Genomic DNA, 57,671 nt, shown 5'->3' with positions numbered 1-57,671 from the left:
TGCGGATGCCGATGGCAAGGCGGATGCCGAGCGCATCTTTGCCCGACTTGATGCAGCAGTGGCCTACGTTCAGCAGCACAACGCCCGCAGCATCGTGCTGCTGGGCAATGGCAGTGGCGCTTACTGGGCCGCACGCTACCTAAGCGAGCGACAACCGGCGCAGATTCAAAAACTGGTAATGGTCTCAGCACAGACTCCGGCACAAGCCGAGCACAGCCTCGAGGCACTGGCGCCGACGTTGAAAGTCCCTACTGCGGACTTCTTCTATACCAACCAGGCGCAAGCCAAAAGAGCAGCCGAACTGCGCCTGCAAGCCAGCAAAAGACTCAAGGACAACAACTATCGTCAGGTAGGATTGACCGCCATGCCCGGCAATGGCGCGGCGGAACAAGAGCAACTGTTCCGCCGGGTGCGTGGCTGGCTTGCGCCGGAAAACACCAACTAGAAACCGCGTTGTTTGCGGATGACCGCATAGGCCTGGTGCAGCTCGCGGGTGCGTTCGGTTGCTTCGCGCACCTGGGAGGGGCTGGCACCACTGCCAACCAGCTTATCGGGATGGTGGCGGCTGAGCAGCCGCCGATAAGCTTGCTTGATCTGACCCGGCTCAACCTGCGGCCCCACGCCGAGCACACGCAAGGCGTCCTGATAACCGAAACCGGCGCTGGACAGGCTGGCCCGCTGGGGCTCGTATTCCAATGCCAGCGCCTGGACCTTGGGCGCCGACCATCCCAATTGCCGCCCCCAATCGAGCAACAACTCGCGCTCGTGGCGGCCCGCCCGACCATCGGCCCAGGCCATGCGCCAACACGCACGCAACATACCCTCAGCTGCATGCGGCTGTTGCCGCAAACGGCGCAGATAGACGCCCAGGCGGTCCTTGCCACTCTTGCCACGGTTGAACGCGGCAATCGCCCGGCGTCGTGCAGGTTCGCTCATTTCCAAGCGCTGCATTTCCTGGCGGGCCTGCTGAATGTGGCCGTCAACTACCCGCCCGTCGCACTTGGCCAAACGTCCGAGCAGCACGAACAGTACTTCATCGTCGCGCAAAACCGGACGCCCACCCAGGCGCTCACGCACATGCGCCCAACTGTGCAACTGCAAGCGGCGATCCATCGCCTGTCCCAGCAATGCCCCCAGCAACGCTCCCGGGATGCTGGCAATGGCGAAGCCGGCCCCGGCACCAATCACTGTGCTCGGCCACAACATTTCAGTGGCGTCCCTTGATCAGTTGTTCGACCTCGACCAGACGTTCCTGCGTACCGACATCCACCCAATGACCTGCGAAATGCTCGCCAGTGACCTGCCCAACCGCCATGGCATCGCGCAGCAGGGGGGCCAACTTGAAGGCACCAGGCGTACAGCCGTTGAACAGCGCTGGGTCGATAACGGCAATACCGCTATAGGTCAGCGTGGGAGCACCGTCCAGCCCATCGCTGACCAACCCTTGCTGCAAACAGAAATCACCCTTGCCGTGATGCCCAGGGTTGTCGACCAGCACCAAATGGGCAAGACCGGCAGGTTTTTCTGGCAAGCAGGAGAAGTCGTATTCGGTCCAAACGTCACCGTTGACCAGCACAAACGGTTGCTCACCCAGCAACGGCAAGGCTTTGAAAATACCGCCGCCGGTTTCCAGTGGCTCCCCTTCAGCGGAGTAACTGATACTCAGGCCCCAACCCGCGCCATTACCCAAGTGCGCTTCGATCTGCGCGCCCAGCCAGGCGTGGTTGATCACCACTTCCTTGATACCTGCCAGCCCCAGGGCACGCAGGTGGTACTCGATCAACGGCACACCAGCCACAGGCAGCAGCGGTTTGGGCGTGTGCAACGTGAGCGGACGCATCCGCTCACCTTTGCCCGCAGCCAGAATCATTGCTTTCATGGACGTGCTCCAGCACTCGCTTGCAGACTCTCGATCAGCTCATCGAGCTCGGCCAGTTCCGGGCGACGGGCGATCACTTCATCTATATAGGCGAAGAAACGTGGCACGTCAGTCAGGTAGCGTGGTTTGCCGTCGCGGTGGCAGATGCGCGCAAAAATACCGATAACCTTGAGGTGGCGCTGTACGCCCATCAGGTCACTGGCGCGGTGAAAGTCTTCAAAGTCAGCCTGCACCGGGATGCCTTTGGCCTGGGCGCGCTGCCAGTAATCCTTCAACCAACCCTCCACCCGTGCTTGCGGCCAGCTGAGGAACGCATCCTTGAACAGGCAAGTGACGTCATAGGTCACCGGCCCATACACCGCGTCCTGGAAATCCAGCACGCCAGGGTTTGGCATACTCTGCATCAGGTTGCGTGGCATATAGTCGCGGTGTACCAACACCTTGGGCTGAGCCAACGCGCTATCGATCAACAGGGTGCTGATACGCTGCCAAGCAGCAAGTTGCGCGTCGGTGAAGCCCAGTTCCAGCTCACGGCCGACATACCACTCGGGAAACAGCTCAAGCTCGCGGCGCAGCAGCGCGACGTCGTAACTTGGCAACGGGGCATCCATCGGCAATTGCTGGAAAGCCAGCAGCGCCTCGATGGCATCATCGAACAGGCTATCGGCATTATCGGCATTGATCACATCGAGGTAGGTTTGCGTACCCAGGTCGCTCAGCAGCAAAAAGCCGCGTTCCAGATCCTGCGCATGAATGACCGGTACGTTGACTTTGGCCGTAGCCAGCAAGTGATCGATAGCGACGAATGGACGGCAGTTTTCCTGCGGTGGCGGTGCATCCATGACCACAAAGCTGCGGCCTTCAGCCTGCCAGCGGAAATAGCGGCGGAAGCTGGCGTCGCTGCTGGCAGCGGTCAGGCTGCCACTTGGAACAGCACCCCAGCCCTGTTTCTGAAACAGATTTGCCAGTTGTTCTTCGAGCCAGACAGTCAGGTGTTGCAGGCGTACATCATGATCAGGCATTACAAGGGTCTCCGACGGCCCTAGCCGTCAAGCGGGTCATGCTTTATTATCCAGCATCTTTTTCAGACCATCGAGAGGCGTGCGGCCCCACACGCGGGCAGATGGCACGCAGGAAGCCCGGACTAATAAGATGGCATTGAAATCCCCCGCGTTTCGTAAAAAATTCCCGTTGCTGGTCACCGGCGGTCTGCTGGCACTGCAACCTCTGGCCACCTCGTATGTGGTCGCCGCAGAGCAATTCGACTGCCAAGTGTCCGCTGCCGGAGGCTGGGACTGCAAGCCCAAGACCAACGCAGCCACGCTGCCGCCACGTCCGGTGCATGCTGGCGCAGCTGCCAGTGCATCCGGCGAGGCCACTGCTGAGGCTGGCGAAGCCGAGAGCGCAAAAGGGCCAATGCTCGTTACCGAGAGCAAGGGCCGTGGCCTGAAATCGCGCAGCGACGACTACAGCCACCTGGACTGGGTCCCGCGTGATCAACTCACGCCTGCCCAGCTTGCCGAAACCGGGCCGTACTGTGCCGGCGCCTACATCGAGCCAACACGTCCGGGCATGGATGACACCACGCCGAAGGACGAAGCACCGACCTTCATCGGTGCCAAGGTATCTCGCTACCAGCAGGAACAGCAGATCGCCAGCCTCGCCGGTGACGTGGTCATGCGCCAGGGCAGCATGCAAGTCGAGGCCGACGAAGCCAACCTGTACCAGGCCGAAAACCGCGGTGAACTCAGCGGCAACGTCAAGATCCGTGACAACGGTTCGCTGGTGGTCGGCGACCATGCCGACATTCAGCTCGATACCGGTGAAGCCAAGGTCGATAACGCCGAATACGTGATGCACAAGTCGCGTATCCGCGGTAACGCGCTGTACGCCAAGCGTGCCGAGAACGCCATCATCCGCCTCAAGGATGGTACCTATACCACCTGTGAGCCGAACAGCAACGCCTGGCAGCTCAGGGGCAACAACATCACCCTGAACCCGGCCACCGGTTTCGGTACCGCGACCAACGTCACCCTGCGGGTCAAGGATATTCCGGTGTTATACACACCGTACATCTACTTCCCGATCGACGACCGTCGCCAGTCCGGCTTCCTGCCACCGTCGTTCAGTACCAGCGATGACACCGGCTTCATGCTGGTCACGCCGTACTACTTCAACCTGGCGCCAAACTACGACGCCACCTTGTATCCACGCTACATGGCCAAACGCGGCATGTTGATGGAAGGCGAGTTCCGCTACCTGACCAAATCCAGTGAAGGTCAGTTCGGTGGTGCTTACCTCAACGACGATAATGACGATCGCAAAGACCAGACTGACTATGAAGATCAGCGCTGGATGGTCAACTGGCAGCACAAGGGCGGCCTGGATGAGCGCCTGATGACTGAGGTCGATTACACCGACATCAGCGATCCGTTCTACTTCCAGGACCTGGAATCAGAGCAGATTGGCGTCGAGAGCCGCGACTTCATTAACCAGCAGGGTGCATTGACCTGGCGTGGCGACACCTATACCGCGCGCCTGAACATGCAGGCCTATGAGCTGGCCACCATCTCCAAGATCACCCCGTATGACAAGTTGCCGCAGATCACCTTCAACGGGATGCTGCCGTACCATCCGGGCGGTCTTGATCTGAAGTATCAAACCGAGGCTGTACGCTTCGACCGTGATCTGCAGAGTGGCCCGGTATTTGATGAAGACGGCAATCTGGACACCAGCGTGCGCGCAGACGGTGGCCGAATTGACCAGAACGTGTTTGGCCTGGCCCGAGCGAACGGTGATCGTTTCTATGCGGCACCGGAAATCAGCCTGCCGCTTACCGCGACCTATGGTTACCTGAAGCCTTCGATCAAGTACACCACTACCCATTACGAACTGGACCTGGACAGCCAGGGTAAACAGCAAGCTGCAGCCGCCTCTGACCTTCAAGGCAAATTCAGCAGCACCCAGAATCGTAATGTGCCGATCTTCAGCGTTGACAGTGGCCTGTATTTCGACCGTAACACTCAATGGTTCGGCAAGAATTACCGGCAGACCCTGGAACCTCGGCTGTACTACCTGTACGTGCCTTATGAAGATCAGAAAGACATTCCGATCTTCGACTCCGGTGAAAGTACCTTCAGCTACGGCTCGTTGTTCCGTGACAACCGCTTCAGCGGCCGCGATCGGATTGGTGACGAAAATAAGCTGTCGCTGGGCGTAACCAACCGCTGGATTGAAGAAAACGGCTTCGAGCGCCAACGCTTCAGTGTTGGTCAAGCGCTGTACTTCAAAGACCGCAAGGTGCAACTGCCGGGCATCGACTATCGCACTCGCGACGACTCGCTTTCCGACGTATCGCCTTATGCGCTGGAATATGCCTATCGCTTCAACCGTGACTGGCGCTTCAACTCCGACTTCAACTGGGATCCGGACAGCCGCAGCACCCGCTCGGGCAGTGCGATGTTCCACTACCAGCCTGAAGATGACGTGAACAAGGTCGTCAACCTCGGTTATCGCTATCGCAATGACATGGTTCGCTACGACCAGGCAACAGGTACGTGGTCAGCCGGTGGTAACAGCGACTACGGCAAGCCAGGTGACCCGAACTACGTCAAGGACTACTACAAGATCCAGCAACATGACTTCTCGGTCATGTGGCCGATTGTTCCGCAGTGGAATGCTATCGCGCGCTGGCAGCACGACTACAGCCAAAACCGTACCCTGGAAGCCTTCGGTGGCTTCGAGTACGACAACTGCTGCTGGAAACTGCGTCTGATCAACCGTTACTGGATCGATTATGACGATTTCAGCCAGGCAACTCCGCAAAACGAAAAAGGCGACCACGGCATCTTCCTGCAGGTTGTGCTGAAAGGCCTCGGCGGCGTAGTGGGCACTAAAGTCGAGTCGTTCCTCGACAAGGGCATTGAAGGTTATCGTACCCGTGAAGACCAAGCTTACTGATTGTCTGCGCCCGCTGTTGCTGGGCGCTGTATTGCTGACCGGCACGGCGCATGCCGCCGTGCAGCCTCTGGATAGCGTTGTGGCCATCGTCGATAACGACGTGGTCATGAAGAGCCAACTGGACCAGCGCGTGCGCGAAGTCCAGCAGACCATCGCCAAACGTGGTGGCTCTGCGCCACCCGCCGGCGTGCTCGATCAGCAGGTGCTCGAACGCCTGATCGTCGAAAACCTGCAGCTGCAGATCGGCGAACGCTCGGGTATCCGTATCACTGACGAAGAACTGAACCAGGCCATCGGCACCATTGCCCAGCGCAATGGCATGAACCTGGAGCAGTTCCGCGCGGCCCTGGCCCGCGACGGCCTGTCGTATGATGATGCTCGCGAACAAGTACGTCGCGAGATGATCATCAGCCGCGTTCGTCAGCGCCGCGTGGCCGAGCGCATTCAGGTGACCGAGCAGGAAGTGAAGAACTTCCTCGCCTCGGACATGGGCAAGATGCAGCTGTCTGAAGAGTACCGTCTGGCCAACATCCTGATCCCGACGCCGGAACGTGCTGACTCCGCCACTATTCAAGCCGCCGCGAAACAAGCGGGAGAGGTTTACCAACAGCTCAAGCAAGGTGCCGACTTCGCCCAACTGGCCATCGCCCGTTCGGCCAGTGAAACCGCTCTGGAAGGCGGTGAGATGGGCTGGCGTCGCGCGGCTCAGCTGCCACCGCCGTTCGATCGCCTGCTGAGCACGCTGTCGGTAGGTGATGTCACTGAGCCGGTGCGCACTCCAGGCGGCTTTATCATCCTCAAGCTGCAGGAAAAGCGCGGCGGCCAGGCCATGGTGCGTGACGAAGTGCACGTACGCCATATCCTGATCAAGCCAAGCGAAATCCGTAGCGAGGCAGCCACCAAGCAACTGGCTGAAAAGCTCTACGACCGGATCCAGAATGGTGAAGACTTCGGCGAACTGGCGAAGAGCTTCTCCGAAGATCCTGGCTCGGCACTTAATGGCGGTGATCTCAACTGGGTCGACCCGAACGCCCTGGTACCTGAGTTCCGCGAACAAATGGCCAACGCCCCACAAGGCGAAGTCACCAAGCCGTTCCAGACCCAATATGGCTGGCACGTCCTGGAAGTTCTCGGCCGCCGCGCTACCGACAGCACCGAACAGGCTCGCGAGCAACAAGCGATGAACGTACTGCGTAACCGTAAGTATGACGAAGAGCTGCAGACCTGGCTGCGTCAGATCCGTGACGAAGCCTACGTTGAAATCAAGCTTCCTGGCGTCGATCAGGCCTCCCAGTGAAACCTCAGCGCTTCGCCCTCACACCCGGCGAGCCAGCCGGCATAGGTCCCGACCTGTGCCTGCTGCTCGCCGCGCAAGCCCAGCCTCACCCCCTGATTGCCATCACCAGCTGTGACCTGCTCGCCGAGCGGGCCACACAACTGGGTGTGGCGGTCAATTTGCTACCGGTCACGCCCGCGACGCTCCCCGATCAGCCCGCCCCTGCCGGCAGCCTGTATGTCTGGGATACGCCACTGCAGAACCCGGTGGTAGCTGGCCAGCTGGACAAGAACAATGCCGCCTTCGTACTCAACACCCTGACCCGTGCCGGCCAGGGCTGCCTGGACGGGCATTTTGCCGGGATGATCACCGCCCCCGTGCACAAAGGCGTGATCAACGAAAGCGGGATCGCCTTCTCCGGCCATACCGAATTCCTCGCTGACCTCACCAGCACCGCGCAAGTGGTAATGATGCTAGCCACCCGCGGCCTTCGCGTGGCCCTGGTGACGACTCACCTGCCCTTGCGCGATGTGGCCGACGCCATTACTGCCGAACGCCTGGAACGCGTCACACGAATCCTCCACGCCGATCTGCAGCAAAAGTTCGGCATCCCGAGCCCACGCATCCTGGTTTGCGGCCTGAACCCGCACGCTGGCGAGGGTGGCCACTTGGGCCATGAAGAAATCGACACCATCGAACCCACATTGGCGCGCTTGCGCAGCGAAGGCATGGACCTGCGCGGCCCACTGCCAGCCGATACCCTGTTTACCCCCAAATATCTGGAGCATTGCGACGCAGTGCTGGCGATGTACCACGACCAAGGCCTGCCCGTTCTCAAGTACAAGGGCTTCGGCGCAGCCGTGAACGTGACCTTGGGCCTGCCGATCATCCGCACCTCGGTCGACCACGGCACTGCCCTGGACTTGGCCGGCACTGGCCGGATCGATACCGGCAGCCTGCAGGTCGCCCTGGAAACCGCCTACCAGATGGCCGAGACCCGAATATGAGTGAGCAATACCAACACCGGGCGCGCAAGCGCTTTGGCCAGAACTTCCTGCACGACGCCGGTGTTATCGACCGCATCCTGCGCTCGATCCACGCTAAAGCCGCAGACCGCATGCTGGAAATTGGGCCGGGCCAGGGAGCACTGACCGAAGGCCTGCTGGCCAGCGGCGCACAACTGGACGTGGTCGAGCTGGACAAAGACCTGGTGCCGATTCTCAACCAGCAATTCGCTGGCCGCGATAATTTCCGCCTGCACCAGGGCGATGCGCTGAAGTTCGACTTCACCAGCCTTGGCGCTGCGCCCAATAGCCTGCGCGTGGTCGGCAACCTACCGTACAACATCTCAACGCCGTTGATTTTCCACCTGCTGAACAATGCCGAACTGATCCGCGACATGCACTTCATGCTGCAGAAGGAAGTGGTCGAGCGCCTGGCAGCAGGTCCTGGTGGTGGCGACTGGGGTCGGTTGTCGATCATGGTTCAGTACCACTGCCGGGTCGAACACCTGTTCAACGTGGGCCCAGGCGCGTTCAACCCGCCCCCCAAAGTTGATTCGGCCATCGTGCGCCTGGTGCCTCACGAAACACTGCCGCACCCGGCCAAGGATCATCGCCTGCTGGAGCGCATCGTTCGCGAAGCCTTCAACCAGCGCCGCAAGACCCTGCGCAACACCCTCAAGGCTCTGCTCACCAGCGAAGCCATCGAAGCGGCCGGCGTCGACGGCAGCCTACGTCCTGAGCAACTCGACCTGGCGGCGTTCGTCCGCCTGGCCGACAAGCTGGCCGAGCAACAAGGCGCCGAATAAGGCACCGCAACGGCCAGTCATACCTGCATGACTGGCCGGCACCCCCGCCAATAGCCTAGACTGGACGCAATCGCCGTATCAGCGTCTGTTTCCAAGGCCCCTTGCATGTCAGATCCCCGCTATCAGATCGACGTCAGCGTCGTGACCCGCTTTCTCAAAGAACAATCCGAACCCGAAAACGACCGTTTCGCCTTCGCCTACACCATCACCGTAAAAAATAACGGCTCGTTGCCAGCCAAACTGCTGTCGCGCCACTGGTTGATTACCAATGGCGATGGCCAGGTCGAGGAAGTAAAAGGCGCCGGCGTGATCGGCCAGCAACCGCTGATCGAACCCGGCAAAAGCCACACTTACAGCAGCGGTGCAGTGATCAGCACCACCGTCGGCACCATGCAGGGTTCTTATCAGATGATCGCCGAAGACGGTAAACGCTTCGACGCCGACATTGCCCCCTTCCGCCTGGCTGTTCCTGGAGCCTTGCACTGATGGCGGTCTATGCAGTGGGTGACCTGCAAGGCTGCCTGCAACCGCTGAAGTGCCTGCTTGAGCGCGTCAATTTCAACCCCACCATTGACCGCCTGTGGCTAGTGGGCGACCTGGTCAACCGTGGCCCGGAGTCATTGGCGACGCTGCGTTTTCTGTATGCCATGCGCGAGTCACTGGTGTGCGTGCTAGGCAACCACGATCTGCACCTGCTAGCCGCCTGGCACAACATCGAGCGACTGAAGAAAAACGACACCCTGCGCGAGATTCTCGACGCTCCGGATGCGGGGGAACTGCTTGACTGGCTGCGCCAGCAAAAGCTGCTGCACTATGACGAACAACGCGGCGTGGCCTTGGTGCATGCCGGCATTCCACCGCAGTGGACCCTGGGAAAGGCCCTGGAGCTGGCTGGCGAAGTGGAAGAAGTGCTGCGTGACGACAACCGCCTCAAACCCTACCTCGACGGCATGTACGGCAATGAGCCGAACAAATGGAGCAAGGATTTGAGCGGCACTGCCCGCTTGCGCGTAATTACCAACTACTTCACCCGCATGCGCTTTTGCACCAGCGAGGGCAAGCTCGACCTCAAAGGCAAGGAAGGCGCCGATACTGCACCACCTGGCTACAAGCCATGGTTCGCCCATAAAGGTCGCCGCTCGCGGCACGTGAAAATCATCTTCGGCCACTGGGCCGCGCTGGAAGGCCGCTGCAATGCGCCCGATGTCGTTGCCCTGGACACCGGCTGCGTATGGGGCGGCGCCATGACCCTGTATAACGTCGACAGCGGCGCTATGTATCGCTGCGAATGCACCGACGAAGGCACGCCCCGAGCGCAGCCTGAGCCCGCACAAGCGGCTAGAATGAACGACCAGTCCTGAAGGAAACTGTCCCATGAGCGAATTCAAACGCATCCCTCCCGAACAGGCCCAAGCCCTGCGCGAACAAGGTGCGGTCGTGGTCGATATTCGCGACCCGCAAACCTATGCCGCCCTGCACATCACAGGCTCGAAGCATCTGGACAATCATTCGGTCGCGGACTTCATTCGTGGCGCCGATCTGGATGCGCCAACGGTGGTGGTCTGCTATCACGGCAACTCCAGCCAGAGTGCCGCTGCCTACCTGATCAGTCAGGGCTTTTCCGACGTCTACAGCCTGGACGGCGGCTTCGAGCTGTGGCGCGGTACCTACCCCGCGGAAACCGCTCAAGGCACTGCTGAATAATTTTTTTCAATTCCTGCAGCCCGCGTCCTGTGCGGGCTCGCGCCTGACCTGACGAACGGTCGCGACGAACAATTCATCCAACCGCCCTTGACCTCGCCGAGAACGAACTATCCTTAAGCCCAGGCCATCCAAAAAGGGGAGAGCCGGTACACCGGCGTGCGGGTCATCGGTAGCGACTTTACAGGTGTTCTGGGGGGTATACAGCAATCGGCAGTGCCGATTGCATGCCAGCATCAGCTGACTGATCCGGCGTCGGCTCCACGTATCGAGCGAGGTGACGTCATGAGTATTTTTAGCCACTTCCAACAACGTTTCGAGTCCACCCGTCAGGAAGAACTTTCGCTGCAAGAGTACCTTGAGCTCTGCAAAAGCGATCGCAGTGCTTACGCGTCAGCGTCCGAACGCCTGTTGATGGCCATCGGTGAGCCGGAACTGGTCGATACCTCGAACAACTCCAGGCTGTCGCGAATCTTCTCCAACAAGGTGATCCGTCGCTATCCAGCCTTCGAAGACTTCCATGGCATGGAGGAGTGCATCGATCAGATCGTCTCCTACTTCCGTCATGCCGCCCAAGGTCTGGAAGAGAAGAAACAGATCCTCTATCTGCTCGGTCCTGTCGGTGGCGGTAAGTCGTCGCTGGCCGAAAAGCTCAAGCAACTGATGGAAAAGGTGCCCTTCTATGCCATCAAGGGCTCGCCGGTGTTCGAGTCGCCTTTAGGGCTGTTCAACGCCGCAGAAGACGGCGCGATTCTGGAAGAAGACTTCGGTATTCCGCGGCGTTACCTGAACACCATCATGTCGCCTTGGGCGACCAAGCGCCTGGCCGAGTTCGGGGGCGACATCAGCCAGTTCAAAGTGGTCAAACTCTACCCCTCGATTCTCAACCAGATCGCCGTGGCCAAGACCGAGCCGGGTGACGAAAACAACCAGGATATTTCGGCTCTGGTCGGTAAGGTCGATATCCGCAAGCTCGAGGAATACCCACAGAACGACGCCGACGCCTACAGCTATTCGGGCGCGCTGTGCCGGGCCAACCAGGGCCTAATGGAATTCGTCGAGATGTTCAAGGCGCCGATCAAGGTTCTGCACCCATTACTGACCGCCACCCAAGAAGGTAACTACAACAGTACCGAAGGCCTCGGTGCAATCCCCTACTCCGGGATCCTGCTGGCCCACTCCAACGAATCGGAATGGCACAGCTTTCGCAACAACAAGAACAACGAGGCGTTCATTGACCGGATCTACATCGTCAAAGTGCCGTACTGCCTGCGGGTCAGCGATGAGATCAAGATCTACGACAAGCTGCTGTTCAACAGTTCGCTGGCCAAGGCCCACTGCGCACCTGACACCCTGAAAATGCTTGCCCAGTTCACCGTGCTCTCCCGCCTGAAAGAGCCGGAAAACTCGAATATCTATTCGAAAATGCGCGTGTATGACGGCGAAAATCTCAAGGACACCGACCCCAAGGCCAAGTCGATTCAGGAATACCGCGATGCGGCGGGTGTCGATGAAGGGATGAATGGCCTGTCGACCCGGTTTGCTTTCAAGATCTTGTCGAAAGTCTTCAACTTCGACCCACACGAGATCGCCGCCAACCCGGTGCACTTGCTCTATGTATTGGAGCAGCAAATCGAACAGGAACAGTTCCCGGCAGAGGTGCGCGAGCGCTACCTGCGTTACCTCAAAGAGTACCTGGCGCCGCGCTACATCGAGTTCATCGGCAAGGAAATCCAGACCGCTTACCTTGAGTCCTACAGCGAGTACGGCCAGAACATTTTCGACCGCTACGTGCTTTACGCCGACTTCTGGATTCAGGACCAGGAATACCGCGACCCGGAAACGGGCGAAATTCTCAACCGTATTGCGCTGAACGAAGAGCTGGAGAAAATCGAGAAGCCCGCTGGCATCAGCAACCCGAAAGACTTCCGCAACGAAATCGTCAACTTCGTGCTGCGTGCCCGTGCCAACAACAACGGCAAGAATCCAACCTGGCTCAGCTATGAAAAACTGCGGGTGGTGATCGAGAAGAAAATGTTCTCCAACACCGAAGACCTGCTGCCCGTCATCAGCTTCAACGCCAAAGCCAGCAAAGAGGATCAACAGAAACACAACGACTTCGTCACCCGAATGGTGGAACGCGGTTACACAGACAAGCAAGTTCGGCTGCTCTCGGAATGGTACCTGCGGGTCAGAAAGTCGCAGTGACCGAGCTGTAAGTGGCAAGCCGCAAGCACTAAGCCAGGCACACGTGAGCCGCCTGGCCCAGCTTGCGGCTTGAAGCTTGAGTCTTCAGCTCCCCGGAGGGGCCTATGAGCTATGTGATCGACCGACGCCTGAACGGCAAGAACAAGAGCACGGTCAACCGCCAGCGTTTCCTGCGGCGATACCGTGACCACATCAAGAAAGCCGTCGAGGAGGCCGTAAGTCGCCGCTCCATTACCGACATGGAGCATGGCGAGCAGATCAGCATACCCGGTCGCGATATCGACGAGCCGGTGCTTCATCATGGCCGCGGCGGCAAACAGACCGTGGTCCATCCCGGCAACAAGGAGTTCACCGCTGGCGAGCACATCGCCCGGCCGCAGGGTGGTGGCGGTGGCGGTGGGCGTGGCAAGGCCGGGAACTCCGGTGAAGGCATGGACGAATTCGTCTTCCAGATCACTCAGGAGGAGTTTCTCGAGTTCATGTTCGAAGACCTGGAGCTACCCAACCTGGTCAAACGCCACCTGGCTGGCACCGACACCTTCAAGACCGTCCGCGCGGGCATCAGCAATGAAGGCAACCCATCCCGTATCAACATCATCCGCACCTTGCGCTCGGCCCATGCCCGACGCATCGCCTTGTCCGGCAGCAGCCGCGCCAAACTGCGCTTAGCACAAGAGGAACTGGCGCGACTGAAACGGGAAGAACCAGACAACTTCGGCGATATTCAGGAAATTGAAACCGAAATAGAACGATTGAGTGCACGCATCAACCGTGTTCCCTTCCTCGATACCTTTGACCTCAAATACAACCTGCTGATCAAGCAACCCAATCCCAGCTCCAAAGCAGTGATGTTTTGCCTGATGGATGTTTCCGGGTCCATGACCCAAGCTACCAAAGACATTGCCAAACGCTTTTTCATCCTCCTGTACCTGTTCCTCAAGCGTAACTACGACAAAATCGAAGTGGTGTTCATCCGCCACCACACCAGCGCCCGCGAAGTCGACGAAGAGGAGTTTTTCTATTCCCGAGAAACCGGCGGCACCATTGTCTCCAGCGCACTGAAGCTGATGCAGGAGATCATGGCCGAGCGCTACCCGGCCAATGAGTGGAATATTTACGCGGCCCAGGCCTCGGATGGCGACAACTGGAACGACGACTCACCGATCTGCCGCGAGATCCTGACCAAGCAAATCATGCCGTTCGTCCAGTACTACACTTACGTTGAGATCACCCCTCGCGAACATCAGGCATTGTGGTACGAGTATGAGCGTATCGGTGAAGCCTTTGCCGATACATTCGCCCAGCAACAGCTGGTGTCGGCCGGCGATATCTATCCGGTCTTCCGTGAACTCTTCCAGCGCAGGTTAGTGACATGACCGCTAGAGAGCAGAAGCGCCAACCCATTTCTACCGGGTCCGAATGGACATTCGAACTGATCCAGGCCTATGACCGGGAAATCAGCCGCCTGGCCGAGCGCTATGCCCTGGACACTTACCCCAACCAGATTGAAGTGATCACCGCCGAGCAGATGATGGATGCCTATGCCTCCGTCGGCATGCCACTGGGCTACCACCATTGGTCCTACGGCAAACACTTCCTCAGCACTGAGAAATCCTACAGCCGGGGCCAGATGGGCCTGGCCTATGAGATCGTGATCAACTCCGACCCGTGCATTGCCTACCTGATGGAAGAAAACACCATCTGCATGCAGGCCTTGGTGGTTGCCCATGCTTGCTACGGCCACAACAGCTTTTTCAAGGGTAATTACCTGTTCCGAACCTGGACCGACGCCAGCTCGATCATCGACTACCTGGTGTTTGCCAAGCAGTACATCACCCAGTGCGAAGAGCGCCACGGCATCGATGCCGTAGAAGACCTGCTCGACTCTTGCCACGCACTGATGAACTACGGCGTTGACCGCTACAAGCGTCCGTATCCGATTTCCGCCGAAGAGGAGCGGCGCCGGCAGAAGGAACGGGAAGAGCACCTGCAAAAGCAGATCAACGACCTGTGGCGAACCATTCCTAAAGGCGCTGACAAGAACAGCGACCGTGACAACGCCCGTTTTCCGGCTGAACCCCAGGAAAACATTCTCTATTTCATCGAAAAACACGCCCCGCTGCTCGAGCCCTGGCAGCGCGAGATCGTGCGCATCGTGCGCAAGATTGCCCAGTACTTTTACCCACAACGGCAGACCCAGGTAATGAACGAAGGCTGGGCGACCTTCTGGCACTACACTCTGATGAACGACCTGTACGACGAAGGCCTGGTCACCGAAGGCTTCATGATGGAGTTTTTGCAGTCGCACACCAGCGTGGTGTTCCAGCCTGGCTTCGACAGCCCCTACTACAGCGGCATCAACCCCTATGCCCTGGGTTTTGCCATGTACCGCGACATACGGCGCATGTGCGAGCACCCCACTGAAGAGGACCGTCGCTGGTTCCCGGATATTGCCGGCAGCGACTGGCTGTCGACCATCAAGTTCGCCATGAGCAGCTTCAAGGACGAGAGCTTTATCCTGCAGTATCTGTCACCTACCGTGATCCGCGACCTCAAGCTGTTCAGCATCCTTGATGACGACCAGCGCGATGACCTGCTGGTGCCGGCCATTCATGACGAAAGCGGCTACCGGATCATCCGCGAAACCCTGGCCGCTCAGTACAACCTGGGCAACCGTGAACCCAACGTACAGATCTGGAGCATCGACCGCCGCGGCGACCGCTCGCTGACCCTGCGCCACCAGCAACATGATCGCAAACCATTGGGCGACTCGACCGAGGAGGTTCTCAAGCATCTGCATCGCCTGTGGGGCTTCGATATCCACCTGGAAACCCTGCAGGGCGAACAGATCATGAAGACCCACCACGTGCCGCCCAAGGGCGAGCATGGCGACGCCGAGTATGGTCGCCTGGACTTGGCGGTGGTGCACCTGTAGACCGGTCCTCCGTTGCTGTCAGACAGGGTATCCTGTGGCATCAACGGAGGATTTACATGCAGATCTACAAAGTCGGCGGTGCCGTACGGGACCGCCTGCTCGGGCAGCCGGTCAGTGATATCGACTGGGTCGTGGTCGGCGCTAGCGCAGAGCAGATGCAGGCACTGGGCTATAGACCTGTCGGTGCCGACTTTCCGGTCTTCATCCACCCCCAAAGCGGCGAGGAGTACGCGCTGGCGCGCACCGAGCGCAAGAGCGGCCGCGGTTATGGCGGATTCACCTTTCATGCCAGCCCCGAGGTCACCCTCGAAGAGGACCTGATCCGCCGCGATCTGACCATCAACGCCATGGCCGAGGATGAGCAGGGTATTGTCAGTGATCCCTATCATGGCCAGAAAGACCTTGAAGACCGCATTTTGCGCCATGTATCCCCGGCGTTCGCCGAAGATCCTTTGCGGGTCCTGCGCGTGGCACGGTTCGCCGCGCGTTACGCCGGGCTGGGCTTCACGGTAGCCGAAGAAACCGTCGAACTGATGCGTCAGCTCAGCGAATCCGGCGAGCTGCAAGCGCTCACCGCCGAACGCAGCTGGAAGGAAATCGCCCGGGCGCTGATGGAAGATAAACCCCAGGTGTTCATCCAGGTGCTGCGCGATTGCGGCGCCCTGAAGGAGCTGATGCCTGAATTGGATGCATTGTTTGGCGTCCCGCAACCGGCGGCCCACCATCCAGAAATCGACAGCGGCATCCATACTCTATCGGTCCTCGAACAAGCTGCACAGCACCAGCAACCGTTGACGGTGCGCTGGGCCTGCTTGCTGCATGATCTGGGCAAGGGCACCACACCTGAGTCGCAATGGCCACGACATATCGCTCACGAGCAGCGCGGCCTGAAGCTGATCAATGCGGTCAACCAACGCTTCAAGGTGCCGCGCGACTGCCAAGAGCTGGCACTACTGGTCGGTGAGTACCATACCCATTGTCACCGCGCCTTGGAGCTCAAGGCCTCGACCCTGCTTGAGTTATTGCAACGGTTCGATGTTTATCGCCGCCCACAGCGCTTCGAGGAGTTCATTGCCGCTTGCGAAATGGACGCGCGAGGGCGCAAGGGGCTGGAGCAGCGGGATTATCCACAGGCGGATTACCTGCGCGGTGCGGCAGCAGCAGCCAGAGCGGTGCAAGTACAGCCACTGGTACAGAGTGGGCTGACCGGGCAGGCCCTGGGCGAGGCGCTCAAAGTAGAACGTTTGAAGGCGCTGCAGACCTACAAGGACAGCGCCCTCAGCTGAAGCGCGTGGTATTCGCTTCGCAGGCAAGGCCGGCTCACACGTGAACCGCTGGGAGCCGGCATCATCCGCGAACAGGCGTCAAAGACCGGTTAATTGCTGCCCGCGCCACTCAAACGGAACTGGCGCCAGGACCTGATCAATATGCGCCTCAGCCCACAGCTGGGCCATGGTTTTGCCTACCCCCGAATGCACCAGTTGTGGCGCAATCAATGACAGCGGCCACAGCACGAACGCGTTCTTGAGAATCTCGGCCCGAGGCAGCACCAGGCCGTCAAAGCTGCCATGCAGATCGTTGTACATCAGTACATCGATATCCAGCGGCAGGCCCTTACGTTCGGGAGCGTACCGACCGTTGTCGGCCTCAATGAACTTGAGTCGACGGTCCAGCTCCATCAAGGGCAAGTCAGTCAACCCAGTAACCACCAGATTGAAGAATGGACCACTCTTGATTCCTACCGCCTGGCTCTCAAACACTGCCGAACAGCGCATGTCCTGGAGAAAACCAGCCAGCGCATCCAGCCCCGCACACAGGTGCTGTTCACGCTCGACATTACTGCCAAGACCAAGGTATACCCGGTTTAGAGACATCCGCGCTCAATCTCCACACCCACGCCTGTGGCGGCTGCTACAGCACCGGGCTTGGTCAGTTTGAGTTGCAGCCAAGGGATTTGAAACTCACTCATCAACACCGCCGCCAGACGTTCGGCAAACGTCTCGACCAGCTGAAACTCGGATTGTTCGGCAAATGCCTGGATACGCGCGCTGACGCTAGCGTAGTCCAACGCCAGCGTGAGGTCGTCCCCCGCCGCTGCCGGACGGTTATCCCAGGCAAAACGCAGGTCCAGACGCAGGCACTGGCGAATCCCACGCTCCCAGTCATAGGCACCGATGACGGTATCAACTTCCAGGCCTTCGATGAACACTCTGTCCAAGCACTTCTCTCCACTGCACGACAAGGGCGACTGGCGCCGTTAGAATCAGGGCGTCCTCGCCCGGAATAGTTAGCATGTTTTGGTTACTGGCGCTGCTCGCCTACCTGCTTGGCTCGCTGTCCTTTGCCATTCTCCTTAGCCGCCTCTCTGGCAGCCCGGACCCGCGCATGAGCGGTTCTGGCAATGCCGGTGCAACCAACATGCTGCGCCTGGCCGGCCGCAAACTGGCGGTCCTGACCCTGCTTGGCGACCTGTGCAAAGGCTTGTTGCCGGTGCTGATCGCCAGTCTTGCCGGCCTTGATCTGCAACAACAAGCCTGGATCGGCTTGTGCGCAGTCATCGGCCATCTGTTCCCGGTGTACTTCTGCTTCCGTGGCGGTAAAGGTGTCGCTACCGCCGCCGGCTTGCTGCTGGGCCTTTACCCACCGGCAGCACTGCTGGCCATCAGCGCCTGGCTACTGACCTTCTACCTGACCCGCACCAGCTCACTGGCGGCGTTGATCGCCACGCCTCTAACCCTGCCGCTGCTTGCCTGGCGCGAGCCAGAAGCGCTACTGCCAATCAGCGTGCTGACAGTGCTGATCGTGTGGCGCCACCGCGGCAATCTACGCGACCTTTTCGCCGGTCGCGAACGGCATTTCTGAATCATCTGCATGAGCACCGCTGATCACAGCGGTGCCAACTGCTCCATCGGCCAGCGCGCCTGCACGCTGATCGCCAGGCTTTCCTGCTGCCCCGCAGCCAACCGCTGGCAACCGGCATAAGCGATCATGGCGCCGTTGTCGGTGCAGAACTGCGGGCGGGCGTAGTAGACATTGCCCTTGATGCCCGCGAGCATCTCTTCCAACGAGGACCGCAGCGCCTTGTTCGCACTGACGCCACCGGCGATCACCAACCGCTTCAGGCCAGTCTGCTTCAAAGCGCGCTTGCACTTGATGGTCAGAGTCTCCACCACCGCCTGCTGGAAGGCTAGCGACACGTCGCAACGAGTTTGCTCGCCGTCGTCTCCAGCCTTCTGACACTGCTGCCAAGTGTTCAGGGCAAAGGTCTTGAGGCCGCTGAAGCTGAAGTCCAGGCCCGGACGATCAGTCATCGGCCGTGGGAACACGAACCGCCCAGGGACACCCTGAGTGGCCAGACGGGCGATTTCCGGGCCACCCGGATAATTGAGACCCATCAGTTTGGCGGTCTTGTCGAAGGCTTCGCCTGCAGCATCATCAAGGGTTTCGCCCAGCAGCTCATAACGGCCAATGCCATCCACGCGCACCAACTGGGTATGCCCACCGGACACCAGCAAAGCGACGAACGGAAACTCTGGCGGCTGCTCCTCGAGCATCGGTGCGAGCAAATGACCTTCCATGTGATGCACGCCCAACGCCGGAATACCCCAGGCGAACGCCAGGGCCTGGGCGCAGGACGCCCCCACCAGCAGCGCGCCAACCAGCCCGGGGCCGGCGGTATAGGCAATGGCATCAATTTCGGTAGCGACACAGTCGGCCTCAGCCAGCACCTGGCGGATCAACGGCAGCATACGCTTGACGTGATCTCGCGAGGCCAGCTCCGGCACCACGCCGCCATAGGCACGGTGCAGGTCGATCTGACTGAACAATGCATCGGCCAAAAGACCGCGTTCACTGTCGTATAATGCGACGCCGGTTTCGTCGCAGGATGTTTCTAATCCCAGTACTAGCATGGGTCTGCGCCTTGTGGAGGCTGAATTCGAAGGCGCGCATGATAGTCCCCACTCCCGGTGCCGACCAGCGGTTTTCGATCAGAGGCTTTGCATTCCGGCTGGCTAAGGGTTAACATCCGCAACCCTTAAAAACCGACGTTCTCCAGTGCACAGTTTTGCCACGAGTTCGTTGACCCCCGGTAATGAATGAAGGTAGCTCTGGATGCCAGCCGTCAAAGTTAAAGAGAATGAACCCTTCGACGTAGCTCTGCGTCGTTTCAAGCGCTCCTGCGAAAAAGCCGGTGTTCTGGCTGAAGTTCGTAGCCGCGAATTTTACGAGAAGCCGACTTCTGAGCGTAAGCGCAAAGCAGCAGCCGCTGTTAAACGTCACGCCAAGAAAGTTCAGCGCGAACAGCGCCGCGCCGTTCGCCTGTACTAATACAGACGCCCGTCGCAAGCTTCTGCCTCGCCCGGCCTAAAGCCGGGCTGCCGGCAGTCGTTGCTTGACCCTCAGACCCTCGGGTCCGAGGCGTCCCATTACCCTGGTAATGCGGACAACCTGCCTGAATCGTCAGAACTGGCCTCAACGCCAGCTGTGCACGTCATTACTGACGAGCCTTCACCGGCTACCGACGAGCACGTCTTTCCGAATTTTGTGTTACGCCATTCGACATCGCTCGAACGCGCAGCCGTTCCCGCAGCATTAGCGATTACACTTGCTTATCGCCTGATGATGAGAGTGCCATGGCCGGGCTGATTCCCCAAAGTTTCATCGACGACCTCCTCAACCGTACCGACATCGTCGATGTGGTGAGTTCGCGCGTGCAACTGAAAAAAGCCGGTAAGAACCTCACTGCCTGCTGCCCGTTCCATAAGGAAAAAACCCCGTCCTTCAGCGTCAGCCCCGACAAGCAGTTCTACTACTGCTTCGGCTGCGGTGCGGGCGGCAACGCCCTTGGCTTCATCATGGACCACGACAACCTGGATTTCCCCCAGGCTGTCGAGGAACTGGCCAAGGCCGCAGGCATGGAAGTCCCTCGCGAGGAAGGTAGCCGCGGGCAAAAGCCTCGGCAGCCCACCGACTCGCCGCTATATCCGCTGCTGGAAGCAGCCGCCGAGTTTTACCGTCAGGCACTGAAAAGCCACCCGACGCGCCGCTCGGCGGTGGAATACCTCAAAGGCCGCGGCCTGTCCGGTGAAATTGCGCGGGATTTCGGCTTGGGCTATGCCCCGCCCGGCTGGGACAACCTGTTCAAGCACTTGAGCAGTGACACCCTGCAACAGAAAGCCATGATCGATGCCGGCCTACTGATTGAAAATGCCGAGTCCGGCAAGCGTTACGATCGCTTCCGTGACCGGGTCATGTTCCCGATCCGTGACAGTCGCGGCCGGGTCATCGCCTTCGGTGGCCGGGTGCTTGGCGACGACAAACCCAAGTACCTGAACTCCCCGGAAACCCCGGTATTCCATAAAGGCCAGGAGCTCTACGGGCTTTACGAAGCGCGTAAGTTCAACCGCAATCTCGATGAAATCATCGTGGTTGAAGGCTACATGGACGTCATCGCCCTGGCCCAGCAAGGCCTGCGCAATGCCGTGGCGACCTTGGGCACGGCCACCAGCGAAGAGCACCTCAAGCGCCTGTTTCGTGTAGTGCCTAGTGTGTTGTTCTGCTTTGACGGCGACCAGGCTGGCCGAAACGCCGCCTGGCGCGCACTCGAATCAGCCCTGTCGAGCCTGCAAGACGGCCGCAAGGCTCGCTTTTTATTCCTGCCCGAAGGCGAAGACCCGGACACCCTGATTCGTGCCGAAGGCACTGACGCCTTCCGAGCCCGCATCAATCAGCACGCCCAACCCCTGGCCGACTACTTTTTCCAGCAGTTGACCGAAGAAGCCGACCCGCGCTCGCTGGAGGGAAAGGCCCATATGGCCACCCTGGCAGCACCGTTGATCGAAAAAGTGCCCGGCGCCAACCTGCGCGCACTGATGCGTAATCGCCTCAAAGAAATCACTGGGCTCGATAACCAACAGGTCGAGCAACTAAGTCATAGTGCCCCGGTTGAAGCGCCGCCCAGTTACGACCCAGGCATCGATTACGATGCCATTCCCGACTACACGCCGGATTACAGTGACTTTCACCAACCCGAGTACGCACCGGCGCAACAACCGTGGACACCGAACAAGGGCGGGAAGAAGAAGTGGGAAGGCAAACCCTGGGACAAGAAAGGCAAACCCTGGGAGCGCAACGGCCAACGCCAAGACGCCCCGCCACGAGTGCCAACCTCGGTAGAACCGCCGACCTTGAGCGCTTTGCGCACCTTACTTCACCATCCGCAGCTCGCTAAAAAGGTCGAAGATGCCGGCCACTTTGCGGCCGAAGAACACGTCTACGCCCAGCTACTGGTGGCCCTGCTCGAAGCGTTGCAAAAGAATCCTGAGCTACGCTCACTACAACTGATCGCTCGCTGGCATGGCACCGAACAAGGTCGTCTACTGCGGGCATTAGCGGAAAAGGAATGGCTGATCGATGCCGATAACCTTGAACAACAGTTTTTCGACACTATAACTAGCTTGTCCGCTCGCCAACGCGAGCGAAGCCTGGAACATCTGCTCAGGAAAGCACGTCAAAGTGAGTTGAGCGCAGAGGAGAAAAATCAGCTGCGCGACCTGTTAAGCCGGAATGTTCCCGCACAAACCCCGACCTCAACTGGCGCGTGAGGTCCTAGCTCGGGTATAATCCTCGGCTTGTTTTTTGCCCGCCAAGACCTTCAGTGGATAGGGTGTTATGTCCGGAAAAGCGCAACAGCAGTCTCGCATCAAAGAGTTGATCACCCGCGGTCGTGAGCAGGGCTACCTGACTTACGCGGAGGTCAACGACCATCTGCCAGAGGATATTTCAGATCCTGAGCAGGTGGAAGACATCATCCGCATGATCAACGACATGGGGATCAACGTATTCGAGAGTGCTCCGGATGCGGATGCCCTTTTGTTGGCCGAAGCCGATACCGACGAAGCAGCAGCTGAAGAAGCTGCGGCAGCGTTGGCGGCTGTGGAAACCGATATCGGTCGCACGACTGACCCAGTGCGCATGTACATGCGTGAAATGGGTACCGTCGAGCTGCTGACCCGCGAAGGCGAGATCGAAATCGCCAAGCGTATCGAAGAAGGTATTCGCGAAGTCATGGGCGCTATCGCCCACTTCCCGGGTACTGTCGACTACATTCTCAGCGAATACGACCGTGTGACCGCCGAAGGCGGCCGCCTGTCGGACGTGCTCAGCGGCTACATCGACCCGGATGACGGCATCGCGCCGCCGGCCGAAGTACCGCCGCCTGTCGACCCGAAAGCACCGGCCAAAACCGATGCTGATGACGACGAGGAAGAGAAAGAAAGTGACGAAGAGGAAGAGGAAACCGAAAGCGGTCCCGATCCAGTCGTTGCCCAGCAGCGCTTTGGTGCCGTTCAGGAACAACTGAACGCTACCCTCAAAGTGCTGAAAAAGAACGGTCGCCAGCACAAGGACAGCCTCAAGGCGATGCTTGAACTGGCAGAGCTGTTCATGCCGATCAAGCTGGTGCCAAAGCAGTTCGAAGTACTGGTCGAACGTGTTCGCAGCGCTCTGGATCGTCTGCGTCAGCAAGAACGCGCAATCATGCAACTGTGTGTCCGTGACGCACGCATGCCACGCGCTGACTTCCTGCGTCTGTTCCCGAGCAACGAAACCGACCAGACCTGGAGCGGCGATCTGTCCAAGCGCAGCACCAAGTGGGCGGCCGCGCTGGGCGAGAAAAACGACGCGATCGTTGCTTGCCAGCAGAAGCTGATCGACCTGGAAACCGAAACCGGTCTGACTATCGCCGAGATCAAGGACATCAACCGTCGCATGTCGATCGGTGAAGCCAAGGCTCGTCGGGCGAAGAAAGAGATGGTTGAGGCCAACCTGCGTCTGGTTATCTCGATCGCCAAGAAGTACACCAACCGCGGTCTGCAGTTCCTCGACCTGATCCAGGAAGGCAACATCGGCCTGATGAAGGCGGTGGACAAGTTCGAATACCGTCGTGGTTACAAGTTCTCGACCTATGCCACCTGGTGGATTCGTCAGGCGATCACCCGTTCGATCGCCGACCAGGCTCGCACCATCCGTATTCCGGTGCACATGATCGAGACGATCAACAAGCTCAACCGTATTTCCCGGCAGATGTTGCAGGAAATGGGTCGCGAACCGACCCCGGAAGAGCTGGGTGAACGCATGGAAATGCCTGAGGACAAGATCCGCAAGGTATTGAAGATCGCCAAAGAGCCGATCTCCATGGAAACCCCGATCGGTGACGACGAAGACTCGCATCTGGGTGACTTCATCGAAGACTCGACCATGCAGTCGCCAATCGATGTGGCCACGGTCGAAAGCCTCAAGGAAGCGACCCGTGATGTGCTCTCCGGTCTGACCGCACGTGAAGCCAAGGTGCTGCGCATGCGATTCGGTATCGACATGAACACCGATCACACCCTCGAAGAGGTCGGCAAGCAGTTCGACGTGACCCGTGAACGGATCCGTCAAATTGAAGCCAAGGCGCTGCGCAAGCTGCGCCATCCGACGCGAAGCGAGCATCTGCGCTCCTTCCTCGACGAGTGATGACAAACCCCGGCCCAGGCCGGGGTTTTTCTTTTGCGCAATCAACCGTTTTAACGCGCTCGCCAGTCCCCCCTCACAGAAATGCCCGTCTACACTCGAATCAGTTCAACCGTGCGACGAGGCCGTTATGCCCAGAATGCCGGCCCTTCTGTTGCTACTCCAATTGCTCTGGAGTGCAACGGCCGGCGCCTTGACCCTGACCGATGAAGAACAAGCCTGGCTCAGTGCTCACCCGCAGCTGCGCTTGGGCGTTGATGCATCCTGGCCACCGTTTGAATTCCGTGACCCGGACGGTCGCTACCAGGGATTGGCTGCCGACTACATTGCCCTTATTCAGGAACGACTGGGCGTGACTTTCAAGCCAATCGAACCGACGAGCTGGACGGCAGTTCTTGAGCAAGCACGCCAGAACAAGCTGGATTTACTCCCGGGTATCATGTCAACACCAGAGCGTCAGGGGTTTCTGGCCTTTTCTCGCCCCTACCTCGATTTCCCGATCGTCATCCTGGCCCATGAAGGCGGGGCGCAGCCACGCTCTCTAAAAGATCTCTACGGCCTGAAAGTTGCCGTCGTGGAGAACTATGCGCCGCATGAACTGCTGCGCACCCATCACCCAGACTTGAACCTGGTCGCCCTGCCGAACGTCAGCTCGACCCTACAGGCGCTGGCTACCGACGAAGTTGATGCGGTGGTTGGCGACCTTGCTTCGAGTATCTGGAGCTTGCGCCAGCTCAAACTCGACGGTCTGTATGTCAGCGGTGAAACCACCTACCGCTACCAACTGGCTATGGCTGTGCCACGGGAGCAGAAGATCCTGGTTGGCATTCTCGACAAGGTCATGGCCGACATGAGCCCCGGTGAAATCAGCCAGATTCAGGAGCGCTGGGTCGGTAATGTTCTGGATCACCGGACGCTCTGGTACGACCTGTTGATCTACGGCTTGCCCGGCATATTGCTGCTGGTGGCGATTCTGGGGGCAGTGATTCGAGTAAACAGGCGCCTGAGCTCGGAAATATCTCGACGAATCGCTTTGGAACAGGAGCTGCGCAGCAGCGAATATCACTACCGTGGCCTGGTAGAAAGCCTCTCGGCGATCGCCTGGGAAGCGGATGCCAATGACTTCACTTACAACTACGTTTCGCCTCATGCCGAAGACTTACTCGGATATCCACTGGACCAATGGCTGCGTCCGGGCTTCTGGCGCAGCATCATCCACGCCGATGACGCCCTCTGGGCCCAAGCCTACTGCGACAGCGAAACCGCTGCGGGGCGCGACCATAGCCTTGAGTATCGGGTGATTCGTGCCGATGGCCGTAGCCTTTGGGTACGCGATATCGTCAGCCTGATCGAACACGGGCATAAGCCGGTCATGCGCGGGCTGATGATCGATATCAGCGAAACCAAGAATGCCGAGGATGCCTTGCGACTCTCGGAGCAGAAGTTTGCCTCCGTGTTCCAGCAGTGTCCGGACATTCTGCTGATTGCCCGCCTCAGCGACGGCTGTCTGATAGAGGTCAACGAGGCCTTCGAAGAGCAAATCGGCCTGAGCGCGACCCAGGTCATTGGCCGTACGGCCAGCGAACTCGGTATTTGGGGCGTCAATGGGATCGGCCCAGAACTGCTGCTGCGCCTGCAATCGGGCAGTATCAGCAACTTGGAAACGCTGTTTCGCCGCAGCAACGGCCAATTGTTCACCGGCCTGATCTCGGCGGAGACCTTTGAGCTCGACAGCACACCGGCCCTGGTCGTCACCGTACGCGACATCAGCCAACTCAAAGAAACCCAAGAACAGCTGCAAACCTCCGAAGAGAAGTTCGCCAAGGCCTTCCACGCCTCCCCTGACGGTTTACTGCTTTCGCGCCAGAGCGATGGCTTGCTGCTTGAAGTAAACGAGGGTTTCTGCCGCCTGACCGGCTACGACAGCCATGTATCACTGGACCACACCACCCTGGACCTGGGCATGTGGGTAGACCTCAATGAACGACGGCGCTTGCTTGAACTGCTGAAAAGAGACGGCTTTGTCCGCGATTTCAGCTGCCATATCCGCCGTAGCGACGGCCAGATACGCCTGTGTGAGCTCTCCGCACGGCCACTGCCAATAGGCGGGGTCGATTGCATGTTGACCATCGCACGGGACATCACTGAAAGGCATCTGATGCAGGAAAAGCTGCAACTGGCCGCCACCGTGTTCGAAAACACGGCCGAAGGCGTATTGATCACGGACACCGAGCAACGCATCAGTGCCGTCAACCGGGCCTTCAGCGAGATTACCGGCTACAGCGAGTTCGAAGCCTTGGGGCAAACTCCGCGTCTGCTTGCCTCAGGGCAGCACGACAGTGCCTTTTACGCCGCCATGTGGCACCAGCTCACCGCTGAAGGCCACTGGCAGGGCGAAATCCATAACCGCCGCAAAAATGGCGAGCTGTACCCCAGTTGGTTGACCATCAGTGCCGTGCGCAACAGGGACCGGGGTATAACCCACTTTGTTGCGGTGTTTGCCGACATATCCAGCCTCAAGCATGCCCAGGCGAAACTTGACTACCAGGCGCACCACGACCCACTCACAGGCCTGCCCAACCGCACCCTGTTCGAGAACCGCCTGCAAGCGGCCCTCACCTGTGCCCAGACTTCCAAACGCCAAGGTGCGGTGTTGTTTTTGGACCTGGACCGTTTCAAACACATCAACGACAGTCTTGGCCATCCAGTCGGCGACCTCTTGCTCAAAGGCATCGCCCAACGCTTGAAAGAACAGGTACGCGATATCGACACCGTGGCACGCCTGGGAGGCGATGAGTTCATCATTCTGTTGCCTGGCCTGCACCAACCCAGCGACGCCAGCCATATCGCCAACAAACTGCTGACGTGCTTCAGTGCGCCCTTCCAGGCCGGGGAGCATGAGTTCTTTACCAGTGCCAGCATTGGCACCAGCCTGTATCCACAAGACGGCACCGACGTTGCCTCATTGATCCGCAATGCTGATGCGGCGATGTATCGGTCCAAGGCCAAGGGGCGCAATCGGGTCGAGTCCTATACCCGTGACCTCACAGCCCAGGCCAGCGAACGCATTGCCCTTGAACACGAATTGCGTCGTGCATTGGAGCGCAATGAACTGAGCCTGAACTATCAACCCAAGTTCAGCCTGAAAACCCAGAGCCTGGTCGGTGCCGAAGCGCTGATCCGCTGGACCCACCCGCTGTTCGGTGAAGTGCCGCCGGAACACTTCATTACCTTGGCCGAAGAGAACGGCATGATTCTGCAGCTCGGTGACTGGGTACTGGAACAAGCGTGTCGACAAATGCAGGCCTGGAAACAAACCTACCTGGCATTTGGCCCGCTGTCGGTGAATCTCGCCGGTGCCCAGCTGCGTCAACCCAGCCTGATCAAACGCATAGAGCAGTTGCTCAAGACCCACCAACTAAGAGCCGGTGACTTGCAGCTGGAAATCACCGAGAACTTCATCATGAGCCAGGCCGAGGAAGCCCTGGCCATCCTCCACCAGCTCAAGCACCTGGGCGTGCAATTGGCTATCGACGACTTTGGTACGGGTTACTCATCGCTGAGCTACCTCAAGCGCCTGCCGCTGGACATACTCAAGATCGACCAATCGTTCATTCGTGGGTTACCGGATGACCCTCACGACGCCGCCATCGCCCGGGCAATCATTGCCTTGGGACGCAGCATGCAATTGACCATCATTGCCGAAGGCGTGGAAACCCAGGCCCAACAGCAGTTTCTTGCGGCGGAAGGTTGCGAACAGATCCAGGGCTACATCGTCAGTCTGCCGCTGCCTGCTGAAGAATTTGCCGCAACCTTCCTTCGTATAGCAGTTTCGGATCTTTCGGATGGCACAGCCTGGAAACCCTCGTTATAATCCGCGACCACTGGGGCCTATAGCTCAGTTGGTTAGAGCAGAGGACTCATAATCCTTTGGTCCACGGTTCAAGTCCGTGTGGGCCCACCAAATAGAAAGCCGCGCATTGCGCGGCTTTTGGCTTTCTGGCGGCATGGCGCCCAGTTCATGCTGTTGCAGGCACAGCGTTGCGCTTACGGGCGTAAGCCAAAAAGTTCTCAATGTTGTCATTGCAGAGCAATCCAACAACTTGGGTCACTTCCTCTTTCGGCCATTCCCACCATTGCGAAGCCAGGAGTTCGGCGCGAACGCGCTCGTCAAATCGCCAACCGACCACCCGCGCAGGGTTACCCGCAACGATGGAGTAAGGCGCCACATCCCGGGTAACCACAGTGGATGCCGCAACGACAGCACCTGTTCCCACGGTAACCCCGGACAGGATGGTGCACTGGGAGCACAGCCATACATCGTTGCCGATGATCACATCTCCACGCGAGCCGCCGTAATCACTAATGTGAGCCGCCTCTGACAGCTTGGCCGGGAAAGGATAGGTGGTCACCCAATCCGTCCGGTGGTGCCCGCCCAACACAATAAGTACACCACTGGCGATAGAACTATAGGCACCTATTTTGAGGGTAGTTCCGTCCCCGAAATCCTTGACTGTCGGCAGACCATAGGTCCCTGTACCGTATGCGTACTGAGGGTATTTCTTCTTGAATACATATGCCCCTCGATCAAATTCCGGCACCTGCTTCAAGCGAGCTTTCCGGCGGCGGTTTCTTGCGTTGGGATTACCCCATTTCACATAGAAAATCACAATCAGCAACGAGCAGAGTGATAGCGCCAGGGCGATCCATTCGATCATCTTTTCTCCTTAGGGAATGCGTGGACGGTGTATTGCGCAGTCTCAGCGGCTCGCCGCTGAAAACTACATGTGTTTTCCCGCTGTGAAAACTTATAAAGTATCCGGGTTTCACCCAGCAAAGATCATCGCCAAGCGCCGAACGCCCAGTTAAGGATTTGTACAATGAACGCCTCTACAGCACGGCTGACGCCAGACGTGCCCTTCAGCGTCAGCCACTTCGATGACTGCCGCAATGCTGGCTCAGGTTCAGTGTTCATTATCGCCTCTGGCAGCTCGGCAAAAGACTTCCCGTTCCAGGCATTCGCCGATATTCCGATGATCACGATGAACGGCGCGATCTCGATGTTCATCGATACACCGATCAAACCGTTCTTCTATGTCTGCACGGACCGAGATTTCTCCAACCAACAGCCCGAGCTGTTTGCCCAAGCCATGCACAGAAGTGAACGAGTCGCGCTCTGGGAGGATCACTACAACAGCGCCCAGGTTACAACCAGCGGCGAGTTGTACTTTCTGCGCAAGGCGCGCAAGGCAAAGTTTTCCGACCTGTTGCGCAAAGACCACGAACTGATCCGCAACCGGCCCTTTCCAGGCACACGCAAAAAGCCGCTGGGGTTCAGCAAGAACCTGCACCGCGGCTTTTTCGACGCCCGCACCGTGGCGTACGTAGCGCTGCAGATTGCCTACCATGCCGGCTTCAACAAGGTCTTTCTGGTGGGTGTGGACCTTAACCAGAACGCTGGCAGATTTTACGAAAAACTGCACTCCAAGCTGTCACCGTGCGGCCTGGACCAACACTTCGACTCTAGGATTCTGCCATCTTTCGAGTTGATGGCCGAGTCGGTCGTAGGGAAGGACTTCGCGGTCTACAATTTGTCGCCCACGTCCCGCCTTCCGCGCTCGGTCATCCCCTATAAAACCCTCGATGAAGTGCAGGCATTGGTTCACGCAGGTTGATAGTGGCGCAGTGACTGCCGGACGTGCCAATGGCTTGTTCGGCAACCAGCGCAGTGGATAGGCTAGCGCTCTTATTTCATCCGTCGCACTGCGCGGCGTTCGCCAGAGAGTTCCCATGTCCGACAGCCGTCCCGTCGCCCTCGACGAAATCGACCGCCAACTGATCTCGCTGTTACAAATCAACGCCCGCGAAAGCGTCGCCATGCTTGCCCGGCAACTGGGCATTGCCCGCACCACTGTGACCTCGCGGCTGGCGCGTCTGGAAAAGACCAAGGTCATTAGCGGCTACGGGGTACGCCTGGGTCAGCGATTGATCGATGGCGGTCTGCAAGCCTATGTCGGGATCAAAGTGCAGCCACGCTCAGGCAAGGACGTGGTGCGCCGGCTCAGTGCCATGGGCCAGGTTCAGCAGCTGTGTACGGTAAGCGGTGAGTTCGACTATGTCGCCTGGCTACGCAGCGATTCGCCAGAACAACTGGACCAGTTGCTCGACCAGATTGGCAGTATTGATGGCGTGGAAAAAACCACCACCTCAATCATCCTCAGTAGCAAGGTAGATCGCGGCCAACCCGTCTAACGGTAAAACAAGGTCGTCAATATGACAAAGAAACCATACAAACTGACATCCAATACCAAAAATAGACGACACTCTGCTTCTTAATTACGTAAGCATCACCCTCTAAACTGACCGCCAGCGTTTTCCTATACTCAAGCTCCGCATCCTGCGCAGCCCTGGCAAGGTCACCCATGAACAAGAACAATCGCCACCCCGCCGACGGCAAAAAACCTGTCACCATTTTCGGCCCGGACTTTCCCTTCGCCTTTGACGATTGGATTGAGCATCCAGCCGGCCTGGGCAGCATCCCAGCCGCACGTCATGGCGAAGAAGTGGCGATTGTCGGTGCCGGTATCGCAGGCCTGGTGGCAGCCTATGAGTTGATGAAGCTAGGCCTCAAACCGGTAGTCTACGAAGCGTCGAAGATGGGTGGACGCCTGCGCTCGCAGGCCTTCGAAGGCACCGACGGGATCATCGCAGAACTGGGTGGCATGCGCTTCCCGGTGTCGTCCACAGCGTTCTATCACTATGTCGACAAGCTGGGCCTGGAGACCAAACCCTTCCCCAACCCGCTGACCCCGGCATCAGGCAGCACGGTCATCGACCTGGAAGGCCAGACCCATTACGCCGAGAAACTCTCCGACCTGCCCAAGCTGTTCCAGGAAGTCGCCGATGCCTGGGCTGACGCCCTGGAGGATGGCGCCCGCTTCGGCGATATCCAGCAAGCCATTCGTGATCGCGATGTAGCGCGCCTCAAGGAGCTGTGGAACACCTTGGTGCCACTATGGGATGACCGCACGTTCTACGACTTTGTCGCCACCTCCAAGGCCTTTGCCAAGCTCAGTTTCCTGCATAGGGAAGTGTTTGGCCAAGTTGGTTTCGGTACCGGTGGCTGGGACTCGGACTTCCCCAATTCGATGCTGGAAATCTTCCGTGTAGTGATGACCAACTGCGACGACCACCAGCACCTGGTGGTCGGCGGTGTCGAGCAGGTACCGCTGGGTATCTGGCGCCATGTCCCTGAGCGTTGCGCCCACTGGCCCGCAGGTACCAGCCTCAGCACCCTGCACCGTGGCGCTCCGCGCCCGGGAGTCAAGAGCATCGCCCGCGACGCCGATGGACGCCTGGCCGTAACGGACAACTGGGGTGATACCCGCCACTACGCCGCGGTACTTACCACCTGCCAAAGCTGGCTGCTGACCACCCAGATCGAATGCGAAGAATCACTGTTTTCGCAAAAGATGTGGATGGCCCTGGACCGTACCCGTTACATGCAATCATCGAAGACTTTTGTGATGGTCGATCGCCCCTTCTGGAAAGACAAAGATCCAGAAACCGGTCGCGACCTGATGAGCATGACCCTGACTGACCGCCTGACTCGCGGCACCTACCTGTTCGACAACGGTGACGATAAGCCGGGGGTCATTTGCCTGTCTTACTCCTGGATGAGCGATGCGCTGAAGATGCTTCCGCATCCGGTAGAGAAGCGCGTGAAACTGGCCCTCGACGCGCTGAAGAAGATCTATCCGAAAGTCGACATCGCCGGCCACATCATCGGTGATCCGATCACCGTGTCCTGGGAGGCCGACCCGCATTTTCTGGGCGCGTTCAAAGGTGCCCTGCCGGGCCACTACCGCTACAACCAGCGCATGTACGCACACTTCATGCAGCAGGATATGCCCGCCGAACAACGCGGTATTTTCATCGCTGGCGACGACGTATCGTGGACCCCTGCCTGGGTCGAAGGCGCGGTGCAAACCTCGCTCAATGCGGTGTGGGGTATCATGACTCACTTCGGTGGGCATACCCATCCGGACAACCCAGGCCCCGGCGATGTGTTCGACGAACTCGGACCAATCGCCCTCGCCGACTGACGGGAGTAACGTCATGCGCATCGCGTTGTATCAAGGTGCTCCGCAGCCATTGGATGTACCTGGCAACCTCGAGCGCCTGCACCAGCAGGCGCAATTGGCAGCCGCCCGCGGCGCCGATTTGCTGGTATGCCCAGAAATGTTCCTGACCGGCTACAACATCGGCAGCGAAGCCGTTGAGCGCCTGGCCGAGCCCGAAGATGGGCCTTCGGCCATGGCCGTGGTGGAGATCGCCCAGAGCAATCGTATCGCCATTGCCTATGGCTACCCAGAACTGTCCGAGGACGGCCGGGTGTATAACGCCGTGCAATTGATCGACGCCCACGGCAGCAGCCTGTGCAACTACCGCAAGACCCATTTGTTCGGTGGCCTCGACCGGGCAATGTTCAGTCCCGGACCCGACCACTATCCGGTGGTGGAGCTGAACGGCTGGCGCCTGGGCGTACTGATCTGTTACGACATCGAGTTTCCGGAAAATGCCCGGCGCCTGGCGTTGGCGGGTGCTGAGCTGATTCTGGTACCGACGGCCAACATGGTTCCCTACGATTTCATCGCCCAAGTGACCGTTCGCGCTCGCGCCTACGAGAACCAATGCTACCTGGCCTATGCCAACTACTGCGGCGCCGAAAGCGAAATCCACTACTGTGGGCAAAGCAGCATTGTCGGCCCGGACGGCAGCATCCTGGCCATGGCCGGGCGCGACAGCACCCTGCTGCAGGCCGACCTGGAAATACAACGGGTACATGAAGGACGCGCCAACACGCCTTACCTGCACGACCTGCGCCCTGAGTTGTATGGCACTCCGCGTGATCGCGAATAATCCGCTAGCATGACGGTTCGCGCTGCAACGGAACCGTCATGCCCAGCTCTGTGCAACACCTCACTCTCGCCAATGGCCTGCACGTCACCCTGCGCCATGCCCCGCAGCTAAAGCGTTGCGCGGCCGCCGTAAGGGTCATGGTCGGTAGTCATGACGCCCCGCGCGCCTACTCTGGGCTCGCACACTTTCTCGAGCACCTGCTATTTCTCGGCACAGAGCGTTTTCCCCTCGACGATGGCCTGATGCGTTATGTGCAACGGCACGGTGGCCAAGTCAATGCCAGCACCCGTGAGCGCACCACCGATTATTTCTTCGAGGTCCCGCAAGCAGCATTTGCCGGCGGCCTTGAGCGCTTGTGCGAGATGCTCACGCACCCGGTTCTGGAGCAGCAACGGCAGGTGCGTGAACGCGAAGTGATCCATGCCGAATTCATCGCCTGGTCCCGCAATCCCCAGGCTCAGGCGCAGTTCGCTCTGCTGCAACGGGTTTCCAAACGCCATCCCCTGAGTGCTTTCCACGCAGGTAACCGCTACAGCCTGCCCGTGCACAGTCGCGACTTTCAATCCGCCTTGCAGGGCTTCCACGAACGCTATTATCAGGCAGGGCAAATGCGCCTCAGCCTGAGTGGACCGCACAGCCTGACGGAGCTTGAGGCGCTGGCTGTCAGTGCGGGAGGCATCGTTGCCACGGGTAAAAGGATCAGGCAGGCAACACCGACAGCACTGACCGATAACAGCCTCGTGCCGCAACTGGTCGGCCAGCAGCTTGAGCTGCTGCAGGCGGTGGAACAACAACCTGCCGGTATGGAGCAGGCCATTGACTATCTGGCCACCTGGTTGACCGACGCACGGGACGGCGGGCTGCTGGCAGCGCTTCGTCAGCGCGATTGGTTGCATTCAATGGCGTTCTCGCCGCTGTACTGCTTTGCCGGTCAAGCGCTACTGCATACGCGCCTGAAGCTCAACGATGCAGCTGTCAGCGACCAGGCCCAGGCGTTGCTGCAGGACTGGTTGAGGTTTTTCCGTACTGCCGAGCGCAGCGCGCTGAACCGGGAATACGCACGCTTGCAAGCCTGCCGCGAACAAACCGCGACAGCGCTAGACCTGGCATGCCGTGACAGTGCCTCTCGGCCTTATCAGGCCCTCAGCGCCGACGCCGAGCAAGCCCTGGACAGTGTGCTCGATAGCCTGCTCGATCACAGCGCGTCATGCACTGAATTCTGGTCTCTACCGGCGCCAGAAACGTTGCTCGACACCCTCGTACCCGACAACAGCAGCACCCCAGTGCCCACTGGCGTATTTTTGAGCCCGCTATTGCCGCCCTCACGCGAGCACGCTGTCGTCTATTTGCGCTGGCAGTTCACTGCGACCGTGCCCGATCAACTCTGGCAGGTCCTCGACCGAGCGTTGCAACCCTTGCGTGAGCGCGCGGCTCGGGTTGGCGTTGCATTGCAATTCGACACCTATGGCGAGATCTGGCAATTACGTTGCGCTGGCGCAGCGGACGCGATGGTCAAGGTGGCCCGTGAGGCCCTGACGCTGCTAGTTCACCCTGACGCTGCCAGCTGGGCCGAAAAGTCCGCGGTTGAATCCGACGCCATGCCGATTCGCGCGTTGCTTCGACAGCTTCCCGAACGCTTGTTAGGTCAAGACCGTGCTGCCTTGCCCACATCCACCTGCAAGCCCGGCGACCTACAAGCCTTATGGGCACAGGCCCGATGGCAGGCCATGGCCACTGGGCTCAACGAACCATCGCAGCAAGCGTTAAATCGAGTCCTGCAGTCTGTTCCTGGGCATCCAGGCGCACATCGCCCAGTGCAGCTCGGCGCTGTGCGCCGCTGGCAATTCCTACCGCCATTGGCCAACGAACACGCCCTGTTACTGTTCTGTCCACTACCTGACGAAGCCTGTGCCCGCTTGCTGGCACAGCAGATCCAAGGGCCGTTCTATCAGCGTCTTCGGGTTGAGTTACAACTGGGCTACGCCGTCTTCAGTACCTTTCGTCAGTTGCATGGCTGCAGTGGCCTACTCCTCGGAGTGCAGTCGCCCAGTGCCAGCCACGAACAGATCCTCACCCACATCCATGCGTTTCTCGCACCTTTGCCATCCACCTTGAGCTGTAACACCGAGGCCCAGCAGGCGCTCGCCGAGCAGCTCAGTGAGGCGACCATGAGCAATGACGACGTCGCGGAATGGGCGTGGCAGGCACAGTTAGCCAAGCATAGCAACGCATGCCTGAGCGATCTGCAAGCAGCGATTCTCAGTATTGACGATACAAAACTACGGGAATGCGCCCACGCTCTAATCCACGCCAGACAGGGTTGGCTGTGCCTGGCCAATGGCCTAGCCCCACAAGGCGCTGGCTGGACAATGGCGTGATTCTTACCTGATGTGTAACGGCGTTTATCGTAGATTTAACCATTCGGTTCGTATTTTTTTAGTAAGATAGCGCAATCTCAGCTAATGGAACCCCGCATGCCGTGGGGTGGACTAACAACTAGCTGTCTAACCCAAGCCCCATCCGGAAGGAGTAATCCTATGTGGACAAAACCTGCATTCACTGACCTGCGTATCGGCTTTGAAGTGACCATGTATTTCGCAAGCCGCTGAGTTTGCTTGCGGTACAACGCCTCGGTCAGCCGGGGCGTTTTTATTTCAAGACGCGGCAGGAGTGGCCATGTACATCCAGATTCTAGGTTCCGCCGCCGGTGGCGGCTTCCCGCAGTGGAACTGCAACTGCGTGAACTGCAAAGGCTTTCGCGAAGGTACCTTGCGCGCCTCAGCGCGGACCCAGTCGTCGATTGCCCTGTCCGACGACGGTGTCCACTGGGTGCTGTGCAACGCTTCGCCCGATATCCGTGCACAACTGCAGAGCTTCGCGCCCATGCAGCCTGCGCGTGCGCTGCGTGACAGCGGCATCGACGCCATTGTTTTGCTCGATAGCCAGATCGATCACACGACCGGCCTGCTCAGCCTGCGTGAAGGCTGTCCGCATCAGGTCTGGTGCACAGAAATGGTCCACCAGGACCTGAGTACCGGCTTCCCACTGTTCACCATGTTGAGCCACTGGAACAGCGGCCTGCAGTGGAACCGCATCGAGCTGGAAGGCAGCTTTATCATTGAAGCCTGCCCGAACCTGCGCTTCACCCCGTTCCCGTTGCGCAGCGCTGCTCCGCCTTATTCACCTCACCGCTTCGATCCGCATCCTGGCGACAACCTCGGGCTGATGGTCGAAGACCTGCGCACTGGCGGCAAACTCTTCTACGCCCCAGGCCTGGGCCAGGTCGACGACAAGCTGCTGCAAATGATGCGCGAGGCAGATTGCCTGCTGGTCGACGGCACCCTGTGGGAGGATGATGAAATGCAACGCCGTGGCGTCGGCACACGCACAGGCCGGGAAATGGGTCACCTGGCGCAGAATGGCCCGGGGGGCATGCTTGAAGTGCTGGAAGGCTTCCCTGCTCAGCGCAAGGTGCTTATCCACATCAACAACACCAACCCGATTCTCGATGAAGACTCGGCCGAACGTGCCGAACTCGACCGCCGTGGCGTTGAAGTTGCCTTCGACGGCATGAGCATCACCCTCTAGCAGGAGCCGACATGAGCGACGCCAAAGCGCTGTCCCCCGCCGAATTCGAACAGGCCCTGCGCGCCAAGGGTGCCTACTACCACATCCATCACCCCTACCATGTGGCGATGTACGAAGGCCGTGCCAGCCGTGAACAGATTCAGGGCTGGGTTGCCAACCGCTTCTACTACCAGGTCAACATCCCGATGAAGGATGCCGCGATCCTGGCCAACTGCCCGGACCGCGAGATCCGTCGCGAGTGGATTCAGCGTCTGCTCGACCATGACGGTGCGCCCGGTGAAGACGGCGGTATCGAGGCCTGGTTGCGCCTGGGTCAAGCAGTCGGTCTGGATCCGGACCAGTTGCGTTCCCAGGAGTTGGTGCTGCCAGGCGTGCGCTTTGCTGTGGATGCCTATGTCAACTTCGCCCGCCGCGCCAGCTGGCAGGAAGCGGCCAGCAGTTCGCTGACCGAACTGTTCGCCCCACAGATCCACCAGTCGCGCCTGGACAGCTGGCCACAGCACTACCCTTGGATCGATCCAACCGGCTACGAATACTTTCGTACCCGCCTGGGTCAGGCTCGTCGGGATGTCGAACACGGCCTGGCAATCACCCTGCAGCACTACACTACAGTAGAGGGCCAGCAGCGCATGCTGGAGATCCTGCAGTTCAAGCTGGACATTCTCTGGAGCATGCTCGATGCCATGAGCATGGCCTACGAATTGAACCGCCCGCCTTACCACAGTGTCACCAGCGAACGGGTCTGGCACAAAGGAATCGCCCTATGAGTTTTGATCGCGCACAAACCCCGAAATGGCGCCCGGGTTATCGTTTCCAGTATGAGCCTGCGCAAAAGGCCCATGTCCTGCTTTACCCAGAGGGCATGATCAAGCTCAACGAGAGTGCCGCGCTGATCGGCGGGCTGATCGACGGCCACCGCGATGTGGCAGCGATCATTGCCGAGCTGGACAAGCAGTTCCCCGGTGTACCCGAGCTCGGTGACGACATCGAGCAGTTCATGGAGGTCGCCCGTGTCGAACACTGGATCGTCCTTGCCTGAGATGCCGGCCAAACCCGACGTCGGCCTGCCACTGTGGCTGCTCGCCGAGCTGACTTACCGTTGCCCGCTACAGTGCCCGTACTGCTCCAACCCGCTGGATTTCGCCGCCCAGGGCCAGGAGTTGAGCACCGAGCAATGGTTCAAGGTCATGGCCCAGGCGCGGGAAATGGGCGCAGCGCAATTGGGCTTTTCCGGTGGCGAACCGCTGGTGCGCCAGGATCTGTCCGAGTTGATCGCTGAAGGTCGGCGCCTGGGTTACTACACCAACCTGATCACTTCCGGCATTGGCCTCACCGAACAGAAGATTGCCGCATTCAAAGAAGCCGGCCTGGACCATATCCAGATAAGCTTTCAGGCCAGCGATGAGCAGGTCAACAACCTGCTGGCCGGTTCGAAAAAAGCCTTCGCACAGAAGCTTGAAATGGCCCGCGCGGTCAAAGCCCACGGTTATCCGATGGTGCTGAATTTTGTCACCCACCGGCACAACATCGACAAAATCGACCGCATCATCGAGCTGTGCATCGCCCTGGAGGCTGACTTCGTAGAATTGGCCACCTGTCAGTTCTATGGCTGGGCCCATCTCAACCGCATCGGCTTGTTGCCAACGCGCGCGCAGCTGGAGCGAGCCGAACGCATCACCAATGAATACCGCGACAAACTCAAGGCTGCCGGCAATCCGTGCAAGTTGATTTTTGTCACCCCGGACTACTACGAAGAACGCCCCAAGGCCTGTATGAACGGCTGGGGCAGTGTGTTCCTCACCGTCACCCCGGATGGCACCGCGCTGCCATGCCACGGCGCCCGTCAGTTGCCCGTGCAGTTCCCCAATGTGCGCGAGCACAGCATGCAGCACATCTGGTACGACTCGTTCGGCTTCAACCGCTTTCGCGGCTATGACTGGATGCCCGAGCCGTGCCGCTCCTGCGACGAAAAGGAAAAGGACTTCGGCGGCTGCCGCTGCCAGGCCTTCATGCTCACCGGCGACGCCAGCAATGCCGACCCGGTCTGTGCCAAATCGGCCGAGCACGGCATCATCCTCAAGGCGCGCGAGGAAGCCGAGCACGCCCACCTGAACATTGAAGAGCTGACCTTCCGCAATGAGCGAAACTCCCGTGTCATCGCCCGCGGCTGAGCGTTTCAGCGCCGAACAAGCGGTGGCTGCCGGCACCGACTTTGCTGAGTTACGCGTCGGTCCCCGAGGTTTGTTCTGGAACGAATTCCGTCCGCGCGACGGCGCCTGCCGCATCTGGCACTGGCGTGATGGCCAGGCCCACTGCCTTACGCCCGATGGTTTCAGTGTCCGTAGTCGGGTCTACGAGTACGGCGGAGGCAGCTTTTGCTTGAGCGATGACGGTGTGGTCTTCGTCAACGAGGCCGACCAGCAGCTGTACACACAAGACTTGCAAGGTGGCGAACCTGTACCACTGACCCAGGGTGAGTGCCGTTATGGTGATCTGCGCTGGGCGGCGGGTCAGGTCCTGGCTGTGGAAGAGACCCACGCTATGGATCAGGTCGAGCACCGCCTGGTAGCCATTGCTCCAGAACAGCGCGAGGTGCTGGCCGAAGGGGCGGACTTTTATGCAGCACCAACGCTCAGTGCCGATGGCTCTCGCCTGGCGTGGGTCGAGTGGAGCCGGCCCGAGCAGCCATGGACCGCCACCCGCCTGCTCTGCCGTGAGCGGATGAACGACGGACGCTGGGGGCTGCCACGTTGCATTGCCGGTAACCAAGGCCCGGCGCAATCACTGCAACAGCCTCGCTTCGATGGCCGCGGTCGATTGTATTGCCTGTCCGATCTAAACGGTTTCTGGCAGCCCTGGGGCGAAACCGCCCAGGGCTGGAGTGCCTTGCCCGCCAGCAGCGCGGATCACGCTGCGGCGCCTTGGCAACTGGGCGCTTGCACCTGGCTGCCGCTGGGTGAACATCACTACCTGGCAACCTGGCTCGAGGACGGTTTCAGCCGCCTGGGCCTGTGTCATGCCGATGGTTCGCAACAGCAAGTGGAAACTGACTACAGCCGTTTGCGCTGCCTGGATCTGGATCAGAATTTTCTCTACGCCATCGCCGCCTCGCCCACCAGCCCGTCTGCGGTGATTGCCATCAACCGCGTGGATCATCGCGTCCAGGTTTTGGCGGGTGGCGCGTCCCCCTTGCCTGCCGAACGCATCAGTCGCCCACAGTCATTGTGCTATCCCAGCGGTGACGGTATCGCCCATGGCTTCTTTTACTCGGCCATGAATGGCGCCAAGCGGCCACCGTTGATCGTATTCGTCCATGGTGGACCGACCTCGGCCTGCTATCCGGCACTCGACCCCCGCATCCAGTACTGGACCCAACGTGGCTTCGCCGTGGCGGACCTCAATTATCGGGGCAGCAGTGGATACGGTCGCAGCTACCGCCAGGCCCTGCATCTGCGCTGGGGTGAGATTGATGTCGAGGATGCCTGCGCCGTGGTTGAGCACCTGGCCGAACGCGAGCTGATCGATCCTGAGCAGGCGTTTATCCGTGGTGGCAGTGCTGGGGGTTACACCACCCTGTGCGCCTTGGCATTCCACGATGTTTTCCGCGCCGGCGCCAGCCTCTATGGCGTCAGCGACCCCCTGGCGCTGGCGCGCGCCACACACAAGTTCGAAGGCGATTACCTGGACTGGCTGATCGGCGATCCGCTGGTAGATGCCGAGCGCTACAAGCAACGCACGCCGTTGTTGCATGCCTCTGAAATCAAGGTGCCGGTGATCTTCTTTCAGGGTGAGCTGGATGCTGTCGTGGTCCCGGAGCAGACCCGTTCGATGCTGGCAGCGCTTAAAGCCAATGGCATCCGTGCTGAGGGGTATTTTTATCCCAGCGAACGCCATGGCTTTCGTACCGCAGCCAACCTGGCGCATGCGCTGGAGGAGGAATGGCGGTTTTATCGACGGGTTTTAGCCGATAAATAATGGCGGTCTCTGTGAAACCCTCTGTCTTGTGCTGATTTGTGGGAGCTGACTCCCACAATCAGGCAGCAAGCACCGAGCCTGCCTTTAGCGTTTGGCGATGATGTACACCGCATGCACGATGCCCGGAATGTACCCCAACAACGTCAGCAGAATGTTCAGCCAAAAGGCACCGCCGAAGCCGACCTGCAGGAATACGCCCAGTGGCGGCAGTAGAATGGCGATGATGATGCGGATAAAGTCCATTGGGCAGCTCCCTTCAGTGATGTACTAGAACTGACTCTAGCGCCGCGTCAGGGTTCCACTCACTCGTAGCAGATAAAAAAACGCCCCAAGCCAAAAATTACAGGCCCGGGGCGATGCGCAGGAACGCGAGACGGTTCGGTTACTTCACCGAAGGTGAAAAATCAGGCAGTGGCTTCGCGCCGCTGGTGTTGTTGCGCTGAGTGCACCCGAGCAAAGGCCCGGGCCAGGCGCAGGAGCATTTCATCGATGTTGCCGTTGCTCACGGTCAGCGCTGGCGAGAAACGCAGCACGTCAGCCTGCGGGGCGTTGAGCAGCAGGCCTTCCTGCAGGGCAGCCTTGACCAGTTCGGCGGCATTGTCTTCGCTCAGTTGCAGCGCCCACAGCAGGCCCTGACCACGTACTTTATTCTGTGCATAACGGCCAGCCAAACGACTCAGGCCATCACGCAGGTGCCGGCCGGAATCCTGGACATGCTCGAAAAAACCCGCTTCCAGTACGGTCTCCAACACTGCCAGGCCGGCGGCGCTCATCAGTGCATTGCCGTGGTGACTGCCCTCCAGCTCGCCAGCTTCGGCACAACAGGCACTGCCACGGGCCAGCAAGGCTGCTAATGGCACACCGCCACCCAGGCCCTTGCCCAGCGTGATGATGTCGGCGCGTACACCGTAGGTCTGCTCGGCAAGCAGGGCGCCGCAACGACCAACACCGGTCTGCACTTCATCGAGAATCAACAGGATGCCCAGCTCACGGCACAGTTGCTCAACACCTTTGAGGTAGGCAGCAGTCGCTGGAATCACTCCGGCCTCACCCTGGATCGGCTCGAGCATGATCGCCACCGTGCGCGAATCGACGGCGGCGTGCAGCGCTTCCAGGTCGTTGAACGGTACCTTGCTGAAACCTGGCAACCCCGGCTCACAGCGGTTGCATGGTGATGGGTCAGAGGCCGACAACGCGCCCAGGCTGCGCCCGTGGCAACTCTGGCTGGCAGTAATAATGTGATAGGCGCCATTGCGATGCAGCTGCCCCCACTTACGCGCCAACTTGATTGCACCTTCGCAGGCCTCGGCACCGCTGTTGAGCAGATAGGCCTGGTCGCTGCCCGTGCTCTGACAAAGGAGGTTAACCAGCTTCAACAAACTACGGTTATGAAAGCCTGCCCCTGGATTGATCAGCGCTTGCGCCTGGCTGCCCAACGCTTTAACCAGCACGCTAGGGCTATGACCGAGACTGTTGACTGCACAGCCCTGGGTGAAATCGAGATAGGCGTGACCTTCACTGTCCCACAACCAGGAACCCTGGCCGCGAACGAACACCTGTGGCGCACGTGCCGTGGCGGGCATCAGGCAGTCGCGAGGCAAGGCTTCAGCGGCCGCCGCGGCAACCGGCACAGGCTTGCGCTCGGCCACAACGGGCGCGGGGCGTCGAAAACTGAACAGATTCATGTTTTCAACCCTTTTGCCAATCCTATGTAAATAACATCACGATACACAGCGTTCATTTCGCCTAATGGCCCTGCAAGCCTTGTGAATAGGGGATAGACTAGGCTGCTTGGAGGCTAACGGCCATTTGGTTTTTCGAGCTTTTTTGATAAGTAAATCTTATGGATTTTCGCCAACTGCGTTATTTCGTCGCGGTCTACGAAGAAGGTCATGTAGGCCGGGCTGCCGAGCGCCTGTCGCTGTCGCAACCGGCGCTCTCGCAACAGATTCGTCAACTCGAACACAGCCTGGATGTCAGCCTGTTCGAACGGGGCAACAAGCGTCTGTTGCCGACCCTCGCCGCGCACACCCTGTACAACCATGCCCTGCCTCTGCTCGACGGCTTGCAGCGGGCCCGCGAGGCCCTGCGCAACTTCAAGGGGCAGTCACTGCGCACCTTGGCGATTGGTGTCCTGCAAACGGTACGCCCAAGTCTCGTCCCGCAACTACTCGACCGTGTGCGCAAGGCCCAGCCACATCTGGTCGTGCAGATCTACGAGCTGTCAGGCCTGGAGATCGAGCGACGCTTGCTCAACGGTAGCCTGGACATCGGTATCAGCTACCTGCCGCCACGCCAGCCAGGGCTGCATGGCTTGTTGCTGTACGAAGACGAACTGCAACTTGTCATCCCCAACACTCATCCGTTGCGTGAATTCAAGAAGGTTTCACTCAAGCAAGCGGCAGAACTTCCCATGCTGTTACTTGGCGAAGAATTCCAGGTGCGCCAGATCTGGCAGACCCAATTGGCCAACCTCGGTCGGCGACCACAGGTACAGGCCGAAATGAACAACATGGGCGGGATTCTTGACAGCCTCGGCCATACTTCACTGGCCACTGTACTGCCAGGGCGCGCCAAGGAAGTGGTTGAGGATGATCAAGAGCTCCTCTGGAAACCGCTGAGTGAGCCAAGGGTACCGCTGAAGATTGGCCTGGTGTTTCGCGATGCGCAGCGCCAGCAGGCCTCGGTCGAGCTGCTGCGTACGCTGCTGGAAGAAGAAGCCGATCCCAGGCAGATGGGGGTATCCCCGCTGGATGTGCTGGGCTGATGCTTGCCTGAACTTTTCTTCGGGCAAAAGAAAACCCCGCCGAAGCGGGGCTTTGCAGACTGTTTCCCTGACATCCATTTCGCCCCGCCACCCTGGCAGGAATCCTTCGTGTCCCTGTTCTGTACTTTGCGCTTCCTGCGCTACGTCCATGTGAGAAGATTAACTGTGGATCCAATCTTTCGATAGAGGCGAAAAGTCACTACGTCGTGTAAGACATTGCTTACACGACGTGCTTTTTCAAAACTGCGCCGCGTCCAGCAGGTACAACGACTCACTGCCGGCTTTCACCGATGCGCTGAGCGAGTGAATACGCGGCAGCAGACGGGCAAAATAGAAACGTGCGGTGCCGAGCTTGCTGGCGTAGAAATCTTCTTCACCCTGCTTGCCCAGCGCCGTGCGCGCCATCAGTGCCCACATGTAGGCGTAGGCGGTGTAGCCGAATGCCTGCAGGTACTCCACCGAGGCCGCACCGATTTCGTTCGGGTTGTTCTTGGCTCGATCCAGTACCCAGGCAGTCAGGTCGTCGAGGTTATCCAGGGCGGCGTTGAGCGGTTTGACGAACTCACCTAGGTCACTGTCGGCAGTGGCGGTGAAATGGCGGATCTCATCGGCGAACAGCTTGTATAGCGCCCCACCGCTACCGACAACCTTACGCCCCATCAAGTCCAGAGCCTGGATACCGTTGGTGCCTTCGTAGATCTGGGTGATGCGCACATCACGCACCAGTTGCTCCTGCCCCCATTCACGGATGTAGCCATGGCCGCCGAACACTTGCTGACCATGTACTGCAGACTCCAGACCGAGGTCGGTGAGGAATGCCTTCGAGACCGGGGTCAGCAACGCGACGAGGTCTTCAGCGCGCTTGCGGGTGGTTGCGTCTTCACTGTACTTGGCGGTGTCCAGTTGCATGGCGACATAGGTGGAGAAGGCGCGACCGCCCTCGTTCAATGCCTTCATGGTCAACAACATGCGTCGCACGTCAGGGTGCACGATGATTGGGTCAGCGACCTTGTCCTTGGCTTGCGGACCGCTAGGTGCGCGGCTCTGCAGACGGTCACGGGCATACTCGATGGCGTTCTGGTAGGAGCGTTCCGCCGACGCCAGGCCCTGGATACCCACACCAAGGCGCTCGTAGTTCATCATGGTGAACATCGCCGCCAAGCCTTTGTTCGGCTCGCCGACCAAGTAGCCCACGGCCTCATCGAAGTTCATTACGCAAGTAGCCGAAGCCTGAATGCCCATCTTGTGTTCGATCGAACCGCAATTGGCCGGGTTACGTGCGCCGAGGCTGCCGTCGTCGTTGACCATGAACTTGGGCACCAGGAACAGGGAAATGCCCTTTGGCCCGGCTGGCGCGTCCGGTAGCTTGGCCAGCACCAGATGAATGATGTTTTCGGTCAGGTCGTGCTCACCACCGGTGATGAAGATCTTGGTGCCACTGACCTTGTAGCTGCCATCTGCTTGAGGCTCGGCCTTGGTGCGGATGATGCCCAGGTCGGTCCCTGCGTGTGGCTCGGTCAGGCACATGGAGCCGGCCCAGACACCGGCATACATGTTCGGCAGGTACTTTTCCTTGAGTTCGTCGCTGGCATGGGCGTTGATCGACAAGCAGGCACCGGCAGTCAGCATCGGGTACAGACCGAACGCCAGGCTCGATGAGTTGACCATTTCTTCGACCTGGGCCGAGATCACCTTGGGCATACCCATACCGCCATAGGCGGGATCCCCACCCACACCGACCCAACCACCTTCGGCGTAGGTTTTGTAGGCCTCGATGAATCCTGCTGGGGTGCTCACTGCACCGTTGTCCCAATGGCAGCCTTCTTCGTCGCCGCTGCGGCTCAGTGGCGCGATGCTCTTGCCAGTGACCTTGCCGGCCTCCTCCAGCACCGCGAGGGCAGTCTCCTCATCGACAGCTTCGGCCAAGCCGGGCAATTGCGCCCAGAGCTTGGAGACTTCGAAGACTTCATTGAGGACGAAGCGCATATCGCGCAGGGGCGCTTTATAGTCAGCCATGGCAACCTCTCATACTAGCGTCGGGGGCGGCCCCGCAGGACCGCGTCACTGTTATGCAGGCAGTGTAACCGAACAACTTTTGCGAGACATAGGGTCATCTGGCGACTATTCGGTCAATCTCGGTCACGCCGTGCGCACTGCACCTCGCTTGGCTTGATGACCGTAGGCCATAACGCAGTTACGCCCGGCGCCCTTGGCACTGTAAAGCGCCTGGTCGGCGGACTTGAGCACTTCGTCGGGTGAGCGGTGATCAATCAGACGCTCGCTCGCGCCGATACTGATGGTCACCGATACGCTTGTTGCTGCCGATGCCCCACGTCGCTGACGGCCTTGTTGGTCGTCCTGTGGCCGGTTGTCCTGATTGCGCAACTGGATGTTGTAGTTGGCGATCATTTCGCGTACCGCCTCCAGGTGTGGCATGCATTCCTCGATGCTCTTGCCGGCAAACACGAGGGCAAACTCCTCACCACCGTAACGATAGGCCCGACCGCCACCGGTGACCTTGGACAGTTTACTGGCTACCAGGCGCAGGACCTGGTCACCGACATCGTGGCCATGGGTATCGTTGAATTTCTTGAAGTGATCAACGTCGGTCATCGCCAGCACATAGCTGCGCCCCAGGCGCTGCATGCGTTCATTGAGTGCGCGTCGCCCGGGCAGGCCTGTGAGCTCATCACGAAAGGCCATCTGATAGGCCTCGTGAGACACCGCCGCGGCGATCATCAGCATCACCTGACTGCACATGATGTTGAGGGTGAAGGGCAGGATGAAGGTCTTTGGCAGCATCCAGAAAATACCGATCAGCCCAATGACCTGCGCGGCATGCAAAGGCCGGGGTTCACGCAGGTACTGCACCACGAGCACCACGAAGGCAATGAAAAACACCGGGTAGGCCAGCTGGATCAGGCTCATCCAATGGCCATGCAGCGACGGCCAGCGAATTTCAGCCAACCAACCTAGCAAGGCCTGTGGAAAACTTTGCTCCAGGCCCAGGGCGACACTGCCGACAGCCAGTAAAACCGCGAAACGGGCGACCAAGTCCTGAAACAGATGCGTACGCTCCTGCCAGGCACCGTAGAGGGCGAACATCAGCGGCAAGAGCAAGCAGACCAAATGAAACACCACCGCCGCATCTTCGCGAACACGACCATTGTCACGGTAGAAGTCGGTCTGGGTATCGAGCAAAAAATAGGCGATGTACACCGTGAGCATCAGGAACAGCTCGCGCTGACGACGATAAACGGTGCAATAGGCACCACCGAGCAACAGGACCAGGGTGGGCAGAACATTGAACAGGGAGGTGAAGAAGACGTTGAGGTCTCTAACATAGGCAGCCGCGAGCCCTGACACCAGCAAACAGGCTGATGGCAAAAAGTGGCTCAGGCGTACAGCGGATAAACGAAACAAGGGTAATCTCCGACCCGGCAGATCAATAATGGCATTGTGCCTTAATGTATCGGCAACGCGCATGAATTGATGAGTACGGTTTGTCGGGCCCCTTCGCACCTCGTGATTTTGTGACTGCCTCCTTGTAGCCGCTGCCGTAAGGCTGCGATCGGGCGTGAAACGGCTGTAAAACTGGCCACCGCGATTCGCCAGACCCCGCGCGGTACCCGAATTGCGACTGTTACAGCAAGTGCAGAGTCTTCGGGTTGAAAACGCTCCAAAAAAAACGCCTGCCGATCAGGGCAGGCGTCTTTCGTTACCGTAGATGACTTAGTACGAGAGACCGAAGTGCTCTTCGTTCATGTCCATCAGGTTGTTGGCACCCGACAGCATGGTCGCCACGTGAGTGCGGGTACGCGGCAAGATGCGCTGGAAGTAGAAGCGCGCAGTCTGCAGTTTGGCGGTGTAGAACGCCTCTTCGCTGGTGCCTGCAGCCAGTTTCTCCGCAGCCAGACGCGCCATGTCAGCCCAGAAGTAAGCCAGGCAGGCGTAACCGGAGTACATCAGGTAGTCCACCGAGGCGGCACCGACTTCTTCGCGGTCTTTCATCGCAGCCATACCGACCTTCATGGTCAGTTCGCCCCACTCTTTGTTCAACTGGGCCAGCGGTGCAACGAACTCGCTGATGGCTTCATTGCCTTCGTTACCCTGGCAGAACTTGTGCACGATCTTGGTGAAGCCCTTGAGCGCTTCGCCCTGGGTCATCAGCACTTTACGGCCGAGCAGGTCCAGTGCCTGGATGCCGGTGGTGCCTTCGTACAACATGGAGATTCGACTGTCGCGAACGTTCTGCTCCATGCCCCACTCGGCGATGAAGCCGTGGCCGCCATAGATCTGTACGCCGTGGTTAGCCGATTCGAAACCGACTTCGGTCATGAACGCCTTGGCAATCGGCGTCATGAACGCCAGCAGTGCATCAGCCTTCTTCTTCTCTTCTTCGTCTTTACTGTACTTGACGATGTCGACCTGCTTGGCCGTGAAGTAGACCATGGCGCGGTTGCCTTCGGCGAAGGCTTTCATGGTCAGCAGCATACGGCGAACGTCGGGGTGCACGATGATCGGGTCAGCGGCTTTTTCCGGTGCTTTCGGTCCCGTCAGCGAGCGCATTTGCAGGCGGTCACGAGCGTACTTCAGGCCACCCTGGAACGCGACTTCAGCGTGGGCCAGGCCTTGCAGCGCAGTACCCAGGCGAGCAGTGTTCATGAAGGTGAACATGCAGTTCAGGCCTTTGTTGGCCGGGCCAATCAGGTAGCCGGTAGCGGCGTCGAAGTTCATCACGCAGGTGGCGTTACCGTGGATGCCCATCTTGTGCTCGAGGGAGCCACAGGACACCGCGTTACGCTCGCCAACAGTGCCTTCGGCCGTCGGCATGAACTTCGGCACGATGAACAGGGAAATACCTTTGGTGCCAGCCGGAGCATCCGGCAGGCGCGCCAGTACGATGTGGACGATGTTGTCGGCCATGTCGTGTTCACCGGCCGAGATGAAGATCTTGGTGCCGGTGACTTTGTAGGAACCATCAGCCTGAGGCTCGGCCTTGGTGCGCAGCATGCCCAGGTCGGTACCGCAGTGCGGCTCGGTCAGGCACATGGTGCCGGTCCACTCGCCAGATACCAGCTTGGTCAGGTAGGTCTCTTGCTGCTCGGCAGTGCCGTGCTCAGAGATGGTGTTCATCGCACCGTGCGACAGACCAGGGTACATGCCCCAGGACCAGTTCGACTCACCGACCATCTCGCTGATCGCCAAGCCCAACGACTCAGGCAGACCCTGACCGCCGTGATCGACGTCATGGGCCAGGCTTGGCCAGCCACCTTCGACGAACTGCTTGTAGGCTTCCTTGAAGCCGGTCGGGGTTTTCACGCCCGACTCGCTCCAGGTACAGCCTTCCAGGTCACCTACACGGTTCAGCGGAGCCAAAACCTGTTCACAAAACTTGGCGCCTTCTTCGAGGATGGCGCTAACCATGTCTGGGGTGGCGTCCTGGCAAGCCGGCAGGCTCTGATAATGCGCTTCGTAACCGAGCAACTCGTCACGCACGAAGCGAATATCACGCAAGGGGGCTTTGTACTCAGGCATAGCGATGAACCTCTGCTGATGAATCCTGGATAGGGAGACCGCGATATACCGACCAGCTCTAGGTGGCTTTCGGTCAAACAGTTGTTTGAAACATACGTTTACGCCGAAAACTTGTCAAGCATCAACCAGAGGGCAGTTCGGTCATGCAAGACTGGTCGATTGATCTGGCAAAAAACCGCACAAACGCGCAGCCAAGCGCCTGCCAACAGGGTCAAGGCGCTGATACTCAAAGATTAGTTGAAGCCGCGTAGCTCGCGCGGCGAGGGGCTCAAGCGTAGGTGTCGATCAGCGTGCCGAGCATTTCGTCCGATGCTTTGGCCACTTTGACACCCAATTCGACCTGATGCTTGCCCAGGGCCATTTCCACACTGCTGATGGCCAGGTCCATCTGCTGACTGCGATCGACTGCGCGCAGGCGCTCGGCCTGGTAGTCACTGGACTGGCTGGTGGCTGCACGCTCGACGGTGCTGTTAGCGATCTGACTGGCGGCCTGATCGACGCGGTTGTGCCCGGCCTGAATGGCTCCGAGCCCTGCGTAGAATGCTGAGTTGCCTGAGATTTCCATGTCGAAACTCCATGACGCTGAAGGCGAACAGCTTCCATTGAAGCAGAGCTACTGGCAAAAGGCCCGTTGAAATCAGTAATGGCATGTTGCCATTCGATAGACTCAGGCTAGTCCAGCAGGTCCAACTGCAGGTGTGCCCCCACCGCTTCAGCGCTAACCTGCTTGAGCTTGGGTACTCGCCCCAGACAAGGTGCAGGCAAACGCTCGGCCAGACTGGCCAGGTTCTCTTCAAGTCGCGAGGTGCGCGGGTCGACGATGTTTGCCACCCAGCCGGCCAGTTGCAATCCATCGCGGGCAATCGCTTCGGCACTGAGCAAGGCATGATTAATACAGCCCAGACGCACACCGACCACCAGAATCACCGGTAGCTTCAAGGCAATGGCCAAATCAGAGAGACTGGCTTGATCGGACAACGGTACGCGCCAACCACCGGCGCCTTCGATCAGGGTGAACTCGGCACCCTGGGCCAGAATCTGGCGCATCGGTGTCAGCAGCGCTTGCACGCTCAATGTTACGCCGGCTTCACGGGCCGCCAGGTGTGGGGCAATGGCCGGCTCGAAAGCGAAGGGATTAACCTGTTCATACGGCAACTTGATCGAGCTTTGCGCAATCAGTGCCAGGGCATCGTCATTGCGCAGCCCTTTGGTGCTGGCGCTGCACCCAGAGGCGACCGGTTTAGCCCCCAGCGTGCTCAAGCCAGCCTGATGCGCTGCATGCAAAAGCCCAGCAGCCACGGTGGTCTTGCCGACATCGGTGTCGGTGCCTGCGATGAAATAGGCTGGGCTCATCTTACTCCCCTTCTTTCAACGGCTTTTGCAATACACCGTAGACCACTTGATAGGTAGCCGGCAGCCCTTGCGCTTGGCGAAACTGTTCGTAGGCCTGAAGCAAGCCTTGCATCCGCGCCCGCCCGGTCAGCCCGGCAGGGCGACCCGGGTTGAGATTGTGCGCACCCAAGGCCTTGAGTTCGTGCGTCAGGCTACGCACATCGGGGTAGTACAACACATGAGGCCGGGCCTGCAGGTCCAGTACTTGCAACTCACTTTCGGCACACAGGCGCTGGTAATCCTCCAGGCGCCGGAAGCGATTGACGTGGACCAGGCCGTCGACCGCCTGCCAACTCTCGCGCAGCTCGCACAGCGTACCTACGCAGAGGCTGGCAAAGGCCAGCACACCACCGGGTTGCAGGATGCGTCGGGCTTCATCGAGCACCGCGCGAAAATCACCACACCATTGCACTGCCAAGCTGGTGAAGATCAGCTCGACGCTAGCGTCCTGCAGCGGCAGCCGTTCGGCGTCACCCGCTACATGGTAGTGCGCCCCACCTTGCCCACGGGCATGCTGAAGCATGCCTTCGGCGATATCCACAGCAATACCGGCGGCCTGTGGAAAGCGACTGTGCAAGGCGCGACTGAAATGACCGGTTCCGCTACCCAGGTCGACCCAGCGTTGTGGATCAATACCCGCAGGCAGCTGTTCGAGCAGTGCGCTCCCCACTGCACGCTGCAGTTCAGCGACGCTGTCGTAGCTGGCGGCAGCACGCGAGAACGAGGCAGCAACCTGGCGCTTGTCAGGCAAAGCACCGGGCAGGCCCGGCAGAGATAGATCAGTCATCGCCACTCTCATGTACAAAGGCCTTTATTGCAGCCGCCAACTCATGAGGTGTTTCCATCACAAAACCATGAGCACCGTCTTCAAGCAACCCGACTTCCACGTCAGGCAATTCTTCGAGCAACACCCCGGCGACTTCCGCCGGCACCAGGTCATCACGCCCGGCGAACAGATGCAGCTGCGGGCCTCCATAGGCCTGCAATGCTTTTCGAGTATCCAACTGGCCTAGCACTTCAAGCCCGGCCACTAACTGCTCCGGCGCGGGCGTAGGCATGCTGGCACTAAGTAGGCGCGCTAGGCTGCGAGGTTCTTGTGCACCTTGGGCACATAGCGAAACGAAACGCTTGAGCGTGACCTGGGTGTGATAGCGACATCCCTCGAGAAATGTCTGGAAGGTGTCCACCGCCATGCCATGCGGCCAATCAGGACGACTGACAAAGCTGAGGTTGCTGCCCAGGGTTATCAACCCATAGCAGTCGTCGCCACGGCGGGCTGCCAATTCGGCAGCCAGCATTCCGCCCAGTGACCAGCCACCGAGCCAGGCATTGCGTGGCAGTTGCCGGTCGAGCGTGTCGAGCCAATCCTTTGGATTATTCGAGACCAAATCGGGCAGGTCCTGAATCTCGACCTGCAAGCCGGGGTCGATAGCGCGCAACGTCGCCACCAACGGTTGTAAAGCAGAACGTCCCAGGCCCCAGCCCGGCAGTAGTACCAGTCGGTTACGCATCAGCAGGCTCCAGCAGCGGGTAACAGTCGGCCAATGCATCCAACAATAGCTGCACCTGCGCCGCACTGTGTGCTGCGCTCAAGGTTACCCGCAGACGTGCACTGCCCGCCGGCACCGTCGGTGGACGGATCGCGGTTACCAGCAGGCCGCGTTCACGCAGCATCTGCGACAAGCGCAAAGCCCGCGCACTTTCCCCGATCAGGATCGGCTGAATCGGCGTGAAGCTGTCCATCAACTGCAGGCCGATCTGCTCGGCACCGCTGCGGAACTGCTGGATCAGCGCCGCCAGGTGCTCGCGGCGCCAATGCTCGCTACGCAGCAGTTGCAGGCTGCGCAACGTGGCACACGCCAGGGCAGGTGGCTGGCTGGTGGTATAGATGTAGGGGCGGGCGAACTGGATCAGGCACTCAATCAACTCCTCACTGCCAGCCACAAAGGCACCCGCCGTACCGCAAGCTTTGCCCAACGTGCCGATCAGTACCGGCACCTGTTCATGGCTCAAGCCGAAATGTTCGACGATCCCCCCGCCGTTACGGCCCAAGGTGCCCAGGCCATGGGCATCATCGACCATCAACCAGGCGTCGCGGGCCTGGGCTGTGGCGGCCAGCGCAGGCAGGTCGGCAAGGTCGCCATCCATGCTGAACACCCCATCGGTGACCACTAGGGTGTTGCCCACCGCCTTGTCCAGACGGCTGGCCAGGCTACTCGCATCGTTGTGCAGGTAACGATTGAAGCGCGCGCCACTGAGCAGCCCGGCATCGAGCAGCGAGGCATGGTTGAGGCGATCCTGCAGCACCGTGTCGCCTTGACCCACCAGTGCCGTCAAGGCACCAAGGTTGGCCATATAGCCGGTGGAAAACAGCAGCGCACGCGGGCGCCCGGTGAGGTCGGCGAGCGCTTCTTCCACCTCGTGGTGCGGGCTGCTGTGACCGATCACCAAGTGCGAAGCACCACCGCCAACGCCCCAACGCTCAGCGCCCGCGCGCCAGGCAGCGATCACCTCAGGGTGATTGGCCAGGCCCAGGTAATCATTGCTGCAAAAAGCCAACAACGGCTGACCATCGACCACCACTTGCGGGCCTTGTGGGCTCTGCAGCAATGGCCGCTGACGATACAGGTCGGCCGCACGACGCTGGTCCAGACGTGCGCGAAGATCAAACGCCATGACCGCCTCAGGCCGAGGCGGCGTTGTAGAACAGCTCGCTGCTCTTCTGTTCGATCAGGGCCTGCTCAATGGCTGCCTGGTGGACTTCGTCAGCATGCTCTTCACGGGCTTCAGGCTGAATGCCCAAGCGGGCGAACAACTGCATGTCCTTATCAGCCTGTGGGTTGGCGGTAGTCAGCAGCTTCTCGCCGTAGAAAATCGAGTTGGCGCCAGCAAAGAAGGCCAGTGCCTGCATTTGCTCGTTCATCGCTTCACGGCCGGCCGACAACCGGACATGGGATTTTGGCATCAGAATCCGCGCCACCGCGAGCATGCGGATAAAGTCGAACGGGTCGACCTCCTCGGCGTTTTCCAGCGGCGTACCGGCGACTTTTACCAGCATGTTAATCGGAACCGATTCCGGGTGCTCCGGCAGGTTGGCCAACTGGATCAGCAGACCGGCGCGGTCGTCCAGCGACTCGCCCATGCCCAGGATGCCGCCCGAGCAGATCTTCATCCCGGCGTCACGTACGTACGACAGAGTCTGCAGGCGCTCGCCGTACGTACGGGTGGTGATGATGCTGCCGTAGAACTCCGGCGAGGTATCGAGGTTGTGGTTGTAGTAGTCCAGCCCGGCCTCGGCCAACGCCTGCGTCTGCTCTTGGTCGAGCTTGCCCAGAGTCATACAGGTTTCCAGGCCCATGGCCTTGACCCCTTTGACCATCTGCAGGACGTAGGGCATGTCCTTGGCGGACGGGTGTTTCCACGCCGCGCCCATGCAGAAACGAGTGGAGCCAATGGCTTTGGCCCGCGCTGCCTCTTCGAGGACCTTCTGTACTTCCATCAACTTCTGCTTTTCCAGCCCGGTGTTGTAGTGGCCGGACTGTGGACAATATTTGCAATCTTCTGGGCAAGCGCCGGTCTTGATCGACAGCAGGGTCGAAACCTGCACGCGGTTGGCGTCGAAATGCGCACGGTGCACGGTCTGCGCCTGGAACAGCAAGTCATTGAACGGCTGCTGGAACAGTGCCTTGACCTCGGCCAGGGTCCAGTCGTGACGTGTTGTTGCAGTTGTGCTGGCGCTCATCGGCGGTTCCTTGTTTTAGGCTTGGTCTGGCGCCGGGACAGGAATGCCCGCCAGCGCATCACGGATAGCTCGCATAGTTAAGGAAGCCCAATGCGCTGTCAACCACCATGCAAAGCACTGGTTTACAACTGGTCAAATAGTAACCATGAGTGTCTGTTATGCAATGAAGCCACCGATCAGCATTACCCGTTGTGCGTGGCGTGCGAGACCGAACTACCGTGGCTGGAAGATGGCTGCCAGGTCTGCGCCCTGCCGTTGCCCATGCACGGCCTGACCTGCGGTCAATGCAGCCGCCGCGCACCAGCCTTTTATCGGGTTGAAGCGCCTTGGCACTACGGCTTTCCGCTGGATGCGCTGATCAGCCGTTTCAAGTACCACAGTCAATGGCCATTGGGGCGCTTGCTGGCAACGTTGCTCGGCCGATGGTTGACGCATCGTTTCAGCGAAGGCTTACCCCACCCCACCCTGCTGCTGCCAGTTCCACTCAGCCGTCGGCGCTTGCGCCAGCGAGGTTACAACCAGGCTGCCATGCTCGCGCAGTGGCTTTCGGGGCAAATCGGTATCAGCAGTAACGAGCGGATACTCAAACGCCTGATCGATACACCTGCGCAGCAAGGTCTCAAGGCCAGCGAGCGCAAGCGTAATCTGCGTCAGGCTTTTGCCGTAGAACACATCGAGTTGCTCGAAGGGCGGCACCTGGCTCTTGTCGACGATGTACTGACAACCGGCGCCACCGCCCAGGCGCTTGCCAGTCTGCTGCTCAAGGCCGGTGCTCGGCGGGTCGATGTCTATTGCCTGGCACGCACTGCCAAGCCAGGCAGCGCTTGACTTGCCGCGTGGCTGCGGGCACTTTCGTGGCTGATACTTGCCTGATGCTCGTGCCCGCACATGTCCCTGCCCGCCCCGCTCACCCAACACATCGTTCGCCGCCCTCAGCGCATTGCCTTGTTACAGCACATTGCCGAACAAGGGTCGATCACCCGTGCGGCTAAAAGCGCCGGAATGAGTTACAAAGCTGCCTGGGATGCCATTGATGAACTCAACAACCTGGCGTCCAGCCCGCTGGTTGAGCGCAGTGTCGGTGGTCGCGGCGGCGGTGGTGCCAAGCTATCTCAGGAAGGCCAACGGGTCCTGCGACTGTACCAGCGCCTGCAGGCCCTGCAGGCACAGATTCTGGAGGCTGCCGAAGATGCCAGTGACCTCGACCTGCTCGGTCGCCTGATGTTGCGCACCAGTGCCCGTAACCAGTTGCACGGGCGCGTGAGTACGATTCAGGCCGAAGGACATTACGATCGGATCAGCTTGGCCCTGGCCGGGGAGTTGAGCATCGATGCCCTGATCACCCGTGACAGCACTCAACGCCTGGAGTTGATCCCAGGTACCGAGGTGGTGGCGTTGATCAAGGCAGGCTGGTTATCTCTGCTTGCGCCACAAGCGCTCGCTCTGGAAGGCTATAACTGCCTGCAGGCCAGAGTCGAAGCACTACTCGACGCAGCGCAGGCCCCCACGGAAGTTCGCCTGACCTTGAGCAATGGACAAACCCTATGCACCTTCGCTGAACCCGCCTGGCTCAAGGCCCATGCGGTGAAACCCGGTAGCGACTTACGGGTTCAGTTTCAGCCGTCCTACGTGCTTATCGGAACACCCTTATAAAAACGGACACAAAACCGTCATAAGCCCTGACTAAGGTGACTGCCAAACCCGCAGGAAGCCTGTCATGCACCTACTAGAAGAACACCAGTCCACCGACCTAGAGCAACTGGTCAACCTGAGCCGCCGTCGATTCGTCGGGGCAGGCGCCCTGTGCGGCGCCGCATTGTTTTTAGGCGGCAACCTGCTCAGCCGCAGCGTTATGGCCGCCAGTATCAGTGCGGCCAACAGCAGCCTGCTCGGCTTCGCCAGTATCCCCAGCGCCACCGCTGACAGCATCAGCCTGCCGCCCGGTTACCAATCTTCGGTGCTAATCAGTTGGGGCCAGCCACTGCATTCCGGCGGTCCTTCTTTTGACCCTTCCGGTCAAGGCACGGCCAAGGCGCAGGAACTGCAGTTCGGCGACAACAACGATGGCATGAGCCTATTCCCCTTCCCCGATGATGACAATCGGGCGCTGATGGCGATCAACAACGAATACACCAACTATCGCTACCTATTTGCCCATGGCGGGCAACCACGCTCCGCTGAAGAAGTGCACAAGGCACAGGCTGCCGAAGGCGTATCGGTGATTGAGGTCAAGCGCAGCAACGGGCGGTGGCAGTTTGTCCAGGGCTCACCCTACAACCGCCGCGTCCACGGTAATTCGCCGATCCGCGTCAGCGGCCCGGCAGCAGGCGATGCCTGGCTCAAGACTGCGGCCGACAATAGTGGCCGCAAGGTACTGGGCACGTTCCAGAACTGCGCCAACGGCAAGACGCCTTGGGGCACTTACCTGACCTGCGAAGAAAACTTCACCGACTGCTTCGGCAGCAGCGATCCGGCCCAGGTATTCGACGCCGGCCAGAAGCGCTATGGGGCTTCAGTCGCCAGCAAGGAAATCGGCTGGCACCCGCACGACCCGCGCTTCGACCTGGCAAAGAATCCCAATGAATTGAACCGACACGGCTGGGTGGTCGAAATTGACCCGTTCGATCCCGATTCGACGCCGGTCAAGCGCACTGCCCTCGGTCGTTTCAAGCACGAAAATGCCGCCTTGGCAGAAACCCGTGATGGCCGCGCGGTGGTGTACATGGGCGACGATGAGCGCGGCGAATTTATCTACAAGTTCATCAGCCGAGACCGCGTCGACCATAAGACGCCTAGCGCCAACCGCAGCCTGCTCGATCACGGCACCCTGTATGTCGCGCGTTTCGACGATGGCAACCAGAGTGCTGATCAACCGCGTGGCAAAGGCCAATGGCTGGAGCTGACCCATGGCAAGCACGGCCTGATCGCCGCCAACGGCTTCGCCAGCCAGGCCCAGGTATTGATCCATGCACGCCTGGCTGCCAGCCAATTGAAGGCAACGCGCATGGACCGCCCGGAATGGATCGTAGTCAGCCCCAAGGATGGCCAGGTCTATTGCACCCTGACCAACAACGTCAAACGTGGTGAAGAAGGCCAGCCAGCAGGCGGCCCGAACCCGCGCGAGAAAAACCTCTACGGGCAGATCCTGCGCTGGCGTGAAACAGAGGATGACCACGGTGCCATGAGCTTCGACTGGGACCTGTTCGTGGTTGCCGGCAATCCTTCGGTGCACCCGAATGATGCCAAGGGTGGCTCAAGCAATATTACCCCGCAGAACATGTTCAACAGTCCCGACGGACTGGGCTTCGACCCGGATGGCCGGTTGTGGATCCTCACCGATGGCGATTACAGCAATAGCGGTGATTTTGCCGGTATGGGCAATAACCAGATGCTCTGTGCCGATCCGCTCAGCGGCGAGATTCGGCGCTTCATGGTCGGGCCGGTGGCTTGTGAGGTAACCG

Annotated in this window: 50 protein-coding genes and 1 tRNA gene (2 of these 51 running past the window's edge); 33 read left to right on the top strand and 18 right to left on the bottom strand. The window is 59.5% G+C overall.

What is annotated here, in order from left to right; genetic code table 11:
- Positions 1-445, top strand: partial view of an alpha/beta hydrolase family protein gene (locus CX511_RS02930; protein ID WP_045180411.1) — the 3' portion only. Its footprint begins 560 nt before the window's first position; 445 of the gene's 1,005 nt are visible here — the last part of the coding sequence; the start codon falls outside the window, past its left edge; it ends in the stop codon at positions 443-445.
- Here the strand turns inward: CX511_RS02930 and CX511_RS02925 are convergent.
- The 3 genes from CX511_RS02925 to CX511_RS02915 are packed head-to-tail and all read right to left on the bottom strand — an operon-like array spanning position 442 to position 2,901.
- Positions 442-1,206 (bottom strand): TerB family tellurite resistance protein, encoded by a 765-nt coding sequence (locus tag CX511_RS02925; protein ID WP_101293362.1) that lies wholly within the window; start codon positions 1,204-1,206, stop codon positions 442-444. The two genes, CX511_RS02930 and CX511_RS02925, sit on opposite strands and share 4 nt — an antisense overlap.
- Before the next feature lies 1 nt (position 1,207).
- Positions 1,208-1,879, bottom strand: a complete 672-nt coding sequence (gene murU / locus CX511_RS02920; protein WP_045180417.1) for an N-acetylmuramate alpha-1-phosphate uridylyltransferase MurU — start codon at positions 1,877-1,879, stop codon at positions 1,208-1,210.
- A complete protein-coding gene (locus tag CX511_RS02915; protein WP_045180420.1) occupies positions 1,876-2,901 on the bottom strand; it encodes an aminoglycoside phosphotransferase family protein in 1,026 nt (341 codons plus the stop codon). The genes murU and CX511_RS02915 overlap by 4 nt, the downstream gene beginning before the upstream one ends.
- A gap of 130 nt (positions 2,902-3,031) precedes the next feature.
- Here CX511_RS02915 and CX511_RS02910 point away from each other — a divergent pair, with 130 nt between their 5' ends.
- The 11 genes from CX511_RS02910 (at position 3,032) to CX511_RS02860 (ending at position 17,055) form a co-directional block, all read left to right on the top strand.
- Positions 3,032-5,839: an LPS-assembly protein LptD gene (locus tag CX511_RS02910; protein ID WP_101293363.1), complete on the top strand. Its 2,808-nt coding sequence runs from the start codon at positions 3,032-3,034 to the stop codon at positions 5,837-5,839.
- The gene (locus CX511_RS02905; RefSeq protein WP_045180425.1) at positions 5,820-7,136 is read left to right on the top strand and encodes a peptidylprolyl isomerase; all 1,317 of its coding nucleotides are present in this window, start codon (positions 5,820-5,822) and stop codon (positions 7,134-7,136) included. The genes CX511_RS02910 and CX511_RS02905 overlap by 20 nt, the downstream gene beginning before the upstream one ends.
- The gene (pdxA, locus tag CX511_RS02900) at positions 7,133-8,122 is read left to right on the top strand and encodes a 4-hydroxythreonine-4-phosphate dehydrogenase PdxA (protein ID WP_101293364.1); all 990 of its coding nucleotides are present in this window, start codon (positions 7,133-7,135) and stop codon (positions 8,120-8,122) included. Before CX511_RS02905 ends, pdxA begins: the two co-directional genes overlap by 4 nt.
- Complete coding sequence (rsmA, locus tag CX511_RS02895; RefSeq protein ID WP_045180431.1) at positions 8,119-8,925, top strand: 16S rRNA (adenine(1518)-N(6)/adenine(1519)-N(6))-dimethyltransferase RsmA; 807 nt, start codon at positions 8,119-8,121, stop codon at positions 8,923-8,925. Before pdxA ends, rsmA begins: the two co-directional genes overlap by 4 nt.
- Positions 8,926-9,030: 105 nt before the next feature.
- Positions 9,031-9,411, top strand: coding sequence for a Co2+/Mg2+ efflux facilitator ApaG/CorD (apaG, locus tag CX511_RS02890; protein ID WP_045180434.1), 381 nt, complete (start codon positions 9,031-9,033; stop codon positions 9,409-9,411).
- Positions 9,411-10,286, top strand: a complete 876-nt coding sequence (locus tag CX511_RS02885; protein ID WP_101293365.1) for a symmetrical bis(5'-nucleosyl)-tetraphosphatase — start codon at positions 9,411-9,413, stop codon at positions 10,284-10,286. The genes apaG and CX511_RS02885 overlap by 1 nt, the downstream gene beginning before the upstream one ends.
- Positions 10,287-10,299: 13 nt before the next feature.
- Positions 10,300-10,629 carry a thiosulfate sulfurtransferase GlpE gene (glpE, locus tag CX511_RS02880; protein WP_045180440.1) on the top strand — a complete coding sequence of 110 codons (330 nt, stop codon included), beginning with the start codon at positions 10,300-10,302 and terminating at the stop codon, positions 10,627-10,629.
- A gap of 282 nt (positions 10,630-10,911) precedes the next feature.
- Positions 10,912-12,834, top strand: coding sequence for a PrkA family serine protein kinase (locus CX511_RS02875; protein WP_045180443.1), 1,923 nt, complete (start codon positions 10,912-10,914; stop codon positions 12,832-12,834).
- Positions 12,835-12,938: 104 nt separating this feature from the next.
- Positions 12,939-14,210, top strand: a complete 1,272-nt coding sequence (locus tag CX511_RS02870; protein ID WP_045180446.1) for a YeaH/YhbH family protein — start codon at positions 12,939-12,941, stop codon at positions 14,208-14,210.
- Positions 14,207-15,769 (top strand): SpoVR family protein, encoded by a 1,563-nt coding sequence (locus CX511_RS02865; RefSeq protein ID WP_045180449.1) that lies wholly within the window; start codon positions 14,207-14,209, stop codon positions 15,767-15,769. The genes CX511_RS02870 and CX511_RS02865 overlap by 4 nt, the downstream gene beginning before the upstream one ends.
- 56 nt (positions 15,770-15,825) lie before the next feature.
- On the top strand, positions 15,826-17,055 hold the full coding sequence (locus CX511_RS02860) for a multifunctional CCA addition/repair protein (RefSeq protein WP_101293366.1): 1,230 nt from the start codon (positions 15,826-15,828) through the stop codon (positions 17,053-17,055).
- Between the two features lie 78 nt (positions 17,056-17,133).
- Here CX511_RS02860 and folK read toward each other — a convergent pair whose 3' ends face one another.
- Positions 17,134-17,643: a 2-amino-4-hydroxy-6-hydroxymethyldihydropteridine diphosphokinase gene (gene folK / locus CX511_RS02855; RefSeq protein ID WP_101293367.1), complete on the bottom strand. Its 510-nt coding sequence runs from the start codon at positions 17,641-17,643 to the stop codon at positions 17,134-17,136.
- On the bottom strand, positions 17,634-17,987 hold the full coding sequence (gene folB, locus CX511_RS02850; protein ID WP_045180459.1) for a dihydroneopterin aldolase: 354 nt from the start codon (positions 17,985-17,987) through the stop codon (positions 17,634-17,636). Before folB ends, folK begins: the two co-directional genes overlap by 10 nt.
- A gap of 74 nt (positions 17,988-18,061) precedes the next feature.
- Here folB and plsY point away from each other — a divergent pair, with 74 nt between their 5' ends.
- Positions 18,062-18,631 (top strand): glycerol-3-phosphate 1-O-acyltransferase PlsY, encoded by a 570-nt coding sequence (plsY, locus tag CX511_RS02845; RefSeq protein ID WP_045180462.1) that lies wholly within the window; start codon positions 18,062-18,064, stop codon positions 18,629-18,631.
- Positions 18,632-18,654: 23 nt separating this feature from the next.
- On the opposite strand, the gene tsaD is transcribed toward plsY, so the two are convergent.
- Positions 18,655-19,680, bottom strand: a complete 1,026-nt coding sequence (gene tsaD, locus CX511_RS02840) for a tRNA (adenosine(37)-N6)-threonylcarbamoyltransferase complex transferase subunit TsaD (protein WP_101293368.1) — start codon at positions 19,678-19,680, stop codon at positions 18,655-18,657.
- 202 nt (positions 19,681-19,882) lie between these two features.
- On the opposite strand from tsaD, the gene rpsU reads away from it, so the two are divergent.
- The 5 genes from rpsU (at position 19,883) to CX511_RS02815 (ending at position 28,250) form a co-directional block, all read left to right on the top strand.
- Positions 19,883-20,098, top strand: a complete 216-nt coding sequence (gene rpsU / locus CX511_RS02835) for a 30S ribosomal protein S21 (RefSeq protein WP_002551877.1) — start codon at positions 19,883-19,885, stop codon at positions 20,096-20,098.
- 305 nt (positions 20,099-20,403) lie between these two features.
- Positions 20,404-22,374, top strand: coding sequence for a DNA primase (dnaG, locus tag CX511_RS02830; protein ID WP_045180475.1), 1,971 nt, complete (start codon positions 20,404-20,406; stop codon positions 22,372-22,374).
- Between the two features lie 67 nt (positions 22,375-22,441).
- A complete protein-coding gene (gene rpoD, locus CX511_RS02825; protein ID WP_045180478.1) occupies positions 22,442-24,289 on the top strand; it encodes an RNA polymerase sigma factor RpoD in 1,848 nt (615 codons plus the stop codon).
- A gap of 127 nt (positions 24,290-24,416) precedes the next feature.
- Entirely contained in the window at positions 24,417-28,160 is a 3,744-nt protein-coding gene (locus CX511_RS02820) for a bifunctional diguanylate cyclase/phosphodiesterase (protein ID WP_101293369.1), read from the top strand.
- Between the two features lie 13 nt (positions 28,161-28,173).
- Positions 28,174-28,250, top strand: a tRNA-Ile gene (locus tag CX511_RS02815).
- A gap of 55 nt (positions 28,251-28,305) precedes the next feature.
- On the opposite strand, the gene CX511_RS02810 is transcribed toward CX511_RS02815, so the two are convergent.
- A complete protein-coding gene (locus tag CX511_RS02810; RefSeq protein WP_231353415.1) occupies positions 28,306-29,001 on the bottom strand; it encodes a CatB-related O-acetyltransferase in 696 nt (231 codons plus the stop codon).
- Between the two features lie 165 nt (positions 29,002-29,166).
- On the opposite strand from CX511_RS02810, the gene CX511_RS02805 reads away from it, so the two are divergent.
- From CX511_RS02805 to CX511_RS02755, 11 genes are all read left to right on the top strand, one after another.
- On the top strand, positions 29,167-29,961 hold the full coding sequence (locus tag CX511_RS02805; protein WP_045180540.1) for a WaaZ-like lipopolysaccharide core biosynthesis protein: 795 nt from the start codon (positions 29,167-29,169) through the stop codon (positions 29,959-29,961).
- A 115-nt stretch (positions 29,962-30,076) separates the two neighbouring features.
- Positions 30,077-30,538 (top strand): Lrp/AsnC family transcriptional regulator, encoded by a 462-nt coding sequence (locus tag CX511_RS02800; protein WP_045180543.1) that lies wholly within the window; start codon positions 30,077-30,079, stop codon positions 30,536-30,538.
- A gap of 170 nt (positions 30,539-30,708) precedes the next feature.
- On the top strand, positions 30,709-32,391 hold the full coding sequence (locus tag CX511_RS02795) for a flavin monoamine oxidase family protein (protein ID WP_101293370.1): 1,683 nt from the start codon (positions 30,709-30,711) through the stop codon (positions 32,389-32,391).
- Positions 32,392-32,404: 13 nt separating this feature from the next.
- Entirely contained in the window at positions 32,405-33,208 is an 804-nt protein-coding gene (locus CX511_RS02790; protein WP_045180549.1) for a carbon-nitrogen hydrolase family protein, read from the top strand.
- A gap of 38 nt (positions 33,209-33,246) precedes the next feature.
- The gene (gene pqqF, locus CX511_RS02785) at positions 33,247-35,586 is read left to right on the top strand and encodes a pyrroloquinoline quinone biosynthesis protein PqqF (protein WP_101293371.1); all 2,340 of its coding nucleotides are present in this window, start codon (positions 33,247-33,249) and stop codon (positions 35,584-35,586) included.
- A gap of 159 nt (positions 35,587-35,745) precedes the next feature.
- Positions 35,746-35,817: a pyrroloquinoline quinone precursor peptide PqqA gene (pqqA, locus tag CX511_RS02780; protein WP_010209364.1), complete on the top strand. Its 72-nt coding sequence runs from the start codon at positions 35,746-35,748 to the stop codon at positions 35,815-35,817.
- Between the two features lie 67 nt (positions 35,818-35,884).
- Positions 35,885-36,796, top strand: coding sequence for a pyrroloquinoline quinone biosynthesis protein PqqB (gene pqqB, locus CX511_RS02775; RefSeq protein WP_045180554.1), 912 nt, complete (start codon positions 35,885-35,887; stop codon positions 36,794-36,796).
- Between the two features lie 11 nt (positions 36,797-36,807).
- Positions 36,808-37,563, top strand: coding sequence for a pyrroloquinoline-quinone synthase PqqC (pqqC, locus tag CX511_RS02770; protein ID WP_045180557.1), 756 nt, complete (start codon positions 36,808-36,810; stop codon positions 37,561-37,563).
- A complete protein-coding gene (gene pqqD / locus CX511_RS02765; RefSeq protein ID WP_045180560.1) occupies positions 37,560-37,835 on the top strand; it encodes a pyrroloquinoline quinone biosynthesis peptide chaperone PqqD in 276 nt (91 codons plus the stop codon). The genes pqqC and pqqD overlap by 4 nt, the downstream gene beginning before the upstream one ends.
- Positions 37,807-38,967, top strand: coding sequence for a pyrroloquinoline quinone biosynthesis protein PqqE (gene pqqE, locus CX511_RS02760; protein ID WP_101293372.1), 1,161 nt, complete (start codon positions 37,807-37,809; stop codon positions 38,965-38,967). Before pqqD ends, pqqE begins: the two co-directional genes overlap by 29 nt.
- Complete coding sequence (locus CX511_RS02755; RefSeq protein ID WP_101293373.1) at positions 38,933-40,771, top strand: S9 family peptidase; 1,839 nt, start codon at positions 38,933-38,935, stop codon at positions 40,769-40,771. The genes pqqE and CX511_RS02755 overlap by 35 nt, the downstream gene beginning before the upstream one ends.
- An 84-nt stretch (positions 40,772-40,855) precedes the next feature.
- Here CX511_RS02755 and CX511_RS02750 read toward each other — a convergent pair whose 3' ends face one another.
- Together CX511_RS02750 and CX511_RS02745 are read right to left on the bottom strand one after the other, a co-directional pair.
- Positions 40,856-41,014: a YqaE/Pmp3 family membrane protein gene (locus CX511_RS02750; protein WP_003177654.1), complete on the bottom strand. Its 159-nt coding sequence runs from the start codon at positions 41,012-41,014 to the stop codon at positions 40,856-40,858.
- Positions 41,015-41,175: 161 nt separating this feature from the next.
- Entirely contained in the window at positions 41,176-42,456 is a 1,281-nt protein-coding gene (locus tag CX511_RS02745) for an aspartate aminotransferase family protein (RefSeq protein ID WP_101293374.1), read from the bottom strand.
- Between the two features lie 158 nt (positions 42,457-42,614).
- On the opposite strand from CX511_RS02745, the gene CX511_RS02740 reads away from it, so the two are divergent.
- Positions 42,615-43,538 (top strand): LysR family transcriptional regulator, encoded by a 924-nt coding sequence (locus CX511_RS02740; protein WP_045180575.1) that lies wholly within the window; start codon positions 42,615-42,617, stop codon positions 43,536-43,538.
- A gap of 237 nt (positions 43,539-43,775) precedes the next feature.
- Here the strand turns inward: CX511_RS02740 and CX511_RS02735 are convergent, their stop codons facing one another.
- From CX511_RS02735 to bioB, 9 genes are all read right to left on the bottom strand, one after another.
- Positions 43,776-45,554, bottom strand: a complete 1,779-nt coding sequence (locus CX511_RS02735) for an acyl-CoA dehydrogenase C-terminal domain-containing protein (RefSeq protein ID WP_045180578.1) — start codon at positions 45,552-45,554, stop codon at positions 43,776-43,778.
- Between the two features lie 123 nt (positions 45,555-45,677).
- Positions 45,678-46,961 (bottom strand): GGDEF domain-containing protein, encoded by a 1,284-nt coding sequence (locus tag CX511_RS02730; RefSeq protein WP_045180581.1) that lies wholly within the window; start codon positions 46,959-46,961, stop codon positions 45,678-45,680.
- Between the two features lie 309 nt (positions 46,962-47,270).
- The gene (locus tag CX511_RS02725) at positions 47,271-49,076 is read right to left on the bottom strand and encodes a phenylacyl-CoA dehydrogenase (protein WP_101293375.1); all 1,806 of its coding nucleotides are present in this window, start codon (positions 49,074-49,076) and stop codon (positions 47,271-47,273) included.
- 268 nt (positions 49,077-49,344) lie between these two features.
- Positions 49,345-49,641, bottom strand: coding sequence for a pyrroloquinoline quinone biosynthesis protein PqqE (locus CX511_RS02720; protein ID WP_101293376.1), 297 nt, complete (start codon positions 49,639-49,641; stop codon positions 49,345-49,347).
- Positions 49,642-49,748: 107 nt separating this feature from the next.
- Positions 49,749-50,429: a dethiobiotin synthase gene (gene bioD / locus CX511_RS02715; RefSeq protein WP_101293377.1), complete on the bottom strand. Its 681-nt coding sequence runs from the start codon at positions 50,427-50,429 to the stop codon at positions 49,749-49,751.
- Position 50,430: 1 nt separating this feature from the next.
- Entirely contained in the window at positions 50,431-51,255 is an 825-nt protein-coding gene (gene bioC / locus CX511_RS02710) for a malonyl-ACP O-methyltransferase BioC (protein WP_101293378.1), read from the bottom strand.
- Complete coding sequence (locus tag CX511_RS02705) at positions 51,248-51,979, bottom strand: alpha/beta fold hydrolase (protein WP_045180596.1); 732 nt, start codon at positions 51,977-51,979, stop codon at positions 51,248-51,250. Before CX511_RS02705 ends, bioC begins: the two co-directional genes overlap by 8 nt.
- Positions 51,972-53,144 (bottom strand): 8-amino-7-oxononanoate synthase, encoded by a 1,173-nt coding sequence (gene bioF, locus CX511_RS02700; RefSeq protein WP_101293379.1) that lies wholly within the window; start codon positions 53,142-53,144, stop codon positions 51,972-51,974. The genes CX511_RS02705 and bioF overlap by 8 nt, the downstream gene beginning before the upstream one ends.
- Before the next feature lie 7 nt (positions 53,145-53,151).
- Entirely contained in the window at positions 53,152-54,210 is a 1,059-nt protein-coding gene (gene bioB, locus CX511_RS02695) for a biotin synthase BioB (protein WP_045180603.1), read from the bottom strand.
- A 90-nt stretch (positions 54,211-54,300) separates the two neighbouring features.
- Here bioB and CX511_RS02690 point away from each other — a divergent pair, with 90 nt between their 5' ends.
- The 3 genes from CX511_RS02690 to CX511_RS02680 all read left to right on the top strand — a co-directional run.
- The gene (locus CX511_RS02690) at positions 54,301-55,038 is read left to right on the top strand and encodes a ComF family protein (protein ID WP_045180606.1); all 738 of its coding nucleotides are present in this window, start codon (positions 54,301-54,303) and stop codon (positions 55,036-55,038) included.
- Positions 55,039-55,098: 60 nt separating this feature from the next.
- Positions 55,099-55,863, top strand: coding sequence for a TOBE domain-containing protein (locus tag CX511_RS02685; RefSeq protein ID WP_045180609.1), 765 nt, complete (start codon positions 55,099-55,101; stop codon positions 55,861-55,863).
- 64 nt (positions 55,864-55,927) lie between these two features.
- Positions 55,928-57,671: the 5' portion of a PhoX family protein gene (locus CX511_RS02680; RefSeq protein WP_045180612.1), read on the top strand. The gene runs 158 nt beyond the window's last position; 1,744 of the gene's 1,902 nt are visible here — the first part of the coding sequence; it begins with the start codon at positions 55,928-55,930; its stop codon lies beyond the right edge, outside the window.

Origin of the sequence: Pseudomonas sp. S06B 330, assembly GCF_002845275.2 — a bacterium.
Taxonomy (GTDB): Bacteria; Pseudomonadota; Gammaproteobacteria; order Pseudomonadales; family Pseudomonadaceae; genus Aquipseudomonas.
The sequence above is the reverse complement of the archived record's forward strand: the minus strand, read 5'-3'. Positions and strand labels throughout refer to the sequence as shown.

Coding starts and splice junctions, on each gene's coding strand:
- CX511_RS02820 (WP_101293369.1), top strand. CDS start 24,417: ATGCCCAGAATGCCGGCCCTTCTGTTGCTACTCCAATTGCTCTGGAGT.
- CX511_RS02745 (WP_101293374.1), bottom strand. CDS start 42,456: ATGAATCTGTTCAGTTTTCGACGCCCCGCGCCCGTTGTGGCCGAGCGC.
- CX511_RS02915 (WP_045180420.1), bottom strand. CDS start 2,901: ATGCCTGATCATGATGTACGCCTGCAACACCTGACTGTCTGGCTCGAA.
- glpE (WP_045180440.1), top strand. CDS start 10,300: ATGAGCGAATTCAAACGCATCCCTCCCGAACAGGCCCAAGCCCTGCGC.
- tsaD (WP_101293368.1), bottom strand. CDS start 19,680: ATGCTAGTACTGGGATTAGAAACATCCTGCGACGAAACCGGCGTCGCA.
- CX511_RS02725 (WP_101293375.1), bottom strand. CDS start 49,076: ATGCCTGAGTACAAAGCCCCCTTGCGTGATATTCGCTTCGTGCGTGAC.
- CX511_RS02860 (WP_101293366.1), top strand. CDS start 15,826: ATGCAGATCTACAAAGTCGGCGGTGCCGTACGGGACCGCCTGCTCGGG.
- CX511_RS02755 (WP_101293373.1), top strand. CDS start 38,933: ATGAGCGAAACTCCCGTGTCATCGCCCGCGGCTGAGCGTTTCAGCGCC.
- pqqD (WP_045180560.1), top strand. CDS start 37,560: ATGAGTTTTGATCGCGCACAAACCCCGAAATGGCGCCCGGGTTATCGT.
- CX511_RS02800 (WP_045180543.1), top strand. CDS start 30,077: ATGTCCGACAGCCGTCCCGTCGCCCTCGACGAAATCGACCGCCAACTG.
- plsY (WP_045180462.1), top strand. CDS start 18,062: ATGTTTTGGTTACTGGCGCTGCTCGCCTACCTGCTTGGCTCGCTGTCC.
- pqqB (WP_045180554.1), top strand. CDS start 35,885: ATGTACATCCAGATTCTAGGTTCCGCCGCCGGTGGCGGCTTCCCGCAG.
- CX511_RS02925 (WP_101293362.1), bottom strand. CDS start 1,206: ATGTTGTGGCCGAGCACAGTGATTGGTGCCGGGGCCGGCTTCGCCATT.
- CX511_RS02705 (WP_045180596.1), bottom strand. CDS start 51,979: ATGCGTAACCGACTGGTACTACTGCCGGGCTGGGGCCTGGGACGTTCT.
- rsmA (WP_045180431.1), top strand. CDS start 8,119: ATGAGTGAGCAATACCAACACCGGGCGCGCAAGCGCTTTGGCCAGAAC.
- CX511_RS02885 (WP_101293365.1), top strand. CDS start 9,411: ATGGCGGTCTATGCAGTGGGTGACCTGCAAGGCTGCCTGCAACCGCTG.
- CX511_RS02875 (WP_045180443.1), top strand. CDS start 10,912: ATGAGTATTTTTAGCCACTTCCAACAACGTTTCGAGTCCACCCGTCAG.
- folK (WP_101293367.1), bottom strand. CDS start 17,643: ATGTCTCTAAACCGGGTATACCTTGGTCTTGGCAGTAATGTCGAGCGT.
- bioC (WP_101293378.1), bottom strand. CDS start 51,255: ATGACTGATCTATCTCTGCCGGGCCTGCCCGGTGCTTTGCCTGACAAG.
- CX511_RS02685 (WP_045180609.1), top strand. CDS start 55,099: ATGTCCCTGCCCGCCCCGCTCACCCAACACATCGTTCGCCGCCCTCAG.
- CX511_RS02865 (WP_045180449.1), top strand. CDS start 14,207: ATGACCGCTAGAGAGCAGAAGCGCCAACCCATTTCTACCGGGTCCGAA.
- CX511_RS02750 (WP_003177654.1), bottom strand. CDS start 41,014: ATGGACTTTATCCGCATCATCATCGCCATTCTACTGCCGCCACTGGGC.
- pqqF (WP_101293371.1), top strand. CDS start 33,247: ATGCCCAGCTCTGTGCAACACCTCACTCTCGCCAATGGCCTGCACGTC.
- rpoD (WP_045180478.1), top strand. CDS start 22,442: ATGTCCGGAAAAGCGCAACAGCAGTCTCGCATCAAAGAGTTGATCACC.
- apaG (WP_045180434.1), top strand. CDS start 9,031: ATGTCAGATCCCCGCTATCAGATCGACGTCAGCGTCGTGACCCGCTTT.
- pqqC (WP_045180557.1), top strand. CDS start 36,808: ATGAGCGACGCCAAAGCGCTGTCCCCCGCCGAATTCGAACAGGCCCTG.
- bioB (WP_045180603.1), bottom strand. CDS start 54,210: ATGAGCGCCAGCACAACTGCAACAACACGTCACGACTGGACCCTGGCC.
- bioF (WP_101293379.1), bottom strand. CDS start 53,144: ATGGCGTTTGATCTTCGCGCACGTCTGGACCAGCGTCGTGCGGCCGAC.
- CX511_RS02735 (WP_045180578.1), bottom strand. CDS start 45,554: ATGGCTGACTATAAAGCGCCCCTGCGCGATATGCGCTTCGTCCTCAAT.
- CX511_RS02795 (WP_101293370.1), top strand. CDS start 30,709: ATGAACAAGAACAATCGCCACCCCGCCGACGGCAAAAAACCTGTCACC.
- murU (WP_045180417.1), bottom strand. CDS start 1,879: ATGAAAGCAATGATTCTGGCTGCGGGCAAAGGTGAGCGGATGCGTCCG.
- CX511_RS02805 (WP_045180540.1), top strand. CDS start 29,167: ATGAACGCCTCTACAGCACGGCTGACGCCAGACGTGCCCTTCAGCGTC.
- rpsU (WP_002551877.1), top strand. CDS start 19,883: ATGCCAGCCGTCAAAGTTAAAGAGAATGAACCCTTCGACGTAGCTCTG.
- CX511_RS02910 (WP_101293363.1), top strand. CDS start 3,032: ATGGCATTGAAATCCCCCGCGTTTCGTAAAAAATTCCCGTTGCTGGTC.
- CX511_RS02870 (WP_045180446.1), top strand. CDS start 12,939: ATGAGCTATGTGATCGACCGACGCCTGAACGGCAAGAACAAGAGCACG.
- CX511_RS02740 (WP_045180575.1), top strand. CDS start 42,615: ATGGATTTTCGCCAACTGCGTTATTTCGTCGCGGTCTACGAAGAAGGT.
- CX511_RS02720 (WP_101293376.1), bottom strand. CDS start 49,641: ATGGAAATCTCAGGCAACTCAGCATTCTACGCAGGGCTCGGAGCCATT.
- CX511_RS02790 (WP_045180549.1), top strand. CDS start 32,405: ATGCGCATCGCGTTGTATCAAGGTGCTCCGCAGCCATTGGATGTACCT.
- bioD (WP_101293377.1), bottom strand. CDS start 50,429: ATGAGCCCAGCCTATTTCATCGCAGGCACCGACACCGATGTCGGCAAG.
- CX511_RS02690 (WP_045180606.1), top strand. CDS start 54,301: ATGCGCTGTCAACCACCATGCAAAGCACTGGTTTACAACTGGTCAAAT.
- dnaG (WP_045180475.1), top strand. CDS start 20,404: ATGGCCGGGCTGATTCCCCAAAGTTTCATCGACGACCTCCTCAACCGT.